Source organism: Rhizobium sp. NZLR10, assembly GCF_019685125.1.
GTDB lineage: Bacteria > Pseudomonadota > Alphaproteobacteria > Rhizobiales > Rhizobiaceae > Rhizobium.
In genome coordinates, this window is record NZ_JABDWE010000002.1 from 278,098 (window position 1) to 333,910 (window position 55,813).

Genomic DNA, 55,813 nt, shown 5'->3' on the forward strand with positions numbered 1-55,813 from the left:
CCGATCGGGACGGTTCAAAGGTTGCATGTTCTCAAAGCGCCTGGCTGGAGGGACGAGGAGACATAGTTGCCCCGCAGGCGAGCGGCCCGCCAACGGCACGCAAATTGCATCGTTACTGGTACGCTCACCGAAATTGGGAAAAGCTGTAGCAAAGTGAGACAGACGGCACATTTTCGACCGGTCGGCTTGGCCTCAATAGGGCTCGGCCATTATGCCGTTATTAACTCTGTGTGGGATGCCGCGCGCACGCTGCTGCACGATTGGCCAGTAGACGACGGCGAAGAATATTTCGAAGCCGTGAAATCCTGCCTGGATGCGATCATCGGCGATCTCCCGCCGGATGAGGTGCGGGCATCCTTCATCAGGGCTGCGCAGGAAGCCGGCATCGCCGTCATCGAAGCTGCGGACTGAACGCCCGCCGTGTTTCTACCCCAGGCTCCGGCCTGATCCCGTTGAACACCCAAATCCCTCCCGACTTGACTTTTCCGGCCGAGGTTCTATTTTAGAACAAATCAGGAACATCGGAGATGGTCATGACGCATACGGAACAGGTGATCGCCAACGCCCTAGCTCTTGTCGAAGCGTCCCGCGCGGCGCGCGAGCGGGATCAGCTGCGGCGCGCCGCCTGGCAGAGAAAGGTCGAACTCAGCCGGCCGCTGCCGCCCTTGCCACGCCCGGTTCAATTGCCACTGGCGCTAAACTGATGCAGCCGGCAAAGATCTTGCAACCCGAGCCGGCTTGGCCCGATTCAGCGCGGCCCGATCCGGCTTGGCCCGATACAGCTTGGCCAGATCCGGCGTGGGAAGTCGAAGCCGTGCTTGCCTGGCATGACGACGATGCCAAGGCGGCGATCCGCTCGCTGCTCGACGACTGCAAACATCTGCGCCAGCAACTGGCGCTGGCGGAGAGAGCGATCAGCCGGGGAATGACCCGCGGTTGGACGCCGCGATACGAGCGCGACGCCCTCTGAAACATCTGCGCTGCGCGCCATTGGGGATCGGCGATCCGCCTGGCGGCGGGGCGACCGGCAGCCTGGAACGGGATGGTTTCAGGCCGGGTCCGCCTCAAATAGAATTCTGCTCCAAGCGGCTCAGGCATCATGTTCCAAGGCCGACATTTGCCAGATAGGCATCCAGCGCCAAGGCATCAGACGATCCGACGATGGCGCCGACATAGCCGTCCGGGCGCACGAGCGCCCAGTCACCTGGGGTCAGAGCGTAGGCGTCACGGAAGTGCCCGGCTTTATCAAGGATATCGCCGCGCCGGCCGATCCTGTGGATGTGCAATCCGCTGCGCGGCGGCACAGTGACTTGCTCGACCTCGTAGCCGAGCAGCGTCCAGTGCGCGCCGCTGAACAGTTCGAACAGCCGTCTCGGCTGGCCGGCCGCACCCGTGAGCGGCGCATCCGGCGCGCGGTCGCCCGCCAGCAGGCCGCCGCGGCGCTCCGGCTTTTCCAGCGCGATGGAGGATTCGGGATAGCCGATATCCAACTGATGGACCTCGCGGCCGCGCCGCATCTCGCCCCGCTTGAGTTGGTCGAGAAGATCTGTGGCAAGACCCAACATCGCCGCGGCGACCGGGCGACGCTCTTCCTCATAGCTGTCGAGCAGTGCATCAGGGCCGCCGGCGACGACTGCAGCCAGCTTCCATCCGAGATTATAGGCGTCCTGAACGCTGGTATTGAGGCCCTGTCCGCCGGTCGGCGGATGCGTATGGGCAGCATCGCCGACCAGGAACACGCGGCCGAGCCGGTAGCGATCGGCAAGCCGGGCGTTCATGGTGAAGGCCGAAGCCCAGGAGACCGAGTGGACGTGAATATCGTCGCGGCCGGTGCGCTCCGCGACCAAGGCGGTCAACCATGAAGCGGAAAGGTCGATCTCGCCTTCGAGCGGAATGGGTCCCTGGATCTGGAACAGTTCCGTTCCCGCGAGCGGGCAAAGTGCGATCTGTCGCCGCATGTCGCCTTCGCCGAAGCGATGCCAGGCGTCGCGCTCCAACCCCGTCAGCATGACATCGGCGACGATGGCGCGCACGCCGAGCGTCTTGCCGGGAAAACCGATATCAAGCGCGTGGCGTACGAAGCTGCGCCCGCCATCCGCGCCGATGAGCCATCGCGCCTGAATAGTCTCTTCGCCAAATGGTCCCGTGAGCCGCGCCGTCACGCTTGCCTCGTGCTGTTCGAAGCCGATGAGTTCGCATCCGAACTCCGGCTGGTGCCCCAGTTCGAGCAGGCGCTCGCGCATCACGCCTTCGGTCAGGAACTGCGGCACCATCAGCGGAAGATGGTAGGGCTCGGCGGGCGTCGGCTCCCCACGCAGCACGGCTTCGGATTCGCTGAAGATTCCGTCGTCGCGATATTCTCGCTGCAGGGGATAGGCGCCGCCGAGCGCGACGATCTGGTCGAGAATGCCGAGATCCTCGAAGACCTCCTGCGTTCTTGGCTGAATTCCCTTGCCGCGGGAGCCGCGGAACGGGTCGTTCAATTTCTCGATCAGGCGGAAGGATACGCCGCGCCGCGCCAGCTCGATCGCCAGCGTCAGCCCGGCCGCGCCGGCGCCTGATATCAGCACGTCGACTGAAGAATTCTGTGTCATTGCGATCTCCATATGTGTATTATGCACATAATAGGAGAATGGATATGGCGTCAACAAAAAACGTGCAAAATACACATATTTCCGAAAGGTTGCGCGAGTTGCATAGGGCATTGATCGAGATCGTCAGCGTCATGAACCGGCCCCAGCGCGATGAGCAGATGGTCCGCGAGGCCGGTATTTCGCTCGATCGCGCCCTGTTTCCGCTGCTGGTCACGGTGGAACGGCTTGGTCCGATCGGGGTGGTCGAACTTGCCGATCGCGCCGGGCGTGACTACACCACCGTCAGCCGCCAGGTCGCCAAGCTTGAAAGTCTTGATCTGGTGGAGCGCCGCGGCAGTACTGCGGATCGGCGCGTGCGCGAGGCGGTCATTAGCCCGAAGGGCAAGGCGATGACCGATCGCATCGACGCCGCGCGCGAGCGCATGGGCCGCGCCATCTTCGAGCGCTGGGACGAGCACGACTTCAATGAACTGGTGCGGCTGATGCGGAAGTTCGCCCGTGATATTAGTGGCAATATCGGCAATGGCGCCGAGGAGCCGCAGACAGAAGGCGGCTGACCGGCGGACGACCCGAGAGGCAATGTCAAAGCACTTTGGCGGCCGTGACTTCGACTTCCACGAGGAATTCGGGGCGGGTGAAGCCGCTGATGATGATCAGCGTCGAGGCCGGCTTCGGATCGAGTGTATAGCGATCGCGCATGGCCATATAGGCAGGGAAATCCTCACGCTTCGTCACGAAGCCTGAGATGCGGATGACGTCGGCAAAACTCATTTCCGCCTCGGCGAGAATTGCTTTGATGGCCTCGAAGCAAAGTTCTGCCTGTGCGCCGATATCTTCCGGCACTTTCTCGTCGAGACCGATCCCGAGCTGCCCCGAGGTCACGAGCAGCGAGGCCCCGGCCGGCACCAGCAGCCCGTGATTGTAATTTCCGAATGGACGACGGACAGACGCCGGATTGAAAATCTTCTTCATGGGCATTCCTTGCTTCAATGAGGATGCTACCACGACCAACCACCCGGTCGGGTCTTAAAACCGCTCCATCGCCATCTTTACCTTCTCCAAAAACCTGGCCCGGGTTTCCGGCGTGCAGTTGTTCATGTCGTAATGGGCAAGAAAGGTGACCGGCCGCAGCGGATTGATCTGCGCCCTCAGCACACGCTTGACGATCTTCTTCGGCGGGTTGCCGGCGGCGAAGGCGCGAAACGGCGTCGCGCCGTATGTCAGCACGGCCGCGAGTTTCCTGATGTGGCGCAGCCGCGATTCCACCTTGCCGTCGACCAACTCGAAGGAGACGCCAGGAAGCCAGACGCGGTCAAAATAACCCTTCAGGATCGCCGGAAAACCGAAATTCCAGATCGGCGTCACCAGCACCAGCGCTTCGGCCTGCTTCAGCCGCTCGACATAGGATTTCACCAGCGCGGTATTGCCGGGATAATCGTGATAGGCGAGCCGGTCGTGGCGGGAGAGCACCGGATCGAAATTCTCGGCATAGAGATCGCACGCATCCACCTCGTGACCGGCCTCTCGCAGGCTTTCCAGCGTCTGTTTGTAGAGCGCCTTGCCGTAGCTTTCCTCGACCGGATGCGAATGAAGCACGAGAACTCTCATTAGGCCTCCATGACGCTCGCAAGCCCGGGGAAGAGATAATTCTTGCCGGCATTGAAATCGAAATCGGGATTCTCCCAGGCGATCATCTTGCCGGGGTTCAATAGCCCTCTCGGGTCCGTTTCCTGCTTGAAGGCGAGCTGTACTTTGTCGGTGCGCTTCATGCCGCCTTCCTCTAGCGTATAGCGATGCGGATTGAAGATCGGGCAGCCGTGATCCTGGTGGATCTTGATGATCTCCTCGAGGCGCTCCTCCGTGGTATAGCGCACCAGCGGCAGGCCGGAGCATTGGATCTGCCCGTCGAACCTGATGAATTCGAGATGTCCAGGCACTTCGTCGCCGAAGATCTCGACCATCTTGGCAACCTTGGCGACGTGATCCGGGCCTGGATACTGAACCTGCAGATAGGTGAAGCCGGGATCGACCTTCAGCGCACGCAGCGTCGTGTGGTTCCAGGCAAGCTCATAGGCATGCGGAATACCTTTCATGCTTTCGACCGTGTCGGAGCGGAAGATGATCTCGCCCTTGTTGGCGGCGGCAAAGGCGAGGAAAGCGTCCATCGAATGCGGCGCGATCATCAGCACCACCACTGACTGGCCCTTGCGGATATAGGGCCTGTGGCGGGTGAAATAGTCGTGCGGGATCGGTGCCGCGATCGGCGCGATTTCCTTGACGAGGATGCCGTTGCATTTGGCCAGCGCATCCGAGAAGCGCACCGATGCCATGAAGTCGTCATAGCCGACAAGCACGTCGACCCAATCATAGGCAGGGGCGAGCGGCATTTCGATTTCGGTGATGATCCCGTTGGTGCCGTAGGCATGGCTGACCTTCTGCAGGTCCCAGCCAGTCAGGTCGAGCACGCGCGGCTCGGCCTCCATGGTGACGACGCGCAGACGCAGGATATTGCCGAGATCGCGCAGACCGCCCCAGGTGATCGACCCGACGCCGCCGGAGCCGCCGGCGATAAAGCCGCCGACCGTCGCCGTCTGCGCCGTCGACGGGTGGAAGCGCAGCTCCTGGCCGGAATGCGCTTTGGTCTGCTTGTCGAGCTGGGCAATGACGATGCCCGGTTCGCAGACAACCCGGCCGGGATGGATTTCCTTGATTTTGTCCATGGCGGCAAGGTTGAGCACAATGCCGCCGGAAAGTGGCATGGCCTGGCCGTAATTGCCGGTGCCGGCACCGCGCGGCGTTACCGGCACGCCGTGCGCGAAAGCGACCTTCAGCGCCCGGATGACCTCTTCTTCGTTTTTCGGCGTGACGACGAGATCGGCCGTGACATTGTCGAGCTGCGCCTTCAGGATCGGCGAATACCAGTAGAAATCGCGGCTTTTCTGACGCACCAGCGCCGGATTGTCCTCGACGGCGATGCCTTCGAGTTGCTTTTTGATCGTCTGATAATCCGGCATGTCAGGCTCCAACGACGCTGTCGAGTTCACGGTAGTCCGGCAGGCTGCGGTCGATCACCTTGCCGCGGCGAAGCACGACGCGGTCAGACTGCGGACGGGAAAGAAATTCGCTCCAGCGCCGGGCGCTGAAGAGCACGAGATCGGCCAAGGCGCCAGCGGCGATGCGCCCCTTGTCGGGCCGGCCGAGAATATCCGCAGGCGAGGTGGTGACGACGCGCGCGGCCGTGTCTAGCGGATGATCGAGATGCAGAATGCGCACCGCCTCGCGCAACACCTCGACCGGGTCGAGATCACCATACGCATAGAAGGGATCACGCGTATTGTCGGAGGCCACTGCCGTCGCAACGCCGGCCGCCGCCAGTTCCTTGAACAGGGTGACGCCGCGCCAGCGAGGCGTCCGGCCGGGGTAGCGGTCCTGCAGATAGAGGTTGCACATCGGCAGCGAGACGATGGAAAGGCCGGCTTTTGCGACGAGCTCGACCGTGCGTTTTGCCGTCTCCTCGTCCTGCCTGGCGAGCGAGCAGCAATGGCCTGATGTCACCTTGCCGTCGAACCGATTGCGCAGCACGGCTTGTGCGATCGCCTTCAGCGTCTCGGCGGCAGGATCGTCGCTCTCGTCGACATGAAGATCGACGTCGAGGCCGTTATCGGCGGCAGCCCTGAAAAGCACATCGAGTTGGCTGTCGAGATCGGCGGTCATCCGGGTGACGCCGCCGATCAGCCCGCCTTTTTCGCGGACGACGGTGACCAGGTCGGCGAAATAGGTCGCGTCCACCATATTTTCCAGCGGGAAGAGCGCCACCGCCTGCAGCGTAATCCTGTCTTTCCAGGCCTCGCGCATCTCGGCAAAAACCTCGAAGGAAATACGGTGCTGCGGCGCCAGCGAATCGAGATGCGTGCGGATCAGGCTGGTGCCGTGCGCATAGGCCGAACGCAGCGAGAATTCCATGCGCTTGCTGACATCAGCCGCCGACCAGTGCGCCTCCCGGTCCGTCCGCACCGCGTCCAGGGCGCCGATGAAGGTGCCGTCGGGATTGGCGTTGCGCGGCCAGATATGCCCCTTGTCGAGATGGGTGTGCATGTCGGTGAAGCAGGGCCAGACCATGCCGTCCTTCAGATCGGATCGTGGTAATTCCACCGGCGCTGCGCCCGCCGGCAGCAGCGCGGAGATGACGCCATCGGCGATGACGATATCCGCCTTGACCAGCCCGTCGATCGCCGGCGCGTCAAATCCCTCGACGGCGACGGCAGGCAGCGTCGCATTGCTCAGCACGAAGCGGCCGGCATTGGGCGGCGAAAGGAAGGAATAGGTCATCAGTTTTCTCGTTTCAGGCTGCTCTCATGCCAACGGTGCAGGGCGAGCCAGGAAATGAAGGAGGTGACGGCGAAGATCGCCACGCCAAGCAGGGAGAGCATCAGCAGCGCGGCGAAGAGGCGCGGAATGTTGAGCCGATATTGTGCTTCGAGCAGCCGGAAGGCGAGGCCGGAGCCGGCGCCAGCCGAGCCTGCCGCGAATTCTGCGACGACGGCGGCGATCAGCGCCAGACCGCCGCCGATCCTGAGGCCCGTCATGAAATAGGGTTGGGCGGCGGGCAGTTTCAGAAAGAGCAGCGTCTGCCAGCGCGAGGCGCCGTAAAGCTCGAAGAGGTTGATGAGATTGTGGTCGACGCTCTTCAGCCCCTGGACCATGTTCGAAAGGATCGGGAAGAAGGCGACGAGGAAGGCGCAGATCAGCAGCGCCACCTGGGTCGACGGCGCATAGATCAGGATCAGCGGCGAGATCGCCACGACAGGCGTCACCTGCAGGATGACGGCAAGCGGATAGAAGGCAAGCTCGATCCAGCGCGACTGCACCAGGAAGATCGCAAAGCCGACGCCGCCGACAAGGGCCAGCATCAGCGACAGGAAGGTGATCTTGGTGGTCACCCAGAGGGCAGGGGCAAGCGTACCCCAGTCCGTCACGAAAGCGTTTGCCACTGCGGCCGGACCCGGCAGGATATAGGGCGGCACGCCCGAGAGCTTCACATAGGCGTACCAGATCAGGATCAGCAGGCCGATAACGAGGAAGGGGATGGTGATGCGCAGGGCGAGATCGCGGCGCCTTGCGCCTGCGACATGGGGAATGGCATTTGCAGCAAGGTGAGGGAGCTGCGGCGGCGTATCAGTTTGGTCACGCATCAATGCTCTCCCGCCGCGTTGATTGCCCCGATCAGCGAAAGGGAGACCGTCTCACACGCCTTCCGGTATTCTTCCGAGGTGCGGTAATGCTCGTCGCGTTCCAGGCTGGTGGTCAGAGGAACATCGGCATGCACGCGTCCGGGCCTTGCCTTCATCACAACGATGCGGTTCGAGAGATAGGCGGACTCGAAGACCGAATGGGTGACGAAGATGACGGTGATGCCGGTCGCCTTCCAGAGCCGCAGCACGTCGTCGTTCAGCCTCTGCCGAGTGATTTCGTCAAGCGCCGCGAAGGGCTCGTCCATCAAAAGCAGCTTCGGTTTCGTCACCAGCGCGCGGGCGATAGAGACGCGCATCTTCATGCCGCCGGAAAGTTCGCGTGGATAGGCTTTGGCGAAATCCTGGAGGCCGACGGTGGTCAGCACCTGCATGATTTCTGCATGCGCTGACGCCTTCGAAATCCGCCTCAACCTCAGCGGCAGGTGGACATTGTCGAACACGTTCTTCCACGGCATCAGCGTCGGCTCCTGGAAGACGAAGCCGATATCGCCCTCCGGCAGGCCCTTCGAATTGATGCGCGAACTCGGCCAGCCGATCGTTCCCGACGTCACGTCGCCAAGGCCGGCGATGATGCGCAGCGCCGTCGACTTACCGCAGCCGGAAGGGCCGAGCAGGCTGACGAACTCGCCGCTTTCGACAGTGAGCGACATGTCGGAAAGGGCAACGGTGCCGCTGGAAAAGACCTTCGAGACCGACTGCATCGCGACCAGCGGCCGCTTGCGCGTCTCTTGCGGGGATCGGGCCTGGGCTTCTGCTAAGGGCATGCCTGTCTCATTCACCAGGGGAGGATGGGGTCCGCCACCTCAGGCGGACCATCGGCCGACGTCGGAGGGCTTACTTCTTCATCGCCATTCCGGTGCTCTTGCAGACGAATTTCGTCGTGAAGGCCTTGGTGTAGTCGGTCTCCGGCTTGAACACCTTGATCGCCACCATCTCGTCGAAGAACGCCTTGTAATGCGCGTCGGTGATGCAGCCGATGCCCTTGTCCAGGCTGTCACCGGATTCGATGATGCCGTATTCCTTCATTTTGGCGATGGAGTAGGCGATCTGGCCATCCGTCATTTCAGGATTGTCCTTCTTGATCAGCTCGTTCGCCTTGCTGTTGTCGCCGTAGAGGTAGTTGTACCAGCCCTCGATCGAAGCATCGACGAAACGCTGGACGACATCCGGTTTGCTGTCGACCATCGTCTGCGTGGTGGTGATCATCGTCGAATAGGGCGAATAGCCGTTATCGGCGAGCAGGAAGACCTTCGGTTCGAAGCCGGCCTGCTTCTGGATCTCGTAGGGCTCGGAGGTGAGGTAACCCTGCTGGGCGGATTCCTTGTCGGCAAGGAATGGCGCGGGGCTGAAATTGTAGGGCTTGTACTGCTCGTCCTTGAAGCCCTTGTAGTTCGCCTTCATCCATTCGAAATAGGTGAGGTAACCGTCCTTGCCGAGAAACAAGGTCTTGAGCTTGGCGAGGTCCGCGAATTTGTCGATACCCATGTCCGGATGGGCGATCAGGACCTGCGGATCCTTCTGGAAGATCGCTGCGACGTCGACCAGCGGGATGCCCTGTTCGACAGCCGATATCTCGCCCTGCGGCCCACCCATGTAGAAATCGATCTTGCCGGAGATCAGCAGCGCGCTGTTGGCCGCGTTCGGGCCACCCTGGACGATGGTGACGTCGAGGCCGTGTTTCGCATAGGTGCCGTCGGCGACCGCCTGGTAGAAGCCGCCGTGCTCGGCCTGCGCCAGCCAGTTCGTGCCGTAGCTTACCTTATCGGCCGCATGCGCCGAGACAGCAGCGGCGAGCGCGCCGCCAAGGCCGATGAGCGCGGAAAAGACCGTATTCTTCAGTGCATTGGGCATGATCAGCGTTCCCCTTCTGAGTTCGGAACGCCCATTGCGACGCCCGATTTTCTTCATTGGAGCGATTGCTTTGCTCTTTGAAAAGCATCAAATTTCGTGCGCAATGATGCCTTTTCGGCATCTCATCAGAAGCCTGTGCCTAATTTGTGCTGTCTGCTTTAATTTTATGCAACGAGGTTGCGATGCTGCACTCCAGAAAGCTTATCTACATCAATGAGATCGCGCGCTCCGGCTCGATCCGCAAAGCCGCAGCGCGGCTGAACGTGGCGTCATCGGCGATCAACCGGCAGATTCTGGCGCTGGAGGAGGAAATGGGCGCTCCGCTCTTCGAGCGCCTGCCGCGCGGCCTGCGCCTGACGGCGGCCGGTGAACTCTGCATCGAACATATTCGCGAGGTGCTGAAGAATTACGAGCGGCTGGAGGGGCGCATCCGCAGCCTGAAGATGCAGCAGGCGGGCAAGATCCGCCTGGTCACCACGGTCGGCCTTGCCGCTGGGCCGCTGCCGGAGATCATCGCCCGGTTCCAGTCGGAACATCCGCGCGTCTTCATGCAACTGCGCAATGATGCCGGCACGACAACGGTCAATCCGGTGCTGTCGGGCGAGGTGGATATCGGCCTCGGCTTCAATATCCCGGCGACACCCGGCATTCGAACGCTCGGCAGTTTCGATATTCCGATCGGCGTGGTGCTGCCGCCCGGCCATCACCTGATCGGTTCGGGTCCGATCAACCTAGCCGATATCGTCCAGGAACGCCTGGTGCTGGCCCAGCAAGGCACCAGCCTGCGTGAAGTGATCAACCTGGCGCTGGCGCGTCTCGATGTGCATGTCGAGCCGGTGCTTGAAACCAATGCGTCGGAGATGCTGAAGAAGCTGGTCAAGTCAGGGGCGGGGCTGACGATGCTGAACCCGCTCGACGTCATTACCGAATGCCGGCAGGGCGAGCTCGTCTTCCGGGCGATTGCTGAACCGCACGCGCGCCAGCAGCCGATGAAGCTTTTTGCCCGCGCCCGTGCGCCGCTCGATTCCGCCACCAGCCTGTTCGTTGAATATCTGCTGGCCGAACTTGCCGGCCTCGTGCAGGAACTGCAGGCCAAGGGCCATATCGCGATGGAAAAGCCGATCACCCAGTAGGTCGCCCTGGCCGGCGCTATTGTGAATAAAGGTTGGAAAGCGGATAGCGCGTCAGGTCGTAAAGCAACTCGATGAAGCCCCTGACTTGATGGCGGCAGATCGCTTCGCCTTTTTTGACGGTTCCGAGCGAGGCGTCGCCGACGACGCCGTTCGGATTGAGGTCGTGGGCGATCCAGGCGAGCGAATGGGGCGGCAGCGGCTGGATGTATTTCGATTGCTCGCGCATCCATTCGGCCTTGGACGCAAAATTCTGCGCCTTGTCCATCCGCACCAGATCGGGGCGGAAATGGAGCATCAGCGAGGTCTCGACCTCGCCGCCATGGATGCCGTATTTCAACTCGTGCTCGCTGATCATGCCTTCGGGATGGCCGAAGCGGCCCCATTGCGTCGAGATGACGGCCATCTGGTAGCGGACGCGCAGCTCGCGCGCGACGATACTCATGATGTCGACATTGCCGCCATGCGAATTGACGATGACCATCTTGCGGATGCCGGCTTCGGCAACCTTGGCGCCGATCGCCGTCCAGACTGGAATGAGCAGCTCAGCGCCGAGCGACAGCGTTCCCGGTCCGTAGATATGTTCGTTCGCCTTGCCGATCTCTTGCGTCGGCAGAACCAGGAAATCGAGATCGTCAGGCTTCTGCTTTCGCAGTTCGGCCAGCATGCCGTTGGCGATCGCCACATCGGTCGCGATCGGCAGGTGCGGGCCGTGCTGTTCCGTCGAGGCGATCGGCAGGATGGCAATGGTCGTATTGGCCGAAAGTCCGGCGAAATCGGAGCTGTTCAGTTCGTTCCAGTAAAATGGCATTGCCATCGCCGCGCCTCTCATTGCCGTTTCGACAGTGAGTAGGAAATATCGCTGCACGCGAAAAGCATCAATTTGCGCCCGCACCGATGCCTTTTTGCGGATGATACAGCAACGAGGGCCGCGCAGAGGGCAGAGAGCGGGGGCAGGCGGTAACCATTGCATAAGCCCTGGATGCGGCTGGGAACTCACTGGAGCCATTGCGCCGGCGCGCCTGCAATGGTTTTCTAGCGCCTCTGCAATTCAACGCTCTCCGGTGATTCCCAATGTTCGATATTCTGTGGCGCGGCCTGGCGATCGGTGCTGGCGCAACCATCCTCATGGACCTCTGGGCGATCGTGCTCACCAAGGTTTTCGGCCAGACGGCGCCCAATTGGGCCCCGGTCGGCCGCTGGTTCTGGCACCTTCGCCGCGGCAAGGTCTTTCACGACAGCATCGCCGATGCCGAGCCCTATACGCATGAACTGGCGCTCGGCTGGATCAGCCACTACGCCGTCGGCATTCTCTATGGCTTGATCTTTGCGCTCATCATGGGGCAGGCGTGGCTGGCGGCACCGACATTTCTCCCCGCCTGGATCTTCGGTATTCTCACCGTCGGAGCAGGGTGGTTCCTGCTGCAGCCCGGCCTCGGCATCGGCTGGGCCGCATCGAAACATCCGACGCCGAACAAGGTGCGGTGCTTCAATTTGCTCGCGCATACGGTTTTTGCGCTCGGGCTCTACGGCACGGCGCTGATCATTCGCTGAGACTGAGGCCTGCCCCTCACCCAGCCAACCGGGGTCGAGCCACTCGTCTCGACCCGTCCTTCGGACCGCCGTAAAAAACGGGGAGAGGGGACGTGCCGTGCGAGAGCTAGCGGGGAACGGAGAGGTCGCGGCTTGTCCCCTTCGCCCCGTTTACGGGGAGAAGGTGGCGGCAGCCGGATGAGGGGCCGCCGTCCGCGCGAACCTCGCCCTACCGCGCCGCCCAGTTGGCGCCGCGGCGGAAGATGGTCTTCATCTCGGGCACGTCGAATTCCTTGGCCTGGTGGCCGAGTGAAGAATAGAAGACCCGGCCCTTGCCGTATTTCCGCTTCCAGACGACGGGCATGACGACGCCGTCGATCCAGTAGGCGTGGTTGCCGGTGAATTTGGTCGTCGCCAGAACCTCGTTCGAGGGGTCGACATGCATGTAATATTGCTCCGACGTGTAGGGGAAATCGGCAATGCCCTCCATCAGCGGATCGTCGGGCCGGGTGATGTTGACGGTATAGTCGATGATGTTGCCGGGGTGCGCCACCCATTGGCCGCCGATGATGAACTGGTAATCGACCGAGTCGCGGAAGGCATCGCCCGCGCCGCCGTGATAACCGGCGATGCCGACGCCGCTCTCGATGGCGGCGGCGAGGTTCTTGACCTCCTCCTTCTCGATCTTCGACATCGTCATGATCGGCACGACGAGGCTGAGATCGTGGACCGAAGGGTCGGCAAGCGCCTCGGTGCCGTGTTCGAGATAGACCTTGAAGCCGTCCTCCTCGAGCATGGTCTTGATGACTTCGGCGCATTCCTGCGGCTCGTGGCCGCTCCAGCCGCCCCAGACGATCAGTGCTTCACGCATAGTCTTTCCTCCTGAATTTATTTCGCCAGCCGTCCGTCGACGATGGAATCGGACAAGGGGGCGGGGCGCACCACCGCCGTGGTGATCGCCACCGTGCGCCCGGTCGCAGACGCGGTGTGGAACGCTTCCATGACTTCGAGCACATGCAGCGCCAGATCGCCATTGGCCCGATGCGGCCGGTTGGAGCGGATCGCATGCGCCATGTCGGCAACGCCGAGCGAGCGATAATTGCCGTCGGCATAGGGTGCTGTGAGTGGCTGGTCCTCGAATTCGCCGCCCTTCTTCAGATATTCCACCGGGCCGCCGAATTTGTTGGGATCGGGGACTATAAGCGTGCCCTCGGTTCCGTAGATTTCGAGCGGCACATGCTTGTGGCCGGCGACATCGAAGCTCATGGCGATCTGCACGACGGCGCCGTTCTCAAAACGCATCATGCCGGCGACATGCGTCGGCACATGCACGGGAATATGTTCGCCGTTGCGCGGCTCGCTGGTCACCAGCCGCTCTGTACGCGGCGTCGACGCAAAGCCGACAACCTCAGACACCGGCCCGAGCAGATTGACGAGATCGGTGATGTAATAGGGCCCCATATCGAGCATCGGCCCGCCGCCGACTTCGTAATAGAAGGCGGGGTTCGGATGCCAGCGCTCATGGCCCGGGCACATGAAGCTTGCCGAGCCGCCGACCGGCTGGCCGATGACGCCCTGGTCGATCAGGATGCGGGCCGTCTGGTGGCCGCCGCCGAGGAAAGTATCGGGGGCCGCACCGATGCGAAGATTCCGCGCTTTGGCGGCGTCGGCCAATTTTTTCCCTTCTGCGAAATTAATCCCGAGGGGCTTTTCCGAATAGGTATGTTTGCCGGCTTCGAGGGCCTGCAGCGCAACAGCGACATGGGCTTTCGGGATCGTCAGATTGACGATGATCTCAACCTTGGGGTCGGCGAAAAGTTCCTCGACGGTCTTTGCCGGAACGTTGAATTCGATAGCCTTTGCCTCTGCCAGTTCCCGGTTGAGATCGGCGACGCCGCGGATATCGAGAATGGGAAAGGATGCCATCGCCTTGAGATAGGCGCCCGAAATATTGCCGCATCCGATGATGCCGATACCGACTTTATCCATGAAGTCCTCCATTCATTATGATTGTGCTGCTCGTCAGAGCGCCGGCCCCGTCGTGCTCCAGGGCGATTCGTAGAGTTCGTAGAGCGCCACCGCAGCCGCACCCTGGGCCCAGAAATCATCGGTCGAATCGTCGAAGACGAGTTCGCTGACGCCGCGCAGCGACGGCGGAATGGCGAGCGCATAGGCATCGCGCAGGCTGTTCAAAAACGGCTCGCCGAGCGCCAGGCTCGATCCCACCAGAATGACCCGTGGCGGCGCAAACAGCGTGACGATGTTGGCAACGGTCAATCCCACCGCTTCGCCGGCGCGGATGGCAGCACCAATCAGCCGGTCGTCATCGGCCTTGATCAGCGCCTGGGCATGGTTCATGCCGCGCCCGAGTCGGATCGCTTCGGCAAAACGCCCATCGGCCAGCTGTTCGCCGAGGATTGCGCTTTCGCCGGCCTGGCTGAACAGCCGCACGACGCCATTCGGTCCTGTGCCGAGCACGAGGTCGCCGAGATTGTGGCTGAGGCCACCGGCGCCGCGGAACAGGCTGTTGCCGTGCAGCACGCCGAGCCCCAGCGTCTGTTCCAGCGAAATCAGCACCATATCCTCGAGATCGCGCGCCTTCCCGAACCAGTGATGGCCAAGCGTGATGGCGTGGGCGTCGCTTTCGACGATGGTCGGTGTCGAAAGCCGCGTCGACATCTCGGCGGCGAAATCGACATTGGTGTCGCGAAAGATCGGGCTGCTGCGGATATAGCCGGTGCGGTGCTCGATGACGCCGGGAAAACCGAGGCAGACGCTGTCGACGTCTTCAAGCGACAGCCCGGCATCGACGACACAGCGCCTGACGCCATCCTCGACCAGATCGGCAATGACGCCGATCGGCTGCCGGTCGAGGCGGATCGGCAAAGCCAGCTTCGACAGCACGTCGCCGCGGAAATTGGTGACGACGAACACCATCCGGTTGGCGGCGATCTTGCCGCCGACCACACGCGCCGCATCGGGATTGAGTTCCAACATCACCCGCGGCCTGCCGCGCACCGCCTCATTGCGGATATCGCCTTCGTGACGCGGCAGGATCAGCCCGTCGTCGAGCAACGAGGCGGTGATGGCCGAAACCGTGGTGGTGGAGAGTTCGGTGCGCTCGCTGATCTCGATCCGCGAGATCGGCCCATGGCGTCGGACGGTATCGAGCACGTTCAAGCGATTGATCGCGCGCATTAATTCGGGATCTGCGGTCTTCATGAGAACTAGCCAGGCAAGCGTTTCGTTGGGCGGAACCCAAATATTTATAACGGGTTACGAAATAAATAGCCGGCAATTTCGTGGCCCTGTCAAGCGCATTTGATAAAAATAGCGGCATTGGGTTGACATTGGATGAAAGCTCCGGTGAATTAATCCGCATAGGGGAAAAATTGTGAGGATAGACCCCTGGGAGGAAAAATCATGAATTTTATGCACAAAAGCGCCGCTCTCGGCGGCAGGCGCATCGCATCCGTGGCCGCGGCAGCCGGCCTGTTGCTGTTGGGGGCAGGCGCCGCCTCCGCGACGACGGTGGTCAAGTGGCTGCATCTCGAGCTCGACCCGAAAAACGTCGCGGCCTGGGAAGACATCGTCAAGAAATACGAAGCCCAGCATCCCGACGTCGATATCCAGATGCAGTTCCTCGAAAACGAAGCCTTCAAGGCCAAGCTTCCCACTCTGCTGCAATCCGACGACGTGCCGGATTTCTTCTTCAGCTGGGGCGGCGGCGTCTTGAAGCAGCAGTCCGAGACCGGCGCGCTGCAGGATGTGACGGCAGCCCTCGATGCTGATGGCGGCAAACTGCGCAACGCCTATACCCCGGCCTCGGTCAACGGCCTGACCTTTGACGGCAAGACCTGGGCCATCCCCTATAAGGTCGGTCTGGTCAGCTTTTTCTACAACAAGGCGCTGTTTGCCAAGGCCGGCGTCAAAGCCGAGGACATCAAGAGCTGGGCCGATTTTCTCGCCACGGTGAAGAAGATTAAGGCGGCCGGCATTGTGCCGATCGCCGGCGGCGGCGGTGAGAAATGGCCGATCCATTTCTACTGGAGCTATCTCGTCATGCGCGAAGGCGGCCAGAAGGTTTTCGACGCGGCCAAGAAGGGCGAGGGCGAAGGTTTCCTTGATCCCGCCATCATCAAGGCCGGCGACGATCTCGCCGAACTCGGCAAACTCGAACCTTTCCAGCCCGGCTATCTCGGCGCGACCTGGCCGCAGACGCTCGGCGTCTTCGGTGACGGCAAGGCGGCGATCATCCTCGGCTTTGAAGCAACCGAAGCCAATCAGCGCAAGAATGCCGGCGACGGCAAGGGCCTAGCACCTGACAATATCGGCCGTTTCGTCTTCCCGACGGTCGATGGCGGCGCCGGCAAGCCGACGGATACGCTCGGCGGTCTGAACGGCTGGGCCGTTACCAAGAAGGCCTCCAAGGAAGCGATCGATTTCCTCGCTTTCCTGACGAGCGCGGAGAACGAGCGGGTGATGGCCAAGGCCGGCATGCTTCTGCCCGTTGCCGTCGGCGCCGACGATGGCGTCGTCAATCCGCTGCTGGCCGAATCGGCCAAACAGCTTGCGGGTTCGACCTGGCATCAGAACTTCTTCGACCAGGATCTCGGTGCTGCCGTCGGCCGTGTCGTCAACGACGTCTCGGTGGAAATCGTTTCCGGGCAGATGAATTCCAAGGACGGCGCCCAGATGATCCAGGACGCTTTCGAACTGGAACAATAACCAGCGCCAGCAGACCCTTCCCGGCGCTCCCAGCTAAAGAGCGGGAGCGCCGGCATTGCTGCCGACGACATGCGAAAGCAGGACCCATGGCCAATATTTCAGTCCCATCGATGACATCAGCCGCACGGCCGGCACGGAAAGCCGCAAACGCCAGGAGCTCGGTCGCCCATGACCGGCTGACGGTGCTGCTGATCTTTCTGCCGCCGGCGCTCTTGCTGTTCACGCTTTTCGTCATCATGCCGATGGGCGAGGCGGCCTGGTACAGCCTCTACAAGTGGAACGGCTACGGGACGCCGACCGAGTTCATCGCCCTGCGCAATTTCCAGGTTCTGTTTCGAAATGCGGCTTTCACCCAGGCGCTGCTTAATAACGGCCTGATCATCGTGATCTCGATCTGCATCCAGGTGCCGCTGGCCATCTGGCTTGCCACCATGCTGGCCCACCGCATTCCCGGCGTCGTCGCCTACCGCCTGATCTTCTTCCTGCCCTATGTGCTGGCCGACGTTGCCGCCGGCCTGATCTGGCGCTTCGTCTATGATGGCGATTACGGTCTGTTTGCCGCTGTTTCCAATTTCTTCGGTTTCGCCAACCCTTATGTGCTCGCCGATAAGGACCTGGCGATCTATGCCGTGCTCGGCGTCATCGTCTGGAAATATTTCGGTTTCCACATGATGCTGTTCATCGCCGGCCTGCAATCGGTCGACAAGAGCGTGCTGGAGGCAGCCGAGATCGACGGCGCCACCGGCTGGCAGAAATTCCGCTATGTCACGCTGCCGCTGCTCGGCTCGACCTTGCGCCTCTCGATCTTCTTTGCCGTCGTCGGCTCGCTGCAGCTCTTCGACATGATCATGCCGCTGACCGGCGGCGGGCCATCCAACTCAACGCAGACGATGGTCACCTTCCTCTACACCTACGGCGTCATGCGCATGCAGGTCGGCCTCGGCAGCGCCGTCGGCGTGGTGCTGTTCATCATCTGCGTCACGCTCGCCTTCGGTTACAAAAGGATCTTCATGCGCCATGACTGATATGAGTTCTTCCATCCGCATGCGCACCTCGACCCGCGTCTATCTCTACGTGTCGCTGAGCCTGATTGCCGCGATCGTACTCGTGCCGCTGCTGACGACGGCGCTCGGCGGCTTCAAGACGTTGGGCGACCTGCGCACCAATCCCTTCGGCCTGCCGATAGAGTGGCAATGGGCAAACTATACCGACATTCTGTTCGGCGAGCGCTACTGGCTGCAGATCGGCAATTCGCTGGTTATCGCCGCGCTCACCGTGCTCTTGACGCTGATCGTTTCGTCGATGGCCGCCTTCGCCTTTGCCCATGTCCGCTTCTTCGGCTCCTCCTTCCTGCTCAATTATTTCCTGCTCGGCCTGATGTTTCCGGCGGCAACCGCAATCCTGCCGCTCTTCATCCGCATCCGCGATCTCGGCCTGCTCGATACCTATTGGGGCGTGGTGCTGCCGCAGGTGGCCTTCGGCCTCGGCATGAGCATCCTTTTGTTCCGAAACTATTTCCGCAACCTTCCGGAAGAATTGTTTCAGGCGGCCTTCGTCGACGGCTGCGGCTATCTCAGATTCTTCTGGCATATCTCGCTGCCGCTTTCCCGGCCGATCGTCGCCACCGTCAGCATCATCTCCTTCGTCGGCAGCTGGAACAGCTACATCCTGCCGCTGATCATGTTGAACTCCGAATCGAAATATCCCTGGCCGCTCGGCATCATGGTCTATCGCGGCGAATACGGCACGGAATGGCAGCTGGTGCTGGCCTTCATCACGCTGACCATCCTTCCCACAATCATCGTCTTTTTCGTCGCCCAGAGACACATCATCGCCGGCCTGACCGCGGGCGCCGTGAAGTCCTGAGCCGAACCCTTGGAGGTGCATTTATGGCATCCGTTGAATTGAACGATATTCGCAAGACCTATGGCGCCGTCGATGTCATCCACGGCATCTCGCTGGATATTCAGGATGGGGAATTCGTCGCCCTGGTCGGGCCTTCCGGCTGTGGAAAATCGACGCTGCTGCGGATGATTGCCGGCCTTGAGGAAATCACCGATGGCGACATCTCCATCGGCGGCAAGGTCGTCAACGCCATGACCCCGCGCGAACGCAACATCGCCATGGTCTTCCAGTCCTACGCGCTCTATCCGCACATGACCGTGGCTGAAAACATGGGCTTCAATCTGAAGCTCGCCGGCGTTGCCAAGCCGCAGATCGAGGCCCGCGTTGCCGAGGCCGCCCGTATGCTCGATCTCGCCGAACTGCTCGACCGCAAGCCGGCCCAGCTTTCCGGCGGCCAGCGCCAGCGCGTCGCCATGGGCCGCGCCGTCGTGCGCAATCCGGCCGTGTTCCTGTTCGACGAGCCGCTGTCCAACCTCGATGCGAAACTCCGCGTGCAGATGCGCTCGGAAATCAAGACGCTGCACCAGAAGGTGAAGACGACCTCGATCTATGTCACCCACGACCAGATCGAAGCGATGACGCTCGCCGACCGCATCGTCGTGCTCAATCAGGGCAGGGTGGAGCAGCAGGGCACGCCGCTCGAACTCTACCGGAAGCCCGCCAATCTCTTCGTCGCCGCCTTCATCGGATCGCCGGCGATGAACATGCTCGACGGCACCGTCGACGGCGAAAATGGCGAACCCGCCGCCCGCCTGACCGACGGCACGGCAATCCGCATCGCGCCCGACCGCAAGGTCAGGCGCGGCCAGGCCGTCACCATCGGCCTGCGCCCCGAACATCTCATTCCCGGCATATCAGCCGGCACGCCGCTTGCCGGCCGCACCATGCTGGTCGAACCCACCGGCGCCCAGACCCATGTGGTTTTCGACCTTGCCGGACAGCAGGTGACCGCCATCGTCGACGGCGAATACCCCGTCCGCTACGGCGCGGTGTTCGAGGCAAGCATTGCCAGCGATCAGGTGCACGTCTTCGACCGCAACAGCGGCGTGGCGCTCTGAAGTGGATCGCATGTAGGTATCGCAAAATTGCTGCGCACTTTGCGCGACATGCCGTAGGCGTGATTTAACGGATGCCTGACAACGACAAAACCGCCGAGCAAGCCCGGCGGTCGTGACTGCTGATAAAGACAGCCAGAGACTATTCCGCCGCGATCCGCGAGACGCCGTTGGCCTGGACGATCTTGTCGAGCAGCGCTAGCTCTTCCTGAGTGAGATCCGTCAATGGCGGGCGCACCGGGCCCGGGTTCTGCCCAAGGACGCGAAGGCCGGCCTTGATGATCGAGACGGCATAGCCCTTCTTGCGGTTGCGCAAGGCGACGAACGGGAAGAAGAAGCTCTTCAGGATCTCGTCGACGGTCGCCTGGTCGCCGGTGCGCAAGGCGCCGTAAAAGCGCTGGGCGAGGGCGGGCACGAAGTTGAAGACGGCCGAGGAATAGGTCGTCACGCCGGCGGCGAAATAGGCCTGGGCATAGACTTCATGGGTCGGCATGCCGCCGACATAGACGAGACGGTCGCCAAGCAGGGTCGTGATCTCGATGACCTTGTCGACATCGCCGACGCCGTCCTTGAAACCGATCAGGTTCGGGCATTCCTCGGCAAGCCGCGCGATGCTTTCGGCCGTCAACACGGCGTTGTCGCGATTATAGACGATGACGCCGATGCCGACCGATTGGCAGATCGCCTTGACATGGGCGACGAGGCCGGCCTGTTCCGCAAACATCAGATAGGGCGGCAGCAGCAGCAATCCGTCCGCGCCTGCCTTCTCGGCCGCCTGTGCGATCTCGATGGCGAGCGACGTGCCGTAGCCGGTTCCCGAGATGATCGGCGTCTTGCCGGCCGACGCCTTGGCGGCCCTGATAACCTGCGGAATCTCGGCGGGATTGAGGGAGAAGAACTCTCCCGTGCCGCCGGCGGCAAATAGTGCAGCCGCATCGTAGCCCGCAAGCCACTCGACATGGCGGCGGTACTTCGCCTCGTCGAATTTCAGCTGATCGTCGAAATGCGTCACCGGAAACGACAGGAGACCGCTACCGACGGCCTTCTTCAATTCATTCGGGTTCATCATCAAGTCCTGTTCTTTACGTGTTGAATGTTGACCGTTCAGGCGCTTTCGAGCGCCTGCAGAAGGGCCGCGATATAGCCGTAGCAGTAAGCAAATGCGGTGGCGGAAGGATCCGTGCCGCTGACGGTCGGCACGTGGTCGGGCATCAGCATGTATTTGAAGCCGACTTCCTTGTAGATCCTGACCGAGCGGACCATGTCCATGTCGCCTTCGTCGGGGAAGGTCTCCATGAAGGAAAGCTTGCCGCCGCGAATGTTGCGGAAGTGAACATTGAAGATCTTGCCGCGCTGGCCGAACCAGCGAATGACATCGTCGATCTCCTTGCCGGGATTTTCGAGCATCTCGCCGATCGAGCCCTGGCAGAAATTGAGGCCGTGATAAGGGCTTTCCCGCATCAGCACGAATTTCTTCAGGCCTTCGACGGTGCCGAGCACCCGCGTGACGCCGCGATAGCCGGGCGGGGTATAGGGGTCGTGCGGATGGCAGGCGAGCCGGACGCGATTGCTGGCAGCGACAGGCACGACGCGCTCGAGGAAATAGTCGATCCGTTCCCAGTTTTCGTCTTCGGACAGCACGCCGGCAAGGCCGGGTTCGGCCTGCTGATCCGTCTTGTCCCAGCGGAAGCTGGCATTCATCGACCCGCCGCGTCCCGGTTCATCGGGTGTGCGGGGAATGCCGATCAGATTGAGGTTATATTTCACCGCCGGAATGCCGGCCGCCGCGGTATTCTCGATCAGCTTGCAGACGGCGTCGATCTGCCTGTCGCGATCGGGGCCGGCAAGCAATATATCGGGATAGGACGCCTTCTCGATCGGCTGCGAAGGCAGCGGCAATTGGATCATGTCGAGGATCAGGCCGAAGCTTTCGACCTTGTCGCGATGACGCTCGAGATCGGAAAGCGTCCAACTGCTGGGTTTTCCCGGCGGGTCGGCGTTGATATGCTTCACACCCAGTTGCGCGAAGATACGATAATCGTCGTCGTCCCGCGCTGCGACCTGTGTTCCCAGATACATTTGAGTCTCTTTCGAAATTACACAATGTCATATGACATAATATGAATTTCTGAGAGAGTCGAGCCCTATTGCTGCTCGGAGAGCATCCGATAGCGACGTTGACTGGCCATCATATGGGCGCGCATCGCCTGGCGGGCGCGATCCGGATCCTGATCGGCGATGGCCGACAGGATTTCGACATGTTCGGCATAAACCTTTTGAAGATAGTCGCGGTCATTGGCCTCGGGCAGCGTCGGAAACTGGCCGCGGGGGATGGCCTTGGGGCCGAATTGGCGCAGGACATCGACATAGAATCGGTTGTTCGTGGCGGCGGCAATCGCCATGTGGAAGGCGTAATCCGCCTCCACCGTCTGCTGCCCTGTTTCGATCAGGTTTGCCATTCTGCGATTGGCATCACGAATGGCCGCCTCCTGCTCGGCGGTGCGGCGATAGGCGGCAATCGCCGCCGCTTCACCCTCTGCCGCCATACGAAACTCCAGCAATTCCAGGGTCTCCGGAATGCTTTTGATTTCCACCGGCGTCAATGACAGGACAGAATTTGCCTTCGGATCTGCGACAAACACCCCTTTGCCCTGGATCGGCTTGACGAAGCCCGCCGACCTGAGATCGGCAATCGCCTCGCGCACCACGGTGCGGCTGACGCCGAACGTCGCTTCAAGCTGCGGCTCGGTCGGCAGTTGGTCGCCGACCCGCAGCTTCCCCGTCTCGATCTGCGCCCGCAGCTGATCGATGACCTGTTGCGCCAGTCTTTCTCGTCCACGGCCGAGTGTCGTCATTTTCCGTTCCCCAATCCCTTTGCACTCAAGTCTCCCGCTCGGGCCTTGTCAACCGTATCAGACTTCGCTAGATCATAATACGACATACGGGCGACATAATATGTCTCCTACAGTAATCCAGGGAGGAGTGACAATGAAGCATTTTTCTAAAGGCTTGTTCGTCGGCGCCGTTTTCGGCGCCCTGACGATCGCCGCACCGCAGCTGCAGGCCGCCACGCCGCAGGACCAGCTGGTGATCGGAACATCGCTGGCCCAGGTTCTGTCCCTCGATCCGCAGCAGGCGACCGAAGGCAAAGCGGTCGAGATCATGTCGAATCTTTACGACCGGCTGGTCGCCAGCACGGCGGACGGCAAGATCCTTCCGCAGCTGGCGGAAAGCTGGAAGGTTGACGACAAGGGCATCACATTTACGCTGCGCAAGGCCAATTTCGCCTCCGGCAACCCGGTCACCTCGAAGGACGTCGTCTATTCGCTGGCACGGCTCTTGAAGATGGATCAGGCCGCTGCCGCCAACCTCAAGCGCGTCGGTTACGACAAGAACAATGTCGAAAAGCTCGTCAAGGCGGTCGACGACCAGACTGTGCGCATCGATCTCTCCGACCAGGTGACCGCGGAGCTTCTGCTCTACCGGCTGACGACGACCACCACCAGCGTGGTCGACAGCGTCGAGGTCGAGAGCCACGCCGTCGACAATGACTACGGCAACGCCTGGATGCGGACGCATTCGGCCGGCTCCGGCCCGTTCACCCTCAACCGCTGGTCTCCGAACGAGCTTGTCATTCTCGACGCCAACAAGGGTTATGTCGCCGGCGCTCCGAAGATGAAGCGCGTCATCGTCCGCCATGTGCCGGAAAGCCAGGTCGAGCGGCTGATGCTGGAGCGCGGCGATATCGATATTGCCAGTGCGCTCACGGCCTCCGATCTTGCGACCTTCCAGGCCAAGCAGGGCTTCGCCATTCAGCGTATTCCGACTGGCGGCTTCTACGTGCTGTCGATGAATGCCGGCAACCAGTACCTCGCCAATCCCAAGGTCCGCGAGGCCATTGCTTACGGCATCGACTACAAGGGCATCGAGAAGACGATCATGGGGCCTTACGGACGGGCAAGAACCGTTCCCGTTCCGGAGAACTTCGAATATGCGATCCCGAGCCCGGATTGGCATCTCGACGTCGAAAAGTCCAAGCAGTTGCTGAGCGAGGCAGGTTTCAAGGACGGCTTCTCGCTGACGCTGAAGACCATTGCGCAAACGCCGCGCATCGATCTTGCCACCGCCATCCAGGCATCGCTTGCCCAGGTCGGCATCAAGATCGACATCCAGCAGGGCAACGGCTCGGAAATCATTGCCGCCCATCGCGCCAGGGATTTCGATCTGCTGATCCCGCAGACCAGCGCCTACATGCCGAACGTGCTCGGTTCGATGGAGCAGTTTTCCTCCAACCCCGACAACTCGAAAGAGGCCAACAATGCCGGCAATTTCGTCTGGCGCTCGGCCTGGGACATTCCCGAACTGACGGCCCTGACGGCGAAGGCATCGATGGAGCCGGACGCCAAGAAGCGCGGCGAACTCTACGTTCAGATGCAGAAGATGTTCATCGAGCAGAAGCCGGCCGTGCTTCCGCTTTTCGAGCGCTTTGAGCCGATCGTCCTGACCAGCAAGGTTCAGGGATATGTCGGGCATCCGTCGCAGTTAACGCGTCTCGAGAACGTGACCAAGGTAGAAACCCAGTAAAGACTCCCAGGACAGCCGATCATGAAGGAACTCTCCGTAGCCGAATTTGGCCGACGCCTGGCGCATTTGCTGGTCAGCCTGTTCATTCTCCTCTGTGTGACCTTCGTGATCGGCCGCGTCTTGCCCAACGATCCGGTCGGCGCGATTGTCGGCGAGCTCGCCGATCCCGCCGCCTACGCGGCGATGCGGGCCCGCCTGGGGCTCGATCTGCCGATCTACCAGCAGTTTTTCCTCTATCTGAACGGGCTGGCGCATGGTGACTTCGGCACTGCCGTGCTCACCGGCAATCCCGTCTCCTCAGACCTCGCCCAAGCGTTTCCGGCAACATTCGAACTGGCGACTCTGGCGGTGATCATTTCGACATTCGTCGGCGTGCCGCTCGGCCTGGTCGCAGCTTTGTTTCGCGACAGCTTCATCGACAAGATAGCCCGGGTGGTGGCGCTCGTCGGGCATTCGATCCCGGTCTTCTGGTTCGGCATCGTCGGGCTCGTCATCTTCTATGCCGGCCTCAACTGGGTCGGCGGGCCGGGCAGGATCGATGTGTTTTATGAAGGCCTCGTCACGCCGAGGACCGGCCTGCTGCTGATCGACAGCCTGCTGCAGGGCGAGACGGAAATCTTCTGGAATGCGCTCGGCCACATCATTCTGCCTGCCATCATCCTCGCCTATGCGGCGATGGCCTATATCACCCGCATGACACGCAGCTTCACCCTGGAGCAGTTGAGCCAGGATTATGTCATCGCAGCCCGCGCAAAGGGTGTGAGCCCCTTCGGCACGATCTGGCGCCACGTCCTGCCGAACATTGCCGTGCAGCTGATTACCATCCTGGCCATTTCCTATGGCGGGCTGCTCGAAGGCGCTGTCGTGACCGAAATCGTCTTCTCCTGGCCGGGCATCGGCCAGTACATGACGAACGCCCTCATGATCGGCGACATGAACGCCATCGTGGCTGGCACCATCATCGTGGGATTCATCTTCATGCTGTTAAACTTCCTCGCCGACGTCGCTTACGCCGTCTTCGATCCGCGCATGCGGGAGGCAGCCCGATGAGTGACGCCATCCGCACTGACATTCATATCCGCCCGCCAAGCGTGTCGACCCGCATCGCGGCGTCGTTTGCGCGCGCCGGCCGCAAATTGGCTGCCGAGCCGCTTGGCCTTGCCGGTTTCATCATCCTCGGCCTACTGTGCCTGATTGCGATCTTTGCGCCGCTTCTGGCGCCTTATGATCCGGTCGTGCAGTCGCTTGGCGATGCCTTGCAGGCCCCGAGCCTCGCGCATTGGGCCGGCACCGACGAATTCGGCCGCGACATCCTAAGCCGCCTGATCTTCGGCACGCGCATCACCATTCAGACCGTGCTTTCGATCTCCCTGATCGTCGGGCCGATCGGCCTGCTGATCGGGGTCGTCGCCGGCTTCTTCGGTGGGCGCACCGATGCGCTGCTGATGCGGGCGACCGATATCGTTCTGTCCTTCCCGTCGCTGATCCTGGCGCTGGCTTTTGCGGCAGCGCTCGGCGCCGGCCTGACCACGGCAATCATTGCGATCTCGCTGACCGCCTGGCCGCCGATTGCCCGGCTTGCGCGCGCCGAGGCGCTGGTCGTCAGAAACGCCGACTATGTGGTCGCCGCCCGCCTCTACGGCGCCTCGCCGTTGCGCATCCTTCTCCTCTACATCGCGCCGATGTGCGTTCCATCGGTCATCGTTCGCCTGACACTCAACATGGCCGGCATTATCCTGACGGCGGCGTCGCTCGGCTTCCTCGGCCTCGGCGCGCAGCCGCCGGCGCCGGAATGGGGCGCGATGATCTCCAACGGCCGCAAGTTCATGCTGGATTACTGGTGGGTCGCCGTGATGCCGGGTGTCGCCATCCTCCTCACCAGCCTCGCCTTCAACATCGCCGGAGATGCTCTGCGCGACCTTTTGGATCCCCGCCATGTCCGATCGTGAAATGAATGACCATGATCTGCAACCCGTTCTGTCCGTCAAAGGACTGAGCGTTCGCTTCGGCCGTGGCGCCGTGCCCGCCGTTTCCAATGTCAGTTTCGACGTCGGGCGCGAACGTGTCGGCATCGTCGGAGAATCCGGTTCTGGCAAATCGACGACGGGCCGCGCCATCATGCGCCTTCTGCCGCCGGCAGCGGTCGTCACCGCCGAACGCCTGGACCTCGGTGGCGATCCGTTGCTTTCCAAAAGCGAGCGGCAAATGGGTGCGCTTCGCGGCAAGGATATCGCGCTGATCATGCAGGATCCGCGTTATTCGCTGAATCCGGTGCTCTCGATCGGCAAGCAGGTCGCCGAAGCCGCCCGCCTTCATCTTGGTCTTGGCAAGACCCAGGCGCTTGACGCCGCCCGCGCCATGCTGGAGCGCGTGCGCATCAGCGATCCGGATCGGGTCATGGCGCTTTATCCCCACCAGATATCGGGCGGCATGGGCCAGCGCGTCATGATCGCCATGATGCTGCTGGCGCGGCCGAAGCTTGTTATCGCCGACGAACCGACCTCGGCGCTCGATGTCAGCGTTCGCAAGGACGTGCTGCTGTTGCTCGATGAACTGGTCCGCGAGAACAATTCCGGCCTGCTGTTGATCAGCCACGACATTCGCATGGTGGCGGCCTTTTGCGAGCGCATCATCGTCATGTATGCCGGCCGCATCGTCGAGACGCTGACCAGTCTCGAAGCGGCCCGCCATCCCTATACGCGCGGGTTGATAGCCGCGTTGCCCGACCCGAAGAACCCGGTTCGCCGGCTGGCGGTTCTCGACAGGGCAAAACTCGATCTGGAGACGGCGCAATGATCAATGTCCGCGACCTCGATGTCGTCTTTGCCTCCGGCAAATCCAGCAACCATGTCGTCAGGGGCATCAGTTTTCAAGTCGCCCAGGGAGAGACGCTCGGCATTGTCGGCGAATCCGGATGCGGCAAATCGACGGTGCTGCGTTGCCTTGCCGGAATGGAGTCCGGCTGGGCCGGGCAGATCGAGCTTGGCGGCAGACCGATCGGCAAGCAGCGCTCCCGCGAGGAATTGAAGTTTGCCCAGATGGTCTTTCAGGACCCTTACGGATCCCTGCATCCGCGCCATCGCATCGGCACCGCGCTCGCCGAGCCGCTGCGCGCCATGCGCCATTCCGATATCTGGTCGAAGGTCGAAAAGGCGTTGATCCAGGTGGGACTGCCCGCGAGCTTCGCCAATCGATTTCCCCATGAGCTTTCCGGCGGTCAGCGGCAGCGCGTGGCGATCGCCCGAGCGCTGATCCTGTCGCCGCCCATCCTGCTGCTCGATGAGCCGACATCGGCGCTCGATGTCTCGGTCCAGGCCGAAATCCTCAACCTGCTTGCCGATCAGCGTGAGGAAAAGGGACTGACCTATTTGCTCGTCAGCCACGACCTCGCGGTCATCGCCCATATGTGCGATCGGGTGTTGATCATGAAGAACGGTTGTTTCGTCGACGAACTGAGCAGGGAGGATCTGCAGGCCGGCACCACGCATGATGCCTATGCGCGCGAACTGTTCGAAGCGAGCTTCATCGAAGCCTGATATTTGGGCTCACGGCTGCGACGCTACGCCTTTCGACGAGGTGGCAGGCAAGCTCGACGCGGCGGCGCGGCGCGGCCAGGCCGAGCATCATGTCGCGCAGCAGATCGAGGGCGGTGGCGCCGAGTTCGCGCATCGGGATATGCACCGTCGACAGTGGCGGATTAAGAAAGGCCGACTGCGGCAGGTCGTCGATACCCATGACGGAGACATCTTGCGGCACGGCATAACCCATCGCCTGCAATCCGCGTACTGCGCCGTTGGCAAGGCTGTCGCCCGCCGTCAGGACGGCGGTGAAGGAGAGGCCCTTGTCGCGGACAAGTCGGGTGAGAGCCTCGGCGCCGAGTTCCGGCAGCCAGTCGTCGACCTCGAGCACCAGATCGGTATCGGCCTTCAGCCCATGATGCTGCAGGGCATCGCGCCAGCCTTCCAGGCGCCGCTCGATCGTTCGCCGTCCCGGCCGCAGCATGAATAGGATGCGTTCATGCCCTGTTTTGATCAGGTGCTCGGCGGCGATGAAGGCGGCCGAGCGATTGCAGGGCGTCACGCTCGAAAGCCGCATATAGGGATCGTCGCTATTGACGAGCACGACGGGCTTGCCGAGACCGGCGGCTGCCGCCAGCATATCCTCCTCGTCGACGGTCAGGATCAGCATGCCGCCGAAACTCGGATCATCCCGCATCTCGGCGACGACGCGCGCTTCATCCCCCTCGTCGGCGACCGGTCGCATCGCCAGTTCGATGCCGAGGGCCGCCGCCCGCGCATTCAGGCCTTCGAGCACATAAAGCGTGAACTGGTTGCGCACATAATCGATCATCGCCGCGCCGGAGGCGACGAGCATGACCTTTTTGCCGGCGACGCTTCCCGGCACGGCGTAGCTGACGGCACTTGCCGTTTCCAGCACCAGCTTGCGAATGTCCGGCCTGACGCCCTTTTCGCCGGCCAGCGCCCGCGACACCGTGCTGATCGAGACGCCGCACCGGGCGGCGATATCGTCGAGACGCGTGCGTCTGCCTTTTTTCTCGTCCGCCGCCATGTCGTTCTCCTCGCTCCCATTCCTTTATGCAAAAATCTTTCAGATTGCGCAAACGGAATGCCTATGCACAATTGCCCAAGAGGAGTCCGCGACAAGCGGCAGAGCAGGGAGGCTTTGAAGATGCGGCTTGACCGCCAGTCCATGCGTCGGCGTTTCCGACGTCTCACGGCTCGAGCGAGCTGAAGCATGACCGCTGAGAAATCCCATCTTCGCCGCGCCACCGGCAAGCAGAGACCGATTGTCTATTGGCAGCTCGGCCACCTCTCGCAAGAGCGCTACGACGTCGCCGACCGGCCGATGGAAGGCAGGATGGATCCGTTTTTCTTCGTCACCAAGACGAAGAACTTCATCCCGCACGAATATCCCTGCCGCACCGAATTCAAAAAATCATTCTCCGGCCGAAGACCGAAACCGACCGCCGTATTCGAACCCGTTCGCTGGTGGCTTCCCTTTGCCTCGCCGCGTGTCGATCTCTCCGGCTTCTGGTTTCGCCCGACCCGCATCGGCTGCTGGGCGCGCACTTTCCTCGATGCCCGCTCAGCGGCGCGAGCCACACTTCGCCTGTCGACCTGCGGCGGCGCCATCCTTTTCGTCAATGGCCGCGAGCAAGGCTTCATGGCGCCTTACGAGCGCAATCTGGAAGCCCAGCAGCTTTTCGAGGTCGAGCTTTCGGACGGCCTCAACGAGATCCGCATCTTTTTCGACGATCTCGCCGAACGCGACGCCCGCTTCTATTTCCAGCTGGATTATCTCGACGGTCCTGAGGTCGAAACCGCTGTTCCTGTTCCGATCGCCGCCGATGCTGCGGACGGCCTGGAGGCGATCCTCGAAGGCATGCGCTTCGACCGCACCGCCTATCTCGGCGAGGACGTGACGATCCTTTTCCCCGTGCCGCTGCCGGTGGCGCTGAGCTGCCATGTCGAGATCGAAGGCGACTTCATGTCGAGCGAGCGCTTCGACTATGACTTCGCGCTCGAGGAAGGCGCTACCAAGCTGGCGCTTGGCACCTCGGCGCGGATGCCCGCCGATTTCCGCCATTTCCGCATCACCTTCAAGGCAGGTGAACTTTCCGTCGGCCGCACACTCGGCGTCGAGATCTGTCATCCCCAACGCCAGGGGCAAGCGCCCGCCGCGCTGGAGGACCGCGTCGCCGAGGCACTTGAAGAAGTCGCCGCTCATTCAGAGCCGGATACTGTCTGCGCTTTCGCGCGTTTGGCTCTGGGGCAGGGCGGTGAGGAGACCGAAGCGATGATTTCGGCCATGCTGCCGGTCATCGAGGATTGCCACGACTGCGCCGATTTCGTGCTGGTGCCGCTGCTCTTTGCCTATACCCGCTGGAGCGATCTGCTGTCGCAGGCTCTCAGGCAGAGGATCGAACACGCCGTTCTCAATTACCGCTATTGGATGGACGAGCCGGGCAACGACGTTCAGTGGTATTTTTCGGAAAACCACGCGCTCCTCTTCCACACCACCGCCTATCTCGGCGGCAAGCTTTTCCCCGATGCCGTCTTCGTTCGTTCCGGCCGTACCGGCGCCGAGCAGATGAAGGTCGGCGAAGAGCGCGTCCGCGCTTGGCTCGATCATTTCGAGCGCTGGGAAATGGCCGAGTGGAATTCCGTTCCCTATTTCCCGATCGACCTCAAGGGCCTGACGGCGCTCGCCGCCTGCGCGCCGGATGAGGCGATCCGCGCCCGGGCGAGTGCCAGCATCGTCCGCCTGATGGAGATCGTCGCCCGCTCGGCCCATCACGGCATGCTGACCGGCAGCCAGGGCCGCTCCTACGAACATACTCTGCGTCCCGGCCGCTCGGTGGAACTGTCCGCCATCGCCCGGCTGCTCTGGGGCCGCGGCTGGTACGGCCGGCGCGTCCATGCGCTGCCGCAGCTTGCCGTCTGCATCCGCGATCATGGCCTGCGTTTTCCAGAAGCACTTGCCGAAATCGCCGCGCACCAGTCCGACGACGCGCAGGAATGGACATTCTCGCAGGGCGAGAACAGTTTCGCCGCGCTCTATCACTATAAGACGCGCGACACCGCGCTCGGCACCATCGCCCATTATCGCCCCGGCGCCTGGGGTTATCAGGAGACGGTGCTGCAGCTGCGCTTGGGCGACCGGCCGGAAGCGCAGATCTGGATCAACCATCCCGGCGAAACCATTCAGTTCGGCTACGGCCGGCCAAGCTTCTGGGGCGGCTGCGGGACGCTGCCGCGTGTGCACCAGTATCGCGATCTGGCGATCCTCGATTTCGCCATCCATGAGGGCCAGCCGGATTTCACCCATGCCTGGTTTCCCCTCGAAGCCTTCGACGACACGATGGTTGAAGGCAACCTGGCGCTCGCCCGCTCCGGCAACGGGTTTGCAATGCTGATCGGCAATGGGGCGCTGGAGCCGGTGAAGCAGGGCCCGACCACCGATATCGAACTGCGCCTCGCCGGCCGTAACGGCCGTTGGATCGTCCGCCTCTCCGATCTTGAGCGCGAGGGTGGCCTCGACGGAATGCAGGCGCGTTTCGCCACGCTTTCGGCCCGCCGCGATGACGAGGGCGCATTGATCGTCGTCGATCCGGATTATGGCCAGGTCGTCTTCGAGGAGGACGGCACTGTGCGCGCCGAAGGCCGTATTCTTCGTCCTTCGGACTGGTCGGTGCGGGGAGACGCGGTACATTTGGAAATACCCGGCAGGCAGCCTCGGCGCGCCGCCTCGTAGACGAGATGTCCGGCAGGCGGAGGACCGGCCGGGCAGGGGAATTCATCGGTCAAGAGGAGGAGAAAATGACCAGAATGAAATCGATCGGCGCGGCTTTGGCTGCTGTTCTCATGAGTTCCGTTGCCGCCCATGCCGGCGACGTGCGCATCATGTGGTATTCCGACGGCGGCGAAGGCGCTGTTATCAAGGATCTGCTGGCGCGCTTCTCCAAGGCCAATCCCGACATCAACGTCATCCTCGACGAGGTCTCCTACGACGTCGTCAAGGAACAGCTGCCGGTGCAGCTCGAAGCCGGCAAGGGGCCGGATATCGCCCGCGTCACCAATCTGAAGGCGCAGGCGCAGCACTGGCTTGATCTTCGCCCCCTCCTTGCCGACGCGAAATATTGGGACGACAATTTCGGCGCCCAGGCCGACTGGATGCGCCCTGACGGCTCGAACGCCATCACCGGCTTCATGACGCAGCTGACGCTGACCGGCGGCTTCGTCAACAAGACACTGTTCGAGCAGGCCGGTGTCGAAATCCCCGGCCCGAAGGCAACCTGGGATGACTGGGCGGCGGCCGCCAAGAAGGTTGCGGACAGCCAGAAGGTCTTCGCCATGGCGATCGACCGCTCCGGCCACCGCGTCTCTGGCCCGAACATTTCCTACGGCGCCAACTATATCGCCGCCGACGGCAAACCGGCGCCGATCGATCAGGGCGCCAAGGAATTCCTCAGCCGCTTCGTCAAGTGGAACGAGGACGGCATCGTCAACAAGGATGTCTGGGTGAGTGCTGCCGGCACCACCTATCGCGCCGCGGCCGAAGACTTCATCAATGGTGGCCTTGCCTATTATTATTCGGGCAGCTGGCAGATCTCGGGCTTCGCCCAGAAGATCGGCGACAGTTTCGATTGGGTGATGGCGGGAAGCCCCTGCGGTACGGCCGCCTGCACCGGCATGCAGGGCGGCGCCGGTCTCGTCGCCGTCAAATATACCAAGAACCCGAAGGACGTCGCCAAGGTGATGGATTACCTGGCAGGCGCCGACGTGCAGAAGGAATTCGCCGAGCGGAGCCTGTTCATTCCGGCGCATAAGGCGGTGGCGGCCGGCCAGATGGACTTCAAGACCGACAATCCGCATGTGCAGGCGGCGCTGAAGGCCTTCGTCGAATCCGCCGGCCAGACGGCCGCACCCGCCATGAAGCTGCCGGGCTGGAAGTGGTCGGACGCCTATTACAGCGCCATCGTCGCCCGCATCAGCCAGGTGATCGCCGGCGAAATGAAGCTCGACGACGCCTATGCCCGCATCGACGAGGACATCAAGGCCAAGGTCGCCGGCAACTGACGGAAGAACAGATGGCGGAGAAGACGGTTACTTCTGAACCGCCGGCGAAAGCCGGTCTGCGGCAGGCGCTCGTTGCGCCTGTCCGGCTTGCCATGGGGCTGGTCGACGTTCCCATGCGCGCCTGGCAGAAGCTGACGGGGCTGAACGGCATGGCGGGTGTCTTCCTGGCGCCCAACATGCTGATCTTCACCGTCTTCGTGCTCCTGCCGCTGGTCATCAACTTCCTCTATTCGACGACGAGCGGCAGCGGCATCTTCCTGCAGAACAGGACCTATGTCGGCGCCGACCAGTATCGCATCCTCTTCGATTGCGGCTCTTATCTCGACCCTTCGACCTGCGCGGCCGACACCTTCTGGGCGGCTGTGCGCAACACCGCCGTCTTCGTCGTCTTCCAGGTGACGGCGATGCTGATCGCGGCGCTGGCAACGGCTTTGATCCTCAACCGCGAGCTTTCCAATCGGGGCTTCTGGCGGGCCGTGTTCTTCTTTCCGGTGCTGCTGTCGCCCGTCGTCGTCGGCCTGATCTGGAAGTGGATCTTGCAGCGCCAGGGCCTGCTGAACTATGCGCTGAGCCCCTTCGGCTTCGAACCCTTCTCCTGGCTCAGCGATCGTTTCTGGGCCTTCTTCTTCGCCGTCTTCGTCTCGGTCTGGGCGCATATGGGCTTTTACGCGCTGATCCTGCTCGCCGGCCTGCAGGCGATCCCGCGGGATCTCTACGAGGCGGCTGCGATGGACAAGGCAAGCCCCACCCGCATCTTCCGGCGCATCACTTTGCCGCTGCTGATGCCGAACCTCATCGTCGTCCTGGTCCTGGCGTTGATCCGCGCCGTGCAGATCTTCGACGAGGTCTTCGTGCTCACCGGCGGCGGGCCGGGCACCAGCACCATGTACATCACCCAATATATCTACGAGACCGGCTTTGCGAGTTCACTGCGCAATCCGGGGCTCGCTTCGGCCGCCTCGATCCTGATGGGCATCGTGCTCGTCATCCTGACGCTGGTCCAACTCGGAGCCAGCAGCCGTAACGAGAAAAAGGGGACACGCCAATGAGCGCTGTCGGCACGTTCCTGCTGCGCCGCCGCGGCCGCGGCTGGCACTGGACGGATGTCGTCACCTGGATCTGGCTGATCTCGGGCGTCTTCCTGATGTTCGGCCCGGCCGTCTGGCTGGTCTTCTCCTCCTTCAAGACGCCGGCCGCCCTTGCCGAGTTCCCGCCATCCTTCCTGCCCTATGTCACCGAACAGGCCGTGGTGCCGGGTTACGACAAGCCGCTGCCGCTCTATACCGTGACGATGCCCGATGGCAGCAGCCGTGTGCTCGCCGAAGTCCGCCGCATCGGCATCATCGGCCAGATGGTCGATCCGAAACAGCCGGGTGAAATCGTCAAGGCGAACATCAAGGACCGCACCCCGGTGCGCCAGGTCGAATTCGCCGCCGGCAATTACACCGAGCCGTTCCAGCGCTTCGATTTCTTCCTGTTCCTACGCAACTCCGTCTTCGTGACCGTCATCGCGACGGCGATCACGCTGCTGGTCAATTCAATGGCCGCCTTCGCGCTGTCGAAATACCAGTTCCCCGGCCGCACTGCCGTTATGCTGATGATCCTGGCGACGCTGATGGTGCCGCTTTCGGTCATCGTCGTGCCGCTCTATTCCGTCATCGGCACCTTGAACCTCTTCGACAGCCTCTGGGGCGTCATCCTGCCGACGGTCGCCACCCCGACGGGTGTCTTCCTGCTCCGGCAATATATGCTGACCATCCCCGACGAGCTGATCGACGCCGCGCGCATGGACAAGGCCAGTGAATGGCAGATCTACTGGCGCATCATCCTGCCGCTGTCGGCGCCGGCGCTTGCGGTGCTGGCGATCTTCTCGGTCGTCTGGCGCTGGAACGATTTTCTCTGGCCGCTGATCGTGCTGTCGCGCAAGGAACTCTATACGCTGCAGGTCGGTCTCAACGTCTATGCCGGCGAGCTCAACGTGCAATGGCACTACATCCTCGCCATGACGGTCGTCTCGATGATCCCGGTCGTGCTGATCTTCGTCTTCCTGCAGCGCTTCATCACCACGGGCATTGCCGGCTCGGGACTCAAATAGTCAAACAGGAGAGTGCATGAGCGGGCTCGAGCTCAGGAACATTGTCAAGAATTTCGGCACCGTCGAGGTCATCCGTGATGTCTCGCTTGCCGTCGACGATGGCGAGTTCGTCGCTTTCGTCGGCCCTTCCGGTTGCGGGAAATCGACGCTGCTACGTCTGATCGCCGGCCTCGACAAGCCCACAGGCGGCAGCATCGCTATCGACGGCAAGGATGTGACCGAGATCGGCGCCGCCGACCGCGGCCTTGCCATGGTCTTCCAGTCCTATGCGCTCTATCCGCATATGAGCGTGCGGGAAAACCTGGCCTTCGGTTTGGAGAATACCAAGGTGGCCAAGGCCGAGATCGAAGCGCGCATCGCTGACGCCGCCCGCATGCTGGAAATCGAGCCCTTCCTGCAGCGCCGTCCCGGTCAGCTTTCCGGCGGCCAGCGGCAGCGCGTGGCGATCGGCCGCGCCATCGTCCGCCGGCCGGATGCCTTCCTGCTCGACGAGCCATTGTCCAATCTCGACGCCGAACTCCGGGTCAGCATGCGCGCCGAACTCGCCGCCCTCCACGCCCGCCTGAAGGCGACGATGATCTACGTCACCCACGATCAGGTCGAGGCGATGACGCTTGCCGACCGCATCGTCGTGCTTCGAAGCGGCAGGATCGAGCAGGTGGGAACGCCGTTGGAACTATACAACACGCCGGCCAACCGCTTCGTCGCCGGTTTCATCGGCGCGCCGCACATGAATTTCCTGGAAGGTGCGATCATCGGCCATGAGAATGGTTTCGCCGAGGTGGAAACCGTCGGCGGCCACCGTCTCTCGGTGATTGCCAAAGAGACGCGCCCAATCGGCGAAAGGGTCAGCATCGGCATCCGGCCCCAGCACATCACCCTTGCCGATGGAACTGGTGCGCGCAAGCTGGACACCCGCATCACTCTTGTCGAGGAACTGGGCTCGGAGACCGTCGTCCACGCCGACGCAGGTGGAAAGAAGCTCATCGCCGTTTTTGCCGGCCAACAACGGATGAAATCAGGCGACAGCCTGCCGCTCCATCTCGATCCCACTGTGCTGCACCTCTTTGGCGAGGACGGCCGACGTCTGTCTTGAGCGCGCAAGAAAGGCCCGCGCCGAAGCGCGAGCCGGGAATTTTCAAATCAAGACAGCTTTACTGGCTGTTCTTGTGGCTCTGTTGACCAGCTTTTACAGGCTGTTCATGGCTGCCGCCGCGGGTCCCGCTGGACTGCGCGTCGCTGCCACCTGAAGAGGAGCTGCGGGCGTTGGAGTCGTTCTTGTGACTCTGCTGCCCAGCTTTGACGTGCTGTTCGTGGGTTCCACCTTGGTTTGCCATACGGTTCTCCTTCGGTTTGAACGAGGCCACGTCGACCCCGAGGGAAAAACCTCGCTGAGGCGCATGTGTTCCCAATTTTAATATTTCGTGATCTCGTTTCGAAAACAGCGATGAGGAAGCGGACCGGGCGGGTAGGGAGCTCGCCTGCCATTTCGTTGGCCATCGGGAGAAAGCGGAAAAATCCCGATGTTCTCCAGCACCGTCGCGTCCGCTTAGCGCGGCCCGCAACCTCGCTTTGACAATGCCGGTGGTGGCGGGAAGGTTCCGCAATCCACCCGATCCACCCATGCCGGAAGAGCCGCTGCAGCCCGCCGCCTCTTTCCAATTGACCTTGTCGCACTAGCTTAAAAGGCATGCAAAGAAAGGAGAAACCGATGTCCGACGCACCGAATACGGCGACCCCGGCGCGAAGAGTGTTGCGTGGGCGCCCCTATAGCATCAGCGAATTTGCCAGGAAATACCGGCTTGATGACGAGGAGGCCAAGCGCCTCTACGAGAAGTTCGGCCCCTCCGCAACCGAACTCGATCTGCTGATGGCGGCCAAGCGGCGCCCGCCGGGCTTGCCCACCAGTCTCGACGCCTGACGGCCGCCCCATGAGGATCCGCACCGGAAGCTGTCTATGCGGGGCGGTTGCCTATCGCGTGGAAGGCGAACCGCTTCGTGTCGGCCTCTGCCACTGTGCCGATTGCCGCAAATCGAGCGGCTCCGCCTTCGTCTTCTTCGCGGTCTGGCCGCGCCGGGCTTTTTCCCACAGCGGCGAGATCGCCACCTTCGCCGGTCGCAGCTTCTGCCCCGCCTGCGGCGGCAGGCTGTTCTGCCTGCAGCAGGAGACGACAGAAATCCGCCTCGGCTCGCTCGACGATCCGCCGAGCGACCTTGCGCCGGACTACGAAGTCTGGATTAAACGGCGCGAGCCCTGGCTGCATCCGCTGCCGGGCGCGGGGCAATATGCCGAAGATGCTGACTGACGTGCGCTTCCCCGCCAAAACTTGACTTTCCTTACCAATATTTCATTTCCCCCGTCCGCAATTCCGTGCCACTTCGGCGGCAATGCTAATGCCCGGTTCATCTGCGCTGTGCTTATTTCGCAGCGGGGCCGAGACGGCTCCCGACTGATCGAGGATGACATGAACGATACCGGAGCCAGCAAGAAGACCGGGGCAGAGACAAACGGCGCGTCCGATCTCGCAGCGGTCCTTGCCGCATCGGGACGGCAGGGCAAGCGCAGCCGCTGGCGCGGACGTCTGCTTATTCTGCTGATTCTCGTCGCCGCTGCAGCCGGCGCCGCATACTTCTATGTGGGGCGCGGGCAAAGCGAAGTGAGCTATGCCACCCAGCCGGCAAAACGCGGCGACCTGACGGTGCTCGTCACCGCCACCGGCTCGGTGCAGCCGACCGAGCAGGTCGATATATCGAGCGAACTTTCCGGCACGGTCCGCGACGTCAACGTCGATTACAACAGCACGATCAAATCGGGCGACGTGCTGGCGCAACTCGACACCAACAAGCTCGAGGCGGATGTGAAGAGCTCACGCGCCAAGCTCAATTCGGCCAAGGCGAATGTCGCCAAGGCCAATGCCGACCTGCAATCAGCAAGCACCTCGCTCGAGCGGCTGAAGAGCCTGGTCAAGAGCAACGTCTCCACCCAGCAGAGCCTCGACGACGCCAGCTACAAATATGATTCCGCCGTCGCCGCCAAACAGATCAACGAAGCCGAGGTCCTGGCCTCGGAGGCCGATCTGCAGCTTGCCGAGGTCAATCTCGCCAAGGCGAAGATCATCTCGCCGATCGACGGCGTGATCCTCACCCGTGCCGTCAATCCGGGTGCGACGGTCGCAGCCTCGCTTTCGGCGCCGATCCTTTTCACCATCGCCGGCGATTTGAAGAAGATGGAGCTGCAGGTCGATGTCGACGAGGCCGATGTCGGCCAGATCGCTGTCGGCCAGAAGGCGAAGTTTTCAGTGGACGCCTATCCCGACCGGAGCTTTCCGGCTGAGATCGAGCAGATCCGCTTCGCCTCCGAAGTGGTCAACAATGTTGTGACCTATAAGGCGGTCCTCTCCGTCGACAATGCCGACCTCTTGCTGCGTCCCGGCATGACGGCGACGGCCGACATCACCGTCGAAGCTGTCAAGGACACGCTGATGGTGCCGAACACCGCGCTACGTTATGCCCCCCCGCAAGCCGAAAGGCGCGGCCGCGGCATTTTCGGGATCTTCGGCCCACCACGTCAGCGCGGCGGCAATTCAGGTCAGGCGTTGACGGGAGCGCAGCGGCGCGTCTGGGTGCTGCGCGACGGCCGGCCCACGCCTGTCGTCATCCAGGTCGGCTCGTCCGACGGTCAGTTCACCCAGGTCGCCTCCGGTGACCTCAAGGAAAACGACGCATTGGTGACCGACGCCACGACGCGTGCGAACTAGGCGGAGAGACGGATGGCAAGCCCGCCGCTCATCGAATTCAGGCAGGTCTCGAAAATCTACGGCGAAGGCGAAGCGGCGATCCGCGCGCTCGACCATGTCGACCTTGCAATCAACACTCACGAATTCGTCGCGATCATGGGCCCATCGGGCTCCGGCAAGTCGACGGCGATGAACATCCTCGGCTGCCTCGACGTGCCGAGTGCTGGCGATTACATCTTCGAAGGTATTCCGACCAGTGGCTTCGACCGAAGCCAGCTGACGCTTCTGCGCCGCCATATGCTCGGCTTCGTCTTCCAGGGCTTCAACCTGTTGTCGCGCACCTCGGCCGTCGAAAATGTCGAGCTGCCGCTGATCTATCGCGGGATGGCGGTGCGCGAGCGGCGCGAACGAGCCCGCGAAGCCCTGGCGCTGGTCGGGCTGTCCGGCCGCGAACATCACAAGACCCAGGAACTATCGGGCGGTCAGCAGCAGCGCGTCGCCATCGCCCGCGCCATCGTCACCGAACCGGCGCTGCTGCTCGCCGACGAGCCCACGGGCAATCTCGACACGAAAACCAGCATCGAGATCATGGATCTGATGACCCGGCTGAACCGCGAGCAGGGCATCACCATCGTCATGGTCACGCACGAACCCGATATCGCCGCCTATGCGCAGCGGCTGTTCAGGTTCGTCGACGGCAAGCTGGAGACCGAGGTCGAGCATTGCAGGAGGGCGGATCATGTTCTTTGAGACGCTGAAGCTGGCGCTGCGCGCCATCAGCCGAAACATGCTGCGCTCGTTCCTGACTGTGCTCGGCGTCGTCATCGGCGTCGCCGCCGTTATCGCGCTGGTGACGATCGGCAATGGCACGACCGCACAGGTCTCGACCGAACTGTCGCGGCTCGGCACCAACATGCTGTTCGTCCGCCCCGGCCAGTTCGGCCCCGGCCGGGCGAGCTCCGAGGCCAAACGCTTCAGCGTCAAGGATGTCGCCGCCATCCGCGATCAGATCGGCGGCCTTAGAGCCGTGGCGCCGCTCAACCAGTCCACCGCGACCGTGATTTTTGGCGGCCAGAACCATTCGACCAGCGTCTCCGGCACCACCAACGACTATTTCGTGGCGCAGGATTGGAGCCTGGCGCTCGGCCGCAATTTTACCCCCGCCGAGGAACGCGGCCAGTCCCGCTGCATCATCGGCGAGACGGTGCGTTCGCAGCTCTTCGGCGCCGCCGATCCGATCGGTCAGCAGATCCGCGTCGGTAAGGTTTCATGCCCGGTTATCGGCGTGCTCGCCAAGCGCGGCCAGTCCGGCATGGGCACCGACCAGGACGATGTCGTCATCATGCCGGTCAAGGTGTTCCAGCGGCGCATCAGCGGCAACAGCAACGTGCCGCAGATCATCATCTCGGCGCGCGACGGCGTCTCCACAGCCAAGGTGCAGTCCGATGTCGAAGATCTGCTGCGCGAGCGCCGCAAGATCGTGCCCGGCCGGCAGGACGATTTCAACGTCAACGACATGACCCAGATCGCCGAGGCGATGACCGGCACGACGACGTTGCTGACCGGCCTGCTCGGCGCCGTCGCCGCCATCAGCCTGCTCGTCGGCGGCATCGGCATCATGAACATCATGCTGGTCTCCGTCACCGAGCGCACCCGCGAAATCGGCATTCGCCTGGCGATCGGCGCGCTCGAAAACCAGGTGCTGACCCAGTTCCTGGTCGAAGCGGTGGCGCTGTCACTGTTCGGCGGCATCACCGGCATCGTGCTTGGCCTGAGCCTCGGCTTCGGCGCGGTGACGCTCCTAAAAGTCCCCTTCGTTTTCAGCCCGATGATGGTCGCCGTCGCCTTCCTCTTCTCCGCCGCAATCGGCATGATCTTCGGCTATTTCCCGGCAAGACGGGCGGCACAGCTCAATCCGATCGAGGCGCTGCGGCATGAGTAAAAGGCGGGCGACCAATGGCTAGAGAGATGCAAGGGCGCGTGCCATGCGTCCCAACGCTTCCGCGAGGACTGAGCGCGGACAACCGACGTTGAGGCGGATGAAGCCTTCTCCACCTGGCCCATAGACGCGTCCATCGTACAAGTTGACCCCAGCCCGTTCGACGAAGAATCGATGAACGCCTCCCACTTTTGCGTCTAACCCCCGTGCGTCCAGCCAGATCAGATATGATGCGTCCGGTCGCATGGGCCTGATGCCCGGAAGATCGCTGGCCGCGATGCTCGATACGAGATCGACATTCTCCTGGACATAGGATGTAAGGCCGTCGAGCCACTGATCGCCCGAGCTATATGCGATTTCAAGTGCTAACCGCCCGAAATAATTCGCGTTCAGCATGAACGATGCTTGCATGGCTTGGAACAGCTCCTCGCGGCGTTTCGGGTCCGCAACCGAGAGGGTAGCCGCAGGTACACCGGCCAAGTTGAATGTCTTGGTCGGAGCAGTGCAGATGAAGGATTTCGCTGCCGCGGCGTCGCTGATAGAGGAGTATACCGTGTGGGGGCGGTCGTTTAGTCGAATATCGCAGTGAATGTCGTCGGAGATGACCAGAATGCCATGGCGCTCACACATCGCGTCGAGGCTCTGAAGCTCCTCACGTGTCCAGGCCTTTCCAGCAGGGTTGTGCGGATTGCACAATAAAAATGCGCGGGCACCGCTTGCAGCTTGCCGTTCAAAATCCTCCAGATCGAGCTCGTAGGCGCCGTCCACAAGCCTCAGGCGGTTGATGAGGAGGTTCCTGCCGTTCTCGCGGATGACTTGGAAATATGGGGAATAGACCGGAGCTTGAACGATGACGCCGTCACCGGGCTGCGTAAAGGTGCGTAAAATCACCGCGACTGAGGGCATGATCGCCGGAGCAGGAAGCAGCGTCTCGATATCAACGTTCCAGCCGTGGCGGCGCTCGAACCACGATTTTACGATTTCGTAGTGGTGCGGATCGCGCTTCGTATAGCCATAAATACCATGGTCAACGGCCTCGCGCAGGCGTGCAATCACCGGCTCTGGGGCACGAAAGTCCATGTCGGCCGTCCAAAGCGACACCAGTCCATCGCCCTCGACGCGGGGAGAGAATTCATCCCATTGGTTGGCCCATTTCGCTGACCCGAACTGGCTGCGATCATGAACAACATCAAAGCTCAACTCCGTAGCGGCCAGTTTCCTGGTCGCCGGCACACGTGACTGTATCATCGGCTTAGATTCCTAGTAGTAATGTGTGCGCCAGCCGCGCGATTGAACGGGCGGGACGATCACCTCAGGCCTGAAGCTCAACTGCGGTCTCGACGTCACCAGCCGGCGCGTATTTCGGATTGTCCAGCATCGAGATTTCCTATGATTTGTGACCGCGCGCGAGATGACGTTCCACGGACATGGAATACCGAGACATCCCAAAGCAGAAGATCCAGTAGACAACCGCGGCGAATAGGTAGCCGGTTGACGAGATCGTTGGCCCCGCCCAGGTCGGATCGATGCGGGCCGTTTCAATCGCTCGCAGGAAGTCCGCTATGCCGACAATCGCGACGAGCGTCGTATCCTTGAAAAGTCCTATGAATGTCGAAACGATGCCGGGAATCACGATCGCGAGCGCTTGAGGCAGGATGATGAGCCGCATGATCGTGAAGTAGCCGAGGCCCAGAGCCTGAGCGCCTTCGTATTGCCCACTGGGGATAGCCTGCAGGCCGGCACGCACCACCTCGGCCATGTAAGCCGCGGAGAAGAGGGCAGTGCCGATCATCGGGCGCAAAAGCCTGTCCGGCGTAAGCGCCTCAGGCACGAAGAGGGGCATCATGAAGTTCGCCATGAAGAGCACGGTGATAAACGGTACGCCTCGGACAACCTCGATATAGAAGACGCAAACGGCTTTGACGATAGGGAGTTCGGAACGTCTGCCGAGCGCGAGAACGATACCAAATGGCAGCGAAAACACGATCCCTATGACGGACATCAAGAGGGTGATCATCATCCCGCCCCAGAGGGTGGTGTCTATGACCGGTAGGCCAATCGTTGCCACGCCACGAAGCAGCGCAAACGCCACAATGGGATAGATTCCGAAAAACAGCAGTGCTGCCATGTTCCGACGCGGGGCATTCCGCCATAGGAGCCAACCGATCAAGGAAGCACCAACCACCTGCGTTAAGTCGACGCGCCAGCGCTCGGTTGCTGGATATGCTCCATAGCGAAGATAGTTCAGTTTAGCGCCGATAAAGGACCAGCATGCACCGTCGGGATTGATGCGACAGGCTTCGCTGTCACCGCTCCACACCGCCTTAAACAACGCAAAGCTCAGGAATTGCGAAACGAGCCACACCGCCAGACCGGTGAAGCACACGGTCAACAGGCAGGAAAAGGGACTTGAGAACAGGTTCTTTCGTGTCCAAGTCACGAGGCCGGGCTGGATGTCGCCCGGAGGCGGGACAGCAGGCAGATATTCATGCTGATATGGAGCCGGTGCATGAAGAGTTTCGTTCATCTCATCTCTCCACGAGCGCGAAACGCTGATTGAAGCCGTTCATGGCGGCCGATGTGATCAAGGAGATGACGAGATAGACTGCGAGCGTTATGGCCATCACCTGGACCGCCGCTCCCGTTTGGTTGAGCACCGATCCTGCGAAGACCTGAACGAGGTCGGGATAACCGATGAAAACAGCGAGCGACGAGTTCTTGATCAAATTCAGATATTGACTGGTCAGAGGCGGGATGATGATCCGCAAAGCTTGCGGGACCACAACGAGGCGCAACGTTTTGCCGTTCGAGAAACCGAGTGCGTGGGCTGCTTCTGTCTGCCCCCTGGAAACGGCCTGAATGCCGCCACGGACGATCTCGGCGATGAATGACGCGGTGTAGACAGAAAGACCGATCAGGAGAGCCGCGAACTCGGGATAGATTTGCAGGCCGCCGCGGAAATTGAAACCCTTCAATTCCGGATAGATGAAGGTCCAGGGGTTGCCCACCACCAGAGAAGCAAGCAGGGGCAGCCCGATAAGGGCGATTAGGGTGACGAGTAAGATCGGAAGCTGCTTGCCCGTTCGCTTCTGGACCGTCCGAGTGTAGGCTCCAAATGCGACAGCCACAGCCACCGCGGCAACAACTGCCACACCGATCCAGCCGGCCCCTGCCTGAAGCTCAACCGCCGGCATTATTATTCCGCGGTTGTTGAGGTAGATTCCCCCTGGAAGGGAGATCGATGCCTTTGGAGCAGGCAGCGGCTTGAGGACTGCATTGTACCAGAACAGAAGTTGAAGCAGCAGCGGGACATTGCGGATGACTTCGACATATGAGGCCGCGACCTTGGCTGCTATCCAGTTGGCGGAAAGGCGAGAAATACCGACGAGGAAGCCGATGACCGTGGCAAGCATGATACCGATTGCGCTGACCAGGAGCGTATTGGCAACACCCACCCAAAAAGCCTGGCCGTACGTCGATAAGCTGTCGTATGGGATCAGCGTCTGATTGATCTGGAAGCCTGACGTCTGCTTCCAGAAATCAAAGGTAAGAGGAATGCCGCGCTGTTTCATGTTGGAAACAGTTTGGGTTGCAACCCCGGCGATGATCACTGCAAGGCTCACAGCCAATGCGGTTTGATAAGCGATCCCGCGAAGCTTTTTGTCATAGAACGAGAAGTTCCTGCGCACCTGCGTAGGCTGAGAGATGGCAACCATTCGTTCCTCCAACTATGAAGAGGCCGCCGCTCCTCGTGGCGGCCTCGTGGATCAACGGATGGGGGGTGCGTACTGAAGGCCACCGGCGTTCCAGAGCGCATTCACGCCACGTTCTATCTTTAAGGGAGATTCCTTGCCGATCGAACGCTCGAAAATCTCGGAATAGTTGCCGACCTGCTTGATGATGTCCTGAGACCAGGTTTCTCCGAGCCCGACGTCCTTGCCGAAGCTTCCTTCGACGCCCAGGAGGCGGCGAATGTTCGGATCGTCGGAATGCTTCATTTCGTCGATATTCTTCGAGGTGACGCCGAATTCTTCGGCAGCCAGCATAACATTGAGCGTCCACTTGGCGACGTTCAGCCACTGGTCGTCACCCTGGCGGACTGCCGGACCCAGCGGCTCCTTCGAAATGATTTCAGGGAGCACAACATTCTCTTCGGGCTTCGCCATACGAATGCGCGCAGCGTTCAAGCTCGATGTGTCTGCGGAAAAAACGTCGCAACGCCCTTCTTCGTAGGCCTTGATAACAGCCTCTTCATCCGCAAAACCGACGGCACTGTAGCTCATGCCGTTGGTGCGGAAATAGTCGGCAAGGTTCAACTCGGCAGTAGTCCCCTGCGAAACGCAAATCGAAGCACCATCCAGATTCTTAGCAGACTGTATTTTCTCGGACTTGCGAACCATAAAGCCTTGGCCGTCGTAGAAATAAGTGCCGGCAAAGATGATACCAAGGGAGGTGTCGCGCGAGGATGTCCAGGTCGCATTATGGGCCAGGATGTCGATCTCACCGGACTGGAGCGCAGTAAATCGATCCTTGGCGTTGAGCGGTATGAACTTGACCTTCGTGGCATCGCCGAGGACGCCAGCGGCCACAGCACGGCAGTAGTCGACGACGAAGCCTGTCCATTTCCCATCGTTGTCAGGGACGCTGAAACCCGCCGTTGCCGGATTTGTCCCACATGTGAGCACACCTTTTGCCTTAACGTCGTCCAATGTCCCCGCCCAGACGGGGCATGCATGGGCGGCGATTGCTGCGCCGAAAACTGTAGCCAGTAATTTTCGCATTGAATGATCCCCTTTTTTAATTCTGTAAAAGAGGGTGGCTCGCTGGCGGCTAATCGTCAAATTGATTGTCGTCATCAACTTTATGAATGAAATTCATTCGGTGCCGCGGCCGTAATTTCCTCGCATCCATATCTAACGCCGGGCACACAGCCGGATGATGACGCTTGGATGCTTGTCGACGCTCCTCATCGCGCGACGATATTGTTTGCCAGTATGAGTTCGTTTTTTCTGATTTGAGCGGCGTGGTACAATTCGGTTATCAATCGACGCAGCCAGAGTGTTCCCTGATCGGCAGACATCTGCCGATGAGTGACGAGGTTCGTGCTGACTGAGGGAATGGGAATAGGCGGCGACAGGAGTGTCACCTCGCTTGCTTCATCAAGCATTTGAAAAATGCCGTCGCCACAATGCGTGATCAAGTCGGTCCCTCTGAGCACCCAGGGCATCACCAAGTAGTTCGAAATGGTTGCAACGACCTTTCGCCTAAGGCCACGCTCTTTGAGTGCCCCATCCGCCAACCCCTCAGAAAGACCATCGGCGGAAATTTGAAGGTGAGAGGCTGTAAGGTAATCTTCCAAACTCAACGGAACCTTGGCGATTTGGCTGCCACTCCAAACGGCACACAGCATCCTGTCCTGTCCAAGCTCGGTTTTTGTCAGGTTGGGGTCGTCTTTCAGACTTGCGCCCGTCAAAGTGCAGTCGACCTGGCGGAAATAATCTGCGCTTTCGGCTTCGGCGCGGTTCGCAGGGATGACATTCAGGGTGGCGTGTGGCGCCTGTCTGGAGAATTCCCGGATGAGACCCGGGAGGAAAATCATCGCATGATAGTCGGTGAGCCCCACGCGGAACTTACGTTCGGTCGTTGCCGGGTCGAAGACTTTATATCGTCCGATCGACGTGCGAATTTTTCCGAGGGCATCAGATATGCCCCCGATAAGCTCTAATGCGCGCGGCGTTGGCCTCATCAATCCGCCGTCGCGGGTAAAAAGCTCGTCCTTGAAAATGATGCGAAGCTTGGCGAGCGAGTGACTGACCGCGGATTGGGTCCGGCCCAGATGATCGGCAGCGCTCGTCACGCTCCGCTCTTGCATCAGGACATCGAATACGCGCAGAAGATTGAGATCAACGTCGTCAGAAGACATTCCAGACTCCATGAAACTGCCTCATGGCTTCCATCGAAGCATTTCGTCTCGCGCATGACAATCGTCGGGTGCGGGACGTCGATATCTCATAGCGAGTTCGATGGCACTGAACGCTGAAGGGATAGGCTTCCACGAAGCCATCCTTCATGGGCACTTAGCCTTGAGACGGGTGGTTAACATGTTGTCGGCATGATGATATATCAGATGACCGCGCCGGATGCGGCACGCACATAAGATATATCAGTGGCATTGGACTCCAGCATGCAGACGTCACAGAGCCATCTAGCTTATCTCGCGCTCGAGCATCTGATCGTCACGCTGGCGCTGAAGCCCGGGGCGCTGGTTACCGAAAAACAGCTAATCGATATGGCGGGCCATGGGCGTACGCCGGTGCGCGAGGCGATCCAGAAGCTTGCCTGGCAGGGGCTGATCCTGGTGAAGCCGCGCGTCGGGCTGCAGGTGGCCGAGATCGCGCCGGAAGACCACGGCAATGTCATGCAGGTGCGCCGCGAGCTGGAGCCGATCGCAGCTAGCCTCGTTGCCGAACATGCAACCGACGAGCAGCGTGAACGCCTCATCGACTGCGCGCGTGCGATGGAGGAATGCGCCGTCACCGGCGATCTCGCCGGCTTCTTCGCCGCCGACAAGGCTTTCGACGAAATCCTTGAGGAGGCCTGCCCGAACGGCTTCATCATGGCAGCGCTCGGCCCGGTGCAGACGCATTCACGTCGCCTCTGGTATTCGACGGCAAGCCCGGAGCGCATGGATCGCGCCATCGCGCTGCATGTCGCCGTCATCCGCGCCATCCATCAGGGCAATCAGGATGAGGCGCGCGCCGCGATGGCGGTGCTGATCGACTATCTCGCCCAGACATAGAAACGGCCCCGTTTCCGGAGCCGCTGTCAGATCTGATTGTCGGAAAACGTCAGCCGACGAAAGCGCGTTCGATGACGAATTCGGCGGGCTTGCTATTGGCGCCTTCATCGAGGCCGGCCTTTTCGAGCAGTTCCTTGGTATCCTTCAGCATCGCCGAGGAACCGCAGATCATGCCGCGGTCGATCACCGGGTCGAGCGGCGGCACGCCGAGATCGGTAAACAGCTTGCCGGAGGAGATCAGGTCGGTGATGCGGCCGCGATATTCGAAATCCTCGCGCGTGACCGTCGGATAATGCCGCAGCTTGTCGCCGACGACTTCCTTCAGCAACTCGTCGTTCTGGATCTCGTGCACCAAGTCGAAGCCGTATTTCAGCTCGGCGACATCGCGTGTCGTGTGGGTGAGGATGACTTCCTCGAACTTCTCATAGGTCTCGGGATCGCGGATCAGGCTGGCGAAAGGCGCAATGCCCGTTCCCGTCGAGAACATGTAGAGACGGCGGCCAGGGGTCAACGCATCGAGCACCAGCGTGCCGGTGGGCTTCTTGCGCATCAGTACCTGGTCGCCCGGCTTGATTGCCTGCAGATGCGAGGTGAGCGGGCCGTCCGGCACCTTGATCGAGAAGAATTCAAGCTCTTCGGCCCAGGCTGGGCTGGCGATCGAATAGGCGCGGAATACCGGCTTGCCCTCGACCATCAGGCCGATCATCGCGAATTCGCCGGAACGGAAACGGAAGCCCTGCGGCCGGGTCATCGTGAAGCGGAAGAGCCGGTCGGTATAGTGCGTGACATCGAGCACCGTCTCGGCATAGACGCCGGCGGGGATGGACAAGGCGAAGTCTTCGGTCTTTGCAGGCGCGTTCATTGCGGTAGCGGATCCCGTATTCGTCGGATGAACTGTCGGATGCGAGCGAGATATTACAAATCGCGCCCGAATTAAAGGTATTCCATTCCACGCACCACTCCTGAAGGGAAATATGCATGCCATTGTCAGGATTCAATGGCTCGCGGGCAATGTCGTATTTCCCGCTGGCGAAGCCCGGCAAAGGATGCATATTAGGGCGGCGCGCCTGATATCGATGCCGGTTTTCGGCAAAAACGGTGCGACAACAAAGACCTACGGCGTCGGGACCCGATTCAGGAAGAGGGGTCCGGTGATAGTTGGCGAAAAAAGATGCTTGCCGGGGCGAGCGCGATAGGGCGGTCGGGGGAATATGAAGATTTTCAAGTACAAGCGTGTTCCTTACGCGGAGATGCGCGCCTTTTCCGTCCATATCCTGACGGCCTCCGGCTCCTTCCTTGCCTTTCTCGGCGTCGTTGCCGCCGCCGAGCACCGCTTCATCGACATGTTCTGGTGGCTGGGCCTTGCCCTTCTCGTCGACGGCATAGACGGGCCGATCGCCCGCAAGGTGCGCGTCAAGGAAGTGCTGCCGAACTGGTCTGGCGATACGCTCGACAATATCATCGACTACGTCACCTATGTGCTGCTGCCGGCTTTCGCGCTCTATCAGAGCGGCATGATCGGCGAGCCCTGGTCCTTCGTCGCCGCCGGCATGATCGTCATCTCAAGCGCCATTTACTATGCCGATATGGGCATGAAGACCGAGGAGTACTTCTTCTCCGGCTTCCCTGTCGTCTGGAACATGATCGTTTTCACGCTGTTCGTCATCGATGCCAGCGCGACGACGGCGCTCGCCGTCGTCATCGTTTCGGTGGTGCTGACCTTCCTGCCGATCAATTTCCTGCACCCGGTCCGCGTCAAAAGGCTGCGCCCGCTCAATCTCGGCGTCTTCTTCCTGTGGTCGGCGCTGGGCATCTTTTCGCTGCTGATGCACTTCGACACACCCGAATGGGCGCTCATTCTCTTCATCGTGACCGGGCTCTATCTTTACGTCATCGGTGCGGTGCTGCAATTCTTCCCCGCTCTCGGACGCGAAGCATAGGACAAGCCAGATGACCAAAACGCAGGCGGTTTCATTCTCGAGGACGGGCGGGCCGGAGGTTTTCGATTATGTCGAGCTCGATCTTGCGCCGCCCGCGGCTGGTGAGGTGCAGATCCGGCAGGCCGCCGTCGGCCTCAATTTCATCGACGTCTATTTCCGCAACGGCTCCTACAAGGTGCCGCATCTACCTTTCGTCACCGGCAAGGAGGGCGCCGGCACCGTGACATCGGTCGGCCCCGGCGTTACCGATTTCAAGCTCGGTGACCGTGTCGCCTATGCCAGCGCCGACGGCGCCTATAGCGCCGAGCGCAATATCGAGACCCGCCATCTGGTGCATGTGCCTGACGGCATCGAGCTCGAAACGGCGGCGGCGATGATGTTGAAGGGCATGACTGCCGAATATCTGCTGAACCGCACCTTCAAGGTCGGCCCTGAGACAGTGCTGTTGTTTCATGCCGCAGCAGGCGGTGTCGGGCTGATAGCCGGCCAATGGGCAAAGGCGCTCGGCGCCACCGTCATCGGCACGGCGGGCTCCGAAGACAAGGTCCAGCTGGCGCTCACCCATGGCTATGATCATGTGATCAACTACAAGAGCGAGGACTTCGCCGTCCGCGTCCGCGAGATCACCGCCGGCAAAGGCGTCGATGTCGTCTATGATTCGATCGGCCGGGATACTTTTCCACAGTCGCTCGATTGCCTGAAGCCGCGCGGCCTTTTTGCCTCCTTCGGCCAATCCTCCGGGCCGATCGAGAATTTCACCCTGGCGATGCTGGCGCAGAAGGGGTCGCTGTTTGCGACGCGGCCGACGCTCTTCACCTACATCGCCGCGCGCCAGGAATTGATCGACAGTGCAAAGGCGCTATTTGATGTTGTGCAAAGCAACAAAGTGCGTATCAATATCAATCAAACCTATCCGTTACGTGAGGTTGGGCAGGCTCACGCGGATCTGGAAACAAGAAAAACAACAGGAACGACGCTGCTGATTCCATGAGATCCGAACGGACCGGTTGGCAGAAGAAATGAGGGGAACGTGTCGCCATTGAATGTGCCGGAGTCCGGTGCGTTATTATCCGTCCAGAAGCTGACGAAGTTCTTCGGTGGCTTTGCAGCCTGCAATGAAATCGATCTCGATATCGCGCCGGGCGAAATTCATGCGCTTCTCGGCGAAAATGGCGCCGGCAAATCCACCCTGGTAAAGATGCTGTTCGGCGTGCTGGAGCCGACGGACGGGCATATCCTCTGGCAGGGCAAGCAGGTCTCGATCACCTCGCCGGGTGAGGCCCGCAAGCTCGGCATCGGCATGGTCTTCCAGCATTTTTCGCTGTTCGAGGCGCTGACGGTTGCTGAAAACATCGCGCTCTCGCTCGATGACGCCATACCGATCGACAGGATCGCCGAGGAGGCGAGGGCACTGTCGCAAGCTTACGGCCTGCCGCTCGACCCGCATGCCCATGTAGCCGATCTCTCGGTCGGCGAGCGCCAGCGCATCGAGATCGTCCGTGCGCTGCTGCAGAACCCGAAGCTGATCATTCTCGATGAGCCGACCTCGGTGCTGACGCCGCAGGAGGCCGACAGGCTGTTCGAGACGCTGTTCAAGCTGCGCGCCGAGGGCCGTTCGGTTCTCTATATCAGCCACCGCCTGGAAGAGGTGCAGCGTATCTGCGACCGCGCCACCGTGCTGCGCCATGGCCGCGTCACCGGTGCCTGCGATCCGAAGCAGGAAACGCCCGCCTCGCTCGCCCGCATGATGGTTGGCAGCGAGGTGGCGACTGTCACCCATCCGGAGCGCAGCGACAAGGGCGAGGTGCAGCTTGCCGTTGCCAACCTTTCCGTCGCCGCCCGCACGCCTTTCGCCATGCCGCTGCGTGACGTCTCGATGACGGTCCGCGCTGGCGAAATCCTCGCCATTGCCGGTGTCGCCGGCAACGGCCAGAGTGAACTCTTCGACGCACTGTCCGGCGAATATCCAGTCGCTTCGGCACAAGCGATCATCATCCGTAAAAAGCCGGTCGGCACCCAGGGCATCACCGCTCGCCGCCTGCTCGGCGCCGGCTTCGTGCCGGAGGAGCGTCACGGCCATGCCGCCGTTTCCGCCATGAAACTGTCGGACAATCTGGTGCTCGCCCGCAGCCAGTCGGACCGCAAGGCGTTTCTCGGCCTGCTCGGCATCATCCGCCATGGAGCGGTGAAATCTGCCGCGCGGCGGATTTCCGAGGCCATGGATGTCCGCAAGAGCGGCGATGATCCGGCCGCCGGCTCCTTGTCCGGCGGAAATCTGCAAAAGTTCATCGTCGGCCGCGAGCTCGACCGCCAGCCGGCGGTGCTCGTCGTCAACCAGCCGACCTGGGGCGTCGATGCGGGTGCTGCTAGCCGCATCCGCCAGGCATTGGTCGATCTGGCCAGAAGCGGTTCGGCGGTTGTCGTCATCAGCCAGGATCTCGACGAGATCTTCGAAGTGGCGACCGATATCGCCGTCATCTGCGAAGGCCGCCTTTCCAGCCCGGCTGCGGCCGGCGAGCTGACGCGCGAAAAGATCGGCCTGCTGATGGGTGGCCTGCACCAGAGCGGCAATGCCCCGGAGGCGCGCCATGCGCATTGAAGAGGCGCCCCATGCGCATTGAAGAGGCAGCCCATGCGCATTGAACTCGAAAAACGCCCCGACATCTCGAAGCTCTACGCTTTCGTCTCGCCGCTGCTGGCCCTTGTGCTAACTCTGATCTTCGGCGCCATCATGTTCGCAATGCTCGGCAAGGACCCTGTGGAGGCGCTGAACGCCTTCTTCGTCGAGCCGCTGCTCGAGGTCTGGTCGCTGCACGAACTGGCGATCAAGGCAGCACCCCTCATCCTGATCGCCGTCGGCCTGGCCGTCTGCTATCGCTCGAACAACTGGAATATCGGCGCCGAAGGCCAGTTCACCATCGGCGCCATCACCGGCTCCTATCTGCCGATCGTCTTTTACGACTGGCATTCGCCGCTGGTGCTGCCGCTGATGCTCATCCTCGGTGCGCTCGGCGGTGCGCTTTTCGCCGCCATTCCGGCGCTGCTGAAGGCGCATTTCAACACCAATGAGATCCTGACATCGCTGATGCTGGTTTATATCGCCCAGCTCTTCCTCGATTGGCTCATTCGCGGCGCCTGGCGCGATCCGAAGGGCTTCAACTTCCCGGTCTCGCGCGATTTCGCCCCTGAGGCGGTGCTGCCGGCGATCTGGGAAGAATCGGGCCGGGCGCATTGGGCCTTTATCTTCGCCATGGTCGCGGCCATCGGCGTCTGGTTCATGCTGCGTTATACGCTGAAAGGCTTCGAGATCGTCGTGCTCGGCCAATCGGAGCGGGCAGGGCGCTTTGCCGGCTTCTCGTCGAAGAAGATGATCTGGTTCAGCTTTCTGTTTTCGGGCGCTCTTGCTGGCCTTGCCGGGATAGCCGAGGTCTCTGGCTCGATCGGCCACCTGCAGCCGGCGATTTCGCCGGGCTACGGCTTCACCGCCATCATCGTCGCCTTCCTCGGCCGCCTCAATCCGCTTGGTATCATCGCCTCCGGCCTGGTGCTGGCGCTGACCTATCTCGGCGGCGAGGCGGCACAGCTGTCGCTCGGCGTTTCCGACAAGGTCACCCGCGTCTTCCAAGGGCTGTTGCTCTTCTTCGTGCTCTCCTGCGATACGCTGATCTATTACAAAATCCGCATTGTCTGGTCGCGGCTAAGGGGCGAGGCGGCATGAGCATCTTCGAAGCCATTCTGCTGACGGTCATCACCGCCTCGACGCCGCTCGTCATCGCCGCCCTCGGCGAACTCGTCACCGAGCGTTCCGGCGTGCTCAATCTCGGCGTCGAAGGCATGATGATCATGGGCGCGGTTGCCGCTTTTGCCGGCGCGCAAATGTCGGGCTCGCCCTATGTCGGCATCGTCTGCGGCATTGCGGCAGGCGCGCTTTTCTCGCTTCTCTTCGCCTTCCTGACGCTGACCCTGGTGGCAAACCAGGTGGCGACGGGATTGGCGCTCACCCTTCTCGGCCTCGGCGTCTCCGGCATGCTTGGCGAGGCCTATGTCAGCGTGCCCGGCATCCGGCTGGGAGAGATCGTTATCCCGGGCCTGTCGGATCTTCCAGTCATTGGCCACGTTCTCTTCAGGCAGGATCTGATCTTCTACCTGTCGATTGCGCTTGTCGTCGGTGTCAGCTGGTTCCTGTTCCGCAGCCGCGCCGGGCTGAAGCTGAGAGCGATCGGCGACAGTCACGGTTCGGCCCATGCGCTCGGCATTCAGGTTATCCGCACGCGATATCTGGCGGTGATGTTCGGCGGCGCCTGCGCCGGTCTTGCCGGCGCCCAACTGTCGCTTGTCTACACCCCGCAATGGGCGGAGAACATGTCGGCCGGCCGCGGCTGGATCACGCTGGCGCTGGTGGTGTTCGCCTCCTGGCGGCCGTGGCGGGTTTTTGCCGGCGGCTATCTCTTCGGCGCGGTCACCATCCTGCAGCTGCACGCGCAGGCATTCGGTCTCGGCATTCCCTCGCAGTTCCTCTCGATGCTGCCCTATGCCGCGACTATTGTGGTTCTCATCATCATTTCCCATAATCGGCGCACGACGTTGATCAATACGCCCGCCTCGCTCGGAAAAGCCTTCGTGCCGGAGCGATAAGGCAAGAACACAAAGACGGGTTCCGCAATAACTTCAAACCAACAGGGGTCACCATGAAGAAGTTCGCATTCACACTCGCCGCCTCGGCCGCCGCCGTGATCGGCATCTCGTCCGCCGCAGAGGCTGCTGATAAGACCAAGGTCTGCTTCGTCTATGTCGGTTCGCACACCGATGGCGGCTATTCGCAAGCCCACGATCTCGGCCGCCAGCAGGTCCAGGCCGAGTTCGGCGACAAGATCGACACGCCTTACCTCGAAAACGTACCGGAAGGCCCGGATGCCGAGCGCGCCATCGAGCGCCTTGCCCGTTCCGGCTGCAAGCTGATCTTCACGACGTCCTTCGGCTTCATGGATGCGACCGTCAAGGTCGCCGCCAAATTCCCGAAGGTCAAGTTCGAGCACGGCACCGGCTACAAGTCCGGCCCCAACCTCGCCACCTACAATTCGCGTTTCTATGAAGGCCGCTACATCCTCGGCCAGATTGCCGCGAAGACCTCGAAGAACCACGGCGCCGCCTACATCGCCTCCTTCCCGATTCCCGAAGTGGTGATGGGCATCAATTCGTTTGAGCAAGGCGCCAAGTCGGTCGATCCGAGCTTCAAGCTGAAGGTCATCTGGGTCAACACCTGGTTCGACCCGGGCAAGGAAGCCGACGCCGCCAAGGCGATGGTCGACCAGGGCGTCGACGTCTTGACCCAGCACACCGATACGACGGCGCCGATGCAGGTTGCCGAAGAACGCGGCATCCACGCCTTCGGTCAGGCGTCCGATATGATCGCAGCCGGTCCCAAGGCGCAGATGACGGCGATTGTCGACACCTGGGGCACCTACTACTCCAAGCGCATCCACGCGCTTCTGGACGGCACCTGGAAGTCCGAGCAGAGCTGGGACGGTCTCAAGGACGGCATCTTGAAGATGGCGCCCTACACCAACATGCCCGACGACGTGAAGAAGATGGCAGAGGAAACCGAAGCCAAGATCAAGTCAGGTGAACTGCATCCCTTCACCGGCCCGATCAACAAGCAGGACGGCACACCCTGGCTGAAGGCCGGCGAAAAGGCCGATGATGGCACGCTGCTCGGCATGAACTTCTATGTCGAAGGCGTCGACGACAAGCTGCCGGCGCAATAAGTCGCCTTCAATTCGCAGTTGCGAAGAGCGCCCTTTGTGGGCGCTCTTTTTTTGCTGCAGTGCATGCCAAGATTCCGATTTACAAAAGTAATACTATATGATTTTTTGACCCTGCGCCGCGAGATGCGGCTTGGGAGGAAATCATGAAATTGAAGACTGCACTTTTGAGTGCCACGATTCTTGCTGCCTGCATGTTCGGTTCGGCTTCGGCCGGCGGACTGACCGTCGGCTTCTCGCAGATCGGCTCGGAATCGGGCTGGCGTGCGGCTGAAACGACCGTTACCAAGGAGCAGGCCAAGAAGCGCG

56 protein-coding genes (1 of these 56 cut by a window edge) are annotated in these 55,813 nt (G+C 61.4%); 33 read left to right on the forward strand and 23 right to left on the reverse strand.

The window, feature by feature from the left end; all coding sequences use genetic code 11:
• Window positions 1-153: 153 nt before the first annotated feature.
• The 3 genes from HJB82_RS04625 to HJB82_RS04635 all read left to right on the forward strand — a co-directional run bounded on the left by HJB82_RS04625 (window position 154) and on the right by HJB82_RS04635 (window position 970).
• Window positions 154-411 (forward strand): DUF982 domain-containing protein, encoded by a 258-nt coding sequence (locus HJB82_RS04625; RefSeq protein ID WP_207584309.1) that lies wholly within the window; start codon window positions 154-156, stop codon window positions 409-411.
• A gap of 122 nt (window positions 412-533) precedes the next feature.
• Complete coding sequence (locus tag HJB82_RS04630) at window positions 534-704, forward strand: hypothetical protein (protein WP_010069037.1); 171 nt, start codon at window positions 534-536, stop codon at window positions 702-704.
• Window positions 704-970: a hypothetical protein gene (locus HJB82_RS04635; RefSeq protein WP_221139636.1), complete on the forward strand. Its 267-nt coding sequence runs from the start codon at window positions 704-706 to the stop codon at window positions 968-970. Before HJB82_RS04630 ends, HJB82_RS04635 begins: the two co-directional genes overlap by 1 nt.
• A gap of 127 nt (window positions 971-1,097) precedes the next feature.
• On the opposite strand, the gene HJB82_RS04640 is transcribed toward HJB82_RS04635, so the two are convergent.
• Window positions 1,098-2,594 (reverse strand): FAD-dependent oxidoreductase, encoded by a 1,497-nt coding sequence (locus HJB82_RS04640; RefSeq protein WP_207584156.1) that lies wholly within the window; start codon window positions 2,592-2,594, stop codon window positions 1,098-1,100.
• A 44-nt stretch (window positions 2,595-2,638) separates the two neighbouring features.
• Here HJB82_RS04640 and HJB82_RS04645 point away from each other — a divergent pair, with 44 nt between their 5' ends.
• Window positions 2,639-3,151: a MarR family winged helix-turn-helix transcriptional regulator gene (locus HJB82_RS04645; RefSeq protein WP_221139637.1), complete on the forward strand. Its 513-nt coding sequence runs from the start codon at window positions 2,639-2,641 to the stop codon at window positions 3,149-3,151.
• Window positions 3,152-3,176: 25 nt separating this feature from the next.
• Here the strand turns inward: HJB82_RS04645 and HJB82_RS04650 are convergent, their stop codons facing one another.
• The 7 genes from HJB82_RS04650 to HJB82_RS04680 form a co-directional block, all read right to left on the reverse strand.
• Entirely contained in the window at window positions 3,177-3,566 is a 390-nt protein-coding gene (locus HJB82_RS04650) for a RidA family protein (RefSeq protein ID WP_221115941.1), read from the reverse strand.
• A 54-nt stretch (window positions 3,567-3,620) separates the two neighbouring features.
• Window positions 3,621-4,202, reverse strand: a complete 582-nt coding sequence (locus HJB82_RS04655) for an NAD(P)H-dependent oxidoreductase (protein ID WP_207584159.1) — start codon at window positions 4,200-4,202, stop codon at window positions 3,621-3,623.
• Entirely contained in the window at window positions 4,202-5,608 is a 1,407-nt protein-coding gene (locus tag HJB82_RS04660) for an FAD-binding oxidoreductase (protein ID WP_221132587.1), read from the reverse strand. The genes HJB82_RS04655 and HJB82_RS04660 overlap by 1 nt, the downstream gene beginning before the upstream one ends.
• Before the next feature lies 1 nt (window position 5,609).
• Window positions 5,610-6,923 (reverse strand): cytosine deaminase, encoded by a 1,314-nt coding sequence (locus HJB82_RS04665; RefSeq protein ID WP_207584161.1) that lies wholly within the window; start codon window positions 6,921-6,923, stop codon window positions 5,610-5,612.
• A complete protein-coding gene (locus HJB82_RS04670) occupies window positions 6,923-7,786 on the reverse strand; it encodes an ABC transporter permease (protein WP_259669482.1) in 864 nt (287 codons plus the stop codon). Before HJB82_RS04670 ends, HJB82_RS04665 begins: the two co-directional genes overlap by 1 nt.
• The gene (locus HJB82_RS04675; RefSeq protein WP_207584162.1) at window positions 7,786-8,610 is read right to left on the reverse strand and encodes an ABC transporter ATP-binding protein; all 825 of its coding nucleotides are present in this window, start codon (window positions 8,608-8,610) and stop codon (window positions 7,786-7,788) included. The genes HJB82_RS04670 and HJB82_RS04675 overlap by 1 nt, the downstream gene beginning before the upstream one ends.
• A 70-nt stretch (window positions 8,611-8,680) precedes the next feature.
• Window positions 8,681-9,697, reverse strand: coding sequence for an ABC transporter substrate-binding protein (locus HJB82_RS04680; RefSeq protein WP_207584163.1), 1,017 nt, complete (start codon window positions 9,695-9,697; stop codon window positions 8,681-8,683).
• Window positions 9,698-9,879: 182 nt separating this feature from the next.
• Here HJB82_RS04680 and HJB82_RS04685 point away from each other — a divergent pair, with 182 nt between their 5' ends.
• Complete coding sequence (locus HJB82_RS04685) at window positions 9,880-10,830, forward strand: LysR family transcriptional regulator (protein ID WP_207584164.1); 951 nt, start codon at window positions 9,880-9,882, stop codon at window positions 10,828-10,830.
• A gap of 16 nt (window positions 10,831-10,846) precedes the next feature.
• Here HJB82_RS04685 and HJB82_RS04690 read toward each other — a convergent pair whose 3' ends face one another.
• Entirely contained in the window at window positions 10,847-11,644 is a 798-nt protein-coding gene (locus HJB82_RS04690; RefSeq protein WP_207584165.1) for a creatininase family protein, read from the reverse strand.
• 257 nt (window positions 11,645-11,901) lie between these two features.
• Between HJB82_RS04690 and HJB82_RS04695 the strand changes: the two genes are divergently transcribed.
• Complete coding sequence (locus tag HJB82_RS04695) at window positions 11,902-12,381, forward strand: DUF2938 domain-containing protein (protein ID WP_207584166.1); 480 nt, start codon at window positions 11,902-11,904, stop codon at window positions 12,379-12,381.
• A 208-nt stretch (window positions 12,382-12,589) separates the two neighbouring features.
• Here the strand turns inward: HJB82_RS04695 and HJB82_RS04700 are convergent, their stop codons facing one another.
• From HJB82_RS04700 to HJB82_RS04710, 3 genes are read right to left on the reverse strand one after another with little or no spacing between them, the layout of a single operon-like run.
• A complete protein-coding gene (locus tag HJB82_RS04700; protein WP_207584167.1) occupies window positions 12,590-13,231 on the reverse strand; it encodes a ThuA domain-containing protein in 642 nt (213 codons plus the stop codon).
• Between the two features lie 17 nt (window positions 13,232-13,248).
• Window positions 13,249-14,349 carry a Gfo/Idh/MocA family protein gene (locus tag HJB82_RS04705; protein WP_207584168.1) on the reverse strand — a complete coding sequence of 367 codons (1,101 nt, stop codon included), beginning with the start codon at window positions 14,347-14,349 and terminating at the stop codon, window positions 13,249-13,251.
• A 33-nt stretch (window positions 14,350-14,382) separates the two neighbouring features.
• A complete protein-coding gene (locus HJB82_RS04710) occupies window positions 14,383-15,582 on the reverse strand; it encodes an ROK family transcriptional regulator (RefSeq protein WP_207584169.1) in 1,200 nt (399 codons plus the stop codon).
• A 201-nt stretch (window positions 15,583-15,783) separates the two neighbouring features.
• Here HJB82_RS04710 and HJB82_RS04715 point away from each other — a divergent pair, with 201 nt between their 5' ends.
• The 4 genes from HJB82_RS04715 (at window position 15,784) to HJB82_RS04730 (ending at window position 20,051) form a co-directional block, all read left to right on the forward strand.
• Window positions 15,784-17,088 (forward strand): ABC transporter substrate-binding protein, encoded by a 1,305-nt coding sequence (locus HJB82_RS04715; RefSeq protein ID WP_221115947.1) that lies wholly within the window; start codon window positions 15,784-15,786, stop codon window positions 17,086-17,088.
• Between the two features lie 86 nt (window positions 17,089-17,174).
• Entirely contained in the window at window positions 17,175-18,113 is a 939-nt protein-coding gene (locus HJB82_RS04720) for a carbohydrate ABC transporter permease (protein WP_207584171.1), read from the forward strand.
• Window positions 18,106-18,954, forward strand: coding sequence for a carbohydrate ABC transporter permease (locus HJB82_RS04725; RefSeq protein ID WP_207584172.1), 849 nt, complete (start codon window positions 18,106-18,108; stop codon window positions 18,952-18,954). Before HJB82_RS04720 ends, HJB82_RS04725 begins: the two co-directional genes overlap by 8 nt.
• A gap of 23 nt (window positions 18,955-18,977) precedes the next feature.
• Entirely contained in the window at window positions 18,978-20,051 is a 1,074-nt protein-coding gene (locus HJB82_RS04730; RefSeq protein WP_207584173.1) for an ABC transporter ATP-binding protein, read from the forward strand.
• A gap of 139 nt (window positions 20,052-20,190) precedes the next feature.
• Here the strand turns inward: HJB82_RS04730 and kdgD are convergent, their stop codons facing one another.
• The 3 genes from kdgD to HJB82_RS04745 form a co-directional block, all read right to left on the reverse strand.
• Window positions 20,191-21,117, reverse strand: a complete 927-nt coding sequence (gene kdgD / locus HJB82_RS04735; protein WP_221132590.1) for a 5-dehydro-4-deoxyglucarate dehydratase — start codon at window positions 21,115-21,117, stop codon at window positions 20,191-20,193.
• 35 nt (window positions 21,118-21,152) lie between these two features.
• Window positions 21,153-22,127 carry a mannonate dehydratase gene (locus tag HJB82_RS04740; RefSeq protein ID WP_221132591.1) on the reverse strand — a complete coding sequence of 325 codons (975 nt, stop codon included), beginning with the start codon at window positions 22,125-22,127 and terminating at the stop codon, window positions 21,153-21,155.
• A 65-nt stretch (window positions 22,128-22,192) separates the two neighbouring features.
• On the reverse strand, window positions 22,193-22,903 hold the full coding sequence (locus tag HJB82_RS04745; protein ID WP_207584176.1) for a FadR/GntR family transcriptional regulator: 711 nt from the start codon (window positions 22,901-22,903) through the stop codon (window positions 22,193-22,195).
• Between the two features lie 133 nt (window positions 22,904-23,036).
• Here HJB82_RS04745 and HJB82_RS04750 point away from each other — a divergent pair, with 133 nt between their 5' ends.
• The 5 genes from HJB82_RS04750 to HJB82_RS04770 are packed head-to-tail and all read left to right on the forward strand — an operon-like array spanning window position 23,037 to window position 28,168.
• Window positions 23,037-24,632, forward strand: a complete 1,596-nt coding sequence (locus HJB82_RS04750; RefSeq protein WP_207584177.1) for an ABC transporter substrate-binding protein — start codon at window positions 23,037-23,039, stop codon at window positions 24,630-24,632.
• Window positions 24,633-24,653: 21 nt separating this feature from the next.
• A complete protein-coding gene (locus tag HJB82_RS04755; protein ID WP_221132592.1) occupies window positions 24,654-25,682 on the forward strand; it encodes an ABC transporter permease in 1,029 nt (342 codons plus the stop codon).
• Complete coding sequence (locus HJB82_RS04760) at window positions 25,679-26,581, forward strand: ABC transporter permease (protein ID WP_221139638.1); 903 nt, start codon at window positions 25,679-25,681, stop codon at window positions 26,579-26,581. The genes HJB82_RS04755 and HJB82_RS04760 overlap by 4 nt, the downstream gene beginning before the upstream one ends.
• Window position 26,582: 1 nt before the next feature.
• Window positions 26,583-27,428, forward strand: a complete 846-nt coding sequence (locus HJB82_RS04765) for an ABC transporter ATP-binding protein (protein WP_207584311.1) — start codon at window positions 26,583-26,585, stop codon at window positions 27,426-27,428.
• Complete coding sequence (locus tag HJB82_RS04770) at window positions 27,425-28,168, forward strand: ABC transporter ATP-binding protein (RefSeq protein WP_207584180.1); 744 nt, start codon at window positions 27,425-27,427, stop codon at window positions 28,166-28,168. Before HJB82_RS04765 ends, HJB82_RS04770 begins: the two co-directional genes overlap by 4 nt.
• Here the strand turns inward: HJB82_RS04770 and HJB82_RS04775 are convergent.
• A complete protein-coding gene (locus HJB82_RS04775) occupies window positions 28,155-29,201 on the reverse strand; it encodes a LacI family DNA-binding transcriptional regulator (protein ID WP_207584181.1) in 1,047 nt (348 codons plus the stop codon). The genes HJB82_RS04770 and HJB82_RS04775 overlap by 14 nt on opposite strands.
• 186 nt (window positions 29,202-29,387) lie before the next feature.
• Here HJB82_RS04775 and HJB82_RS04780 point away from each other — a divergent pair, with 186 nt between their 5' ends.
• The 5 genes from HJB82_RS04780 (at window position 29,388) to HJB82_RS04800 (ending at window position 36,423) form a co-directional block, all read left to right on the forward strand.
• Window positions 29,388-31,907, forward strand: a complete 2,520-nt coding sequence (locus HJB82_RS04780) for a hypothetical protein (protein ID WP_221139639.1) — start codon at window positions 29,388-29,390, stop codon at window positions 31,905-31,907.
• A 65-nt stretch (window positions 31,908-31,972) separates the two neighbouring features.
• Entirely contained in the window at window positions 31,973-33,232 is a 1,260-nt protein-coding gene (locus HJB82_RS04785) for an ABC transporter substrate-binding protein (protein ID WP_207584183.1), read from the forward strand.
• Window positions 33,233-33,243: 11 nt separating this feature from the next.
• A complete protein-coding gene (locus tag HJB82_RS04790; protein WP_207584184.1) occupies window positions 33,244-34,281 on the forward strand; it encodes a carbohydrate ABC transporter permease in 1,038 nt (345 codons plus the stop codon).
• Complete coding sequence (locus tag HJB82_RS04795) at window positions 34,278-35,327, forward strand: carbohydrate ABC transporter permease (RefSeq protein WP_207584185.1); 1,050 nt, start codon at window positions 34,278-34,280, stop codon at window positions 35,325-35,327. Before HJB82_RS04790 ends, HJB82_RS04795 begins: the two co-directional genes overlap by 4 nt.
• Window positions 35,328-35,343: 16 nt before the next feature.
• Window positions 35,344-36,423, forward strand: a complete 1,080-nt coding sequence (locus HJB82_RS04800) for an ABC transporter ATP-binding protein (protein WP_221139640.1) — start codon at window positions 35,344-35,346, stop codon at window positions 36,421-36,423.
• Between the two features lie 58 nt (window positions 36,424-36,481).
• On the opposite strand, the gene HJB82_RS04805 is transcribed toward HJB82_RS04800, so the two are convergent.
• Window positions 36,482-36,664, reverse strand: coding sequence for a hypothetical protein (locus HJB82_RS04805; RefSeq protein WP_221115955.1), 183 nt, complete (start codon window positions 36,662-36,664; stop codon window positions 36,482-36,484).
• Between the two features lie 374 nt (window positions 36,665-37,038).
• Between HJB82_RS04805 and HJB82_RS04810 the strand changes: the two genes are divergently transcribed.
• The 5 genes from HJB82_RS04810 to HJB82_RS04830 all read left to right on the forward strand — a co-directional run bounded on the left by HJB82_RS04810 (window position 37,039) and on the right by HJB82_RS04830 (window position 41,006).
• Complete coding sequence (locus HJB82_RS04810; protein WP_164015325.1) at window positions 37,039-37,248, forward strand: hypothetical protein; 210 nt, start codon at window positions 37,039-37,041, stop codon at window positions 37,246-37,248.
• A 10-nt stretch (window positions 37,249-37,258) separates the two neighbouring features.
• The gene (locus tag HJB82_RS04815) at window positions 37,259-37,633 is read left to right on the forward strand and encodes a GFA family protein (protein WP_207584193.1); all 375 of its coding nucleotides are present in this window, start codon (window positions 37,259-37,261) and stop codon (window positions 37,631-37,633) included.
• A gap of 159 nt (window positions 37,634-37,792) precedes the next feature.
• Complete coding sequence (locus tag HJB82_RS04820) at window positions 37,793-39,085, forward strand: efflux RND transporter periplasmic adaptor subunit (protein WP_221115956.1); 1,293 nt, start codon at window positions 37,793-37,795, stop codon at window positions 39,083-39,085.
• A 12-nt stretch (window positions 39,086-39,097) separates the two neighbouring features.
• Complete coding sequence (locus tag HJB82_RS04825; RefSeq protein WP_221139641.1) at window positions 39,098-39,814, forward strand: ABC transporter ATP-binding protein; 717 nt, start codon at window positions 39,098-39,100, stop codon at window positions 39,812-39,814.
• Window positions 39,804-41,006, forward strand: a complete 1,203-nt coding sequence (locus HJB82_RS04830) for an ABC transporter permease (protein ID WP_207584196.1) — start codon at window positions 39,804-39,806, stop codon at window positions 41,004-41,006. Before HJB82_RS04825 ends, HJB82_RS04830 begins: the two co-directional genes overlap by 11 nt.
• Before the next feature lie 18 nt (window positions 41,007-41,024).
• Here HJB82_RS04830 and HJB82_RS04835 read toward each other — a convergent pair whose 3' ends face one another.
• From HJB82_RS04835 to HJB82_RS04855, 5 genes are all read right to left on the reverse strand, one after another.
• A complete protein-coding gene (locus HJB82_RS04835) occupies window positions 41,025-42,251 on the reverse strand; it encodes a MalY/PatB family protein (protein ID WP_207584197.1) in 1,227 nt (408 codons plus the stop codon).
• A gap of 139 nt (window positions 42,252-42,390) precedes the next feature.
• Entirely contained in the window at window positions 42,391-43,530 is a 1,140-nt protein-coding gene (locus tag HJB82_RS04840) for an amino acid ABC transporter permease (protein ID WP_221132598.1), read from the reverse strand.
• A gap of 1 nt (window position 43,531) precedes the next feature.
• Window positions 43,532-44,719 carry an amino acid ABC transporter permease gene (locus HJB82_RS04845; protein WP_207584199.1) on the reverse strand — a complete coding sequence of 396 codons (1,188 nt, stop codon included), beginning with the start codon at window positions 44,717-44,719 and terminating at the stop codon, window positions 43,532-43,534.
• Window positions 44,720-44,770: 51 nt separating this feature from the next.
• Window positions 44,771-45,784 (reverse strand): amino acid ABC transporter substrate-binding protein, encoded by a 1,014-nt coding sequence (locus HJB82_RS04850; protein WP_207584200.1) that lies wholly within the window; start codon window positions 45,782-45,784, stop codon window positions 44,771-44,773.
• 185 nt (window positions 45,785-45,969) lie between these two features.
• On the reverse strand, window positions 45,970-46,926 hold the full coding sequence (locus HJB82_RS04855) for a LysR family transcriptional regulator (protein ID WP_207584201.1): 957 nt from the start codon (window positions 46,924-46,926) through the stop codon (window positions 45,970-45,972).
• 261 nt (window positions 46,927-47,187) lie between these two features.
• On the opposite strand from HJB82_RS04855, the gene HJB82_RS04860 reads away from it, so the two are divergent.
• Complete coding sequence (locus tag HJB82_RS04860; RefSeq protein ID WP_207584202.1) at window positions 47,188-47,802, forward strand: GntR family transcriptional regulator; 615 nt, start codon at window positions 47,188-47,190, stop codon at window positions 47,800-47,802.
• Window positions 47,803-47,851: 49 nt separating this feature from the next.
• Here HJB82_RS04860 and HJB82_RS04865 read toward each other — a convergent pair whose 3' ends face one another.
• On the reverse strand, window positions 47,852-48,664 hold the full coding sequence (locus HJB82_RS04865) for a ferredoxin--NADP reductase (protein ID WP_003539571.1): 813 nt from the start codon (window positions 48,662-48,664) through the stop codon (window positions 47,852-47,854).
• A gap of 349 nt (window positions 48,665-49,013) precedes the next feature.
• On the opposite strand from HJB82_RS04865, the gene pcsA reads away from it, so the two are divergent.
• The 7 genes from pcsA to ytfQ form a co-directional block, all read left to right on the forward strand.
• Complete coding sequence (gene pcsA / locus HJB82_RS04870) at window positions 49,014-49,742, forward strand: phosphatidylcholine synthase (protein WP_207584203.1); 729 nt, start codon at window positions 49,014-49,016, stop codon at window positions 49,740-49,742.
• 10 nt (window positions 49,743-49,752) lie between these two features.
• Complete coding sequence (locus HJB82_RS04875; RefSeq protein ID WP_221132601.1) at window positions 49,753-50,733, forward strand: quinone oxidoreductase; 981 nt, start codon at window positions 49,753-49,755, stop codon at window positions 50,731-50,733.
• A gap of 39 nt (window positions 50,734-50,772) precedes the next feature.
• Window positions 50,773-52,341 (forward strand): ABC transporter ATP-binding protein, encoded by a 1,569-nt coding sequence (locus HJB82_RS04880; protein ID WP_221132602.1) that lies wholly within the window; start codon window positions 50,773-50,775, stop codon window positions 52,339-52,341.
• 33 nt (window positions 52,342-52,374) lie between these two features.
• Window positions 52,375-53,460 (forward strand): ABC transporter permease, encoded by a 1,086-nt coding sequence (locus tag HJB82_RS04885; protein WP_221139642.1) that lies wholly within the window; start codon window positions 52,375-52,377, stop codon window positions 53,458-53,460.
• The gene (locus HJB82_RS04890; RefSeq protein ID WP_221139643.1) at window positions 53,457-54,377 is read left to right on the forward strand and encodes an ABC transporter permease; all 921 of its coding nucleotides are present in this window, start codon (window positions 53,457-53,459) and stop codon (window positions 54,375-54,377) included. Before HJB82_RS04885 ends, HJB82_RS04890 begins: the two co-directional genes overlap by 4 nt.
• Before the next feature lie 53 nt (window positions 54,378-54,430).
• Window positions 54,431-55,507 (forward strand): BMP family ABC transporter substrate-binding protein, encoded by a 1,077-nt coding sequence (locus HJB82_RS04895; RefSeq protein WP_221115961.1) that lies wholly within the window; start codon window positions 54,431-54,433, stop codon window positions 55,505-55,507.
• A gap of 143 nt (window positions 55,508-55,650) precedes the next feature.
• Window positions 55,651-55,813 carry the start of a galactofuranose ABC transporter, galactofuranose-binding protein YtfQ gene (gene ytfQ / locus HJB82_RS04900; protein WP_207584209.1) on the forward strand. 800 nt of this gene lie beyond the right edge of the window, so 163 of the gene's 963 nt are visible here — the first part of the coding sequence; the start codon lies at window positions 55,651-55,653; the stop codon falls past the right edge of the window.

Bases quoted from the DNA above. Each gene is read 5' to 3' on its own strand.
- HJB82_RS04785 (WP_207584183.1), top strand. From the start codon at position 31,973: ATGACCAGAATGAAATCGATCGGCGCGGCTTTGGCTGCTGTTCTCATG.
- HJB82_RS04845 (WP_207584199.1), bottom strand. From the start codon at position 44,719: ATGGTTGCCATCTCTCAGCCTACGCAGGTGCGCAGGAACTTCTCGTTC.
- HJB82_RS04810 (WP_164015325.1), top strand. From the start codon at position 37,039: ATGTCCGACGCACCGAATACGGCGACCCCGGCGCGAAGAGTGTTGCGT.
- HJB82_RS04820 (WP_221115956.1), top strand. From the start codon at position 37,793: ATGAACGATACCGGAGCCAGCAAGAAGACCGGGGCAGAGACAAACGGC.
- HJB82_RS04655 (WP_207584159.1), bottom strand. From the start codon at position 4,202: ATGAGAGTTCTCGTGCTTCATTCGCATCCGGTCGAGGAAAGCTACGGC.
- HJB82_RS04815 (WP_207584193.1), top strand. From the start codon at position 37,259: ATGAGGATCCGCACCGGAAGCTGTCTATGCGGGGCGGTTGCCTATCGC.
- HJB82_RS04840 (WP_221132598.1), bottom strand. From the start codon at position 43,530: ATGAACGAAACTCTTCATGCACCGGCTCCATATCAGCATGAATATCTG.
- HJB82_RS04865 (WP_003539571.1), bottom strand. From the start codon at position 48,664: ATGAACGCGCCTGCAAAGACCGAAGACTTCGCCTTGTCCATCCCCGCC.
- HJB82_RS04825 (WP_221139641.1), top strand. From the start codon at position 39,098: ATGGCAAGCCCGCCGCTCATCGAATTCAGGCAGGTCTCGAAAATCTAC.
- HJB82_RS04670 (WP_259669482.1), bottom strand. From the start codon at position 7,786: ATGCGTGACCAAACTGATACGCCGCCGCAGCTCCCTCACCTTGCTGCA.
- HJB82_RS04770 (WP_207584180.1), top strand. From the start codon at position 27,425: ATGATCAATGTCCGCGACCTCGATGTCGTCTTTGCCTCCGGCAAATCC.
- HJB82_RS04645 (WP_221139637.1), top strand. From the start codon at position 2,639: ATGGCGTCAACAAAAAACGTGCAAAATACACATATTTCCGAAAGGTTG.
- HJB82_RS04715 (WP_221115947.1), top strand. From the start codon at position 15,784: ATGAATTTTATGCACAAAAGCGCCGCTCTCGGCGGCAGGCGCATCGCA.
- HJB82_RS04790 (WP_207584184.1), top strand. From the start codon at position 33,244: ATGGCGGAGAAGACGGTTACTTCTGAACCGCCGGCGAAAGCCGGTCTG.
- HJB82_RS04855 (WP_207584201.1), bottom strand. From the start codon at position 46,926: ATGTCTTCTGACGACGTTGATCTCAATCTTCTGCGCGTATTCGATGTC.
- HJB82_RS04805 (WP_221115955.1), bottom strand. From the start codon at position 36,664: ATGGCAAACCAAGGTGGAACCCACGAACAGCACGTCAAAGCTGGGCAG.
- HJB82_RS04795 (WP_207584185.1), top strand. From the start codon at position 34,278: ATGAGCGCTGTCGGCACGTTCCTGCTGCGCCGCCGCGGCCGCGGCTGG.
- kdgD (WP_221132590.1), bottom strand. From the start codon at position 21,117: ATGATGAACCCGAATGAATTGAAGAAGGCCGTCGGTAGCGGTCTCCTG.
- HJB82_RS04860 (WP_207584202.1), top strand. From the start codon at position 47,188: ATGCAGACGTCACAGAGCCATCTAGCTTATCTCGCGCTCGAGCATCTG.
- HJB82_RS04780 (WP_221139639.1), top strand. From the start codon at position 29,388: ATGACCGCTGAGAAATCCCATCTTCGCCGCGCCACCGGCAAGCAGAGA.
- HJB82_RS04765 (WP_207584311.1), top strand. From the start codon at position 26,583: ATGAATGACCATGATCTGCAACCCGTTCTGTCCGTCAAAGGACTGAGC.
- HJB82_RS04775 (WP_207584181.1), bottom strand. From the start codon at position 29,201: ATGGCGGCGGACGAGAAAAAAGGCAGACGCACGCGTCTCGACGATATC.
- pcsA (WP_207584203.1), top strand. From the start codon at position 49,014: ATGAAGATTTTCAAGTACAAGCGTGTTCCTTACGCGGAGATGCGCGCC.
- HJB82_RS04850 (WP_207584200.1), bottom strand. From the start codon at position 45,784: ATGCGAAAATTACTGGCTACAGTTTTCGGCGCAGCAATCGCCGCCCAT.
- HJB82_RS04675 (WP_207584162.1), bottom strand. From the start codon at position 8,610: ATGCCCTTAGCAGAAGCCCAGGCCCGATCCCCGCAAGAGACGCGCAAG.
- HJB82_RS04650 (WP_221115941.1), bottom strand. From the start codon at position 3,566: ATGAAGAAGATTTTCAATCCGGCGTCTGTCCGTCGTCCATTCGGAAAT.
- HJB82_RS04875 (WP_221132601.1), top strand. From the start codon at position 49,753: ATGACCAAAACGCAGGCGGTTTCATTCTCGAGGACGGGCGGGCCGGAG.
- HJB82_RS04665 (WP_207584161.1), bottom strand. From the start codon at position 6,923: ATGACCTATTCCTTCCTTTCGCCGCCCAATGCCGGCCGCTTCGTGCTG.
- HJB82_RS04720 (WP_207584171.1), top strand. From the start codon at position 17,175: ATGGCCAATATTTCAGTCCCATCGATGACATCAGCCGCACGGCCGGCA.
- HJB82_RS04835 (WP_207584197.1), bottom strand. From the start codon at position 42,251: ATGATACAGTCACGTGTGCCGGCGACCAGGAAACTGGCCGCTACGGAG.
- HJB82_RS04660 (WP_221132587.1), bottom strand. From the start codon at position 5,608: ATGCCGGATTATCAGACGATCAAAAAGCAACTCGAAGGCATCGCCGTC.
- HJB82_RS04830 (WP_207584196.1), top strand. From the start codon at position 39,804: ATGTTCTTTGAGACGCTGAAGCTGGCGCTGCGCGCCATCAGCCGAAAC.
- HJB82_RS04750 (WP_207584177.1), top strand. From the start codon at position 23,037: ATGAAGCATTTTTCTAAAGGCTTGTTCGTCGGCGCCGTTTTCGGCGCC.
- HJB82_RS04705 (WP_207584168.1), bottom strand. From the start codon at position 14,349: ATGGATAAAGTCGGTATCGGCATCATCGGATGCGGCAATATTTCGGGC.
- HJB82_RS04800 (WP_221139640.1), top strand. From the start codon at position 35,344: ATGAGCGGGCTCGAGCTCAGGAACATTGTCAAGAATTTCGGCACCGTC.
- HJB82_RS04755 (WP_221132592.1), top strand. From the start codon at position 24,654: ATGAAGGAACTCTCCGTAGCCGAATTTGGCCGACGCCTGGCGCATTTG.
- HJB82_RS04685 (WP_207584164.1), top strand. From the start codon at position 9,880: ATGCTGCACTCCAGAAAGCTTATCTACATCAATGAGATCGCGCGCTCC.
- HJB82_RS04695 (WP_207584166.1), top strand. From the start codon at position 11,902: ATGTTCGATATTCTGTGGCGCGGCCTGGCGATCGGTGCTGGCGCAACC.
- HJB82_RS04640 (WP_207584156.1), bottom strand. From the start codon at position 2,594: ATGACACAGAATTCTTCAGTCGACGTGCTGATATCAGGCGCCGGCGCG.
- HJB82_RS04885 (WP_221139642.1), top strand. From the start codon at position 52,375: ATGCGCATTGAACTCGAAAAACGCCCCGACATCTCGAAGCTCTACGCT.
- HJB82_RS04700 (WP_207584167.1), bottom strand. From the start codon at position 13,231: ATGCGTGAAGCACTGATCGTCTGGGGCGGCTGGAGCGGCCACGAGCCG.
- HJB82_RS04740 (WP_221132591.1), bottom strand. From the start codon at position 22,127: ATGTATCTGGGAACACAGGTCGCAGCGCGGGACGACGACGATTATCGT.
- HJB82_RS04690 (WP_207584165.1), bottom strand. From the start codon at position 11,644: ATGGCAATGCCATTTTACTGGAACGAACTGAACAGCTCCGATTTCGCC.
- HJB82_RS04760 (WP_221139638.1), top strand. From the start codon at position 25,679: ATGAGTGACGCCATCCGCACTGACATTCATATCCGCCCGCCAAGCGTG.
- HJB82_RS04745 (WP_207584176.1), bottom strand. From the start codon at position 22,903: ATGACGACACTCGGCCGTGGACGAGAAAGACTGGCGCAACAGGTCATC.
- HJB82_RS04630 (WP_010069037.1), top strand. From the start codon at position 534: ATGACGCATACGGAACAGGTGATCGCCAACGCCCTAGCTCTTGTCGAA.
- HJB82_RS04680 (WP_207584163.1), bottom strand. From the start codon at position 9,697: ATGCCCAATGCACTGAAGAATACGGTCTTTTCCGCGCTCATCGGCCTT.
- HJB82_RS04895 (WP_221115961.1), top strand. From the start codon at position 54,431: ATGAAGAAGTTCGCATTCACACTCGCCGCCTCGGCCGCCGCCGTGATC.
- HJB82_RS04635 (WP_221139636.1), top strand. From the start codon at position 704: ATGCAGCCGGCAAAGATCTTGCAACCCGAGCCGGCTTGGCCCGATTCA.
- HJB82_RS04710 (WP_207584169.1), bottom strand. From the start codon at position 15,582: ATGAAGACCGCAGATCCCGAATTAATGCGCGCGATCAATCGCTTGAAC.
- HJB82_RS04725 (WP_207584172.1), top strand. From the start codon at position 18,106: ATGACTGATATGAGTTCTTCCATCCGCATGCGCACCTCGACCCGCGTC.
- HJB82_RS04890 (WP_221139643.1), top strand. From the start codon at position 53,457: ATGAGCATCTTCGAAGCCATTCTGCTGACGGTCATCACCGCCTCGACG.
- HJB82_RS04730 (WP_207584173.1), top strand. From the start codon at position 18,978: ATGGCATCCGTTGAATTGAACGATATTCGCAAGACCTATGGCGCCGTC.